The organism is Hydrogenoanaerobacterium sp., assembly GCF_032017025.1.
Lineage (GTDB): Bacteria > Bacillota > Clostridia > Oscillospirales > Ruminococcaceae > Hydrogenoanaerobacterium.
The window spans coordinates 48,379-100,649 of record NZ_DALZQO010000005.1; the positions used below are offsets into that span (position 1 = coordinate 48,379).

Sequence of the window (52,271 nt, forward strand, 5' to 3'; positions counted from 1 at the left end):
CGTATGGACTGCAAACTTTACCGAGGTAGATGTAAACGGCATCACCAAAAAGCTGCTGCCTTACCTGTGGGCCATCGCTATATTTGGCGTGGTGCTTGCCGGTGTGCTGTATTTCTAAAAAAGTACAAACAAGCTCATCCCATACCATGGAAAGGGGCGCTATGCCATGGCGTCCCTTTCCACTTGCGATTCGGAATAATCGTTTTTAAAGGGTTGTTCGGAATCAGAAGTGGAAGCCGGAAAACGGCATATTAAGGAGGAAAACCATGAAAGTTCGTATTGGCATTGACGTTGGCGGAACTTTTACCGACGCCGTCGCCATCAACAGTGATACCTATGAGCTGATCGGCACTGTAAAAACACCCACCACACATACCGCGCCTGAGGGCGTAGCCGCAGGCATTGTGCGGGTTTTGCATGAGGTTATGGAACAGTGCGGTATAAAACCCGCAGAGGTAATGTTTATCGCCCACGGAACGACTCAGGCAACCAATGCGCTGTTGGAGGGAGACGTAGCCAAGGTGGGCATTGTCACCCTGGGGCGTGGGCTGGAGGGCGCCAAAAGCAGGAGCGATACCAACATGGGCAGCATCGAGCTTGCAGCAGGTAAGTTTTTGTCCACCCAAAATGAATATGCAGACACCGGCTCGGACGACTTGCTTGCTACGGTGAAGGGTGCTGTAGAGCAGCTGCTGGCTAAGGACTGTACCAGCATTGTAGCGGCAGAGGCTTTCAGCGTGGACGACCCCGCCAACGAAAATATGACGGTGCAAATCTGCACGGAAGACGGTATTCCCGGTACCGCCACCAATGATATTTCAAAGCTTTACGGGCTTAAAATACGTACCCGTACCGCTGTGGTAAACGCAAGCATCATGCCAAAAATGCTGGAGGCCGCCAACATGACCGAAAAAAGCATTCGGGATGCGGGCATCACCAGCCCACTGATGGTGATGCGCTGTGACGGCGGTGTTATGACGGTGGACGAGGTACGAGGACGCCCTATCCTCACCATTCTTTCCGGGCCGGCTGCCGGTGTGGCGGGTGCCTTGATGTATGAAAAGCTTACCGACGGCATCTTTTTTGAGGTGGGGGGAACCTCCACCGATATTTCCTGCGTTAAAGACGGCAAGGTGATGATTCAGTACGCCGAGGTGGGCGGGCACAAAACCTATCTCAACAGTTTGGATGTACGCACCGTGGGAATTGGCGGCGGCAGCATGGTGCAGATAAAGAACGGCAGTGCTGTAGATACCGGCCCGCGTTCGGCTCACATCGCCGGGCTTGAGTACGAGGTGTATTCCGACCCCGATGCAATTCAAAACCCAAGACTTACCGCCATTCGCCCCACCCCTACCGACCCGGACTATGCATGCATTGAGTGCGACGGAGGGGTTAGGGTATCTCTTACTATGGCGGGTGCCGCAAATCTTGCAGGCTATGTAAAACCGGGGGATTACGCCTTTGGTAACATTGAGGCTGCGCGCAGGGCGTGGCGTCCCCTTGCCGAAAGCATGGGCTGCACCGTGGAGGAGGCAGCGAAAAAGGTGCTGGGCTTTGCTGCTGAAAAGAACGGAAAAATTGCCGTCCAACTGATGAAGGATTATCAGATGGATCACCGTACCACGGTGTTTGTGGGCGGGGGAGGCGGTGCCGCCGCAGTGGTGCCTCACTTGGCAGAGACCACAGGGCATAAGCACCGTATTGCGCAAAATGCGCCGGTCATCTCCACAATTGGTGTCGCCCTTGCTATGGTACGTGACATGGTCGAGCGCACCGTAACCAACCCCACCGAGCAAGACATCATCAGCGTACGGCGCGAAGCAGAACTTAAGGCCATTCAAAGCGGAGCTGCGCCCGGAACGGTGGAGGTGAGTGTGGAGGTAGATACCCAGCGCAATTTGGTGCGGGCTGTCGCCGTGGGTGCTACGGAACTGCGCAGCAAAAACCTCATGGCCAAAAAGTTGGAGAAGGACGCGCTGCTTAAAATAGCAGCGGAAAATATGGAGACCGGCACTAAGAGTTTGGAAATTGTGGCGGAAAACGGAAGTATGCACGCCATTCAATACGACAAGGTAGTAAAAAAACTGTTTGGGTTGAGCAAAAAAATCACCCGTCCACTGCGCCTCATTGACGAGGAGGGGGTGATCCGCCTGCAGAAGAACAATGCGTGGGTGCTCGGTGCAACGGTAGAGAATTGGGAAAAGCAGGTGGCACACCTGCTTGAGGAGCTTACCGAATACAACGACGGAGGCGCCAACATGCCAAACCTCTATGTGGTGCTGGGTAAGCGGATCATTGACCTTTCGGGCTTGCAAAGTGATACCCAGATTTATAGTTTGGGTAACGTAGAGCTGTCGGGCTGCGGCAAAAAGGAAAAACTGATTGTGGCAGCCACCAAACGGATAGACGCATAAACCGCGTAAGGAGGAAGCCGTTATGCCGAAGTACACATTGCCTTTTCCCGGACGTGAGTTGGCGGAGCAAGAGCTCAGCTATGACCCCTGTTATGCGAAAATACCGCCGGAGCACCGCACACACATCGTGGAGCAAGCCTGGAATAAAGGTGCGGCAGCGGCAGAGGACGTATTTGCACGCTATGGCGGTGAGGAAGATTTTTTTGCCATTGCAGAACAAAGCGGGCTTACCTGTACCAAGCTGGAAAAAGATTATGTGGTGGGTGATCGAAGATATTTCAGCGATTACCTTTCGGGGCAGAACAAAATAAACCTTTACTTAGGGTCTATCGCATTGTGGGCCGATCAAAACGAGCTGACTTTGCAAGCGGCGGAAAATATAATTTTAAGTCATGAGTACTTTCATTTTCTCGAATGGAACACTCTGGGGCTGACCAGCAGAGACTATAAGGTGCCCATGTTAGTGCTGGGGCCACTGAAAATTGGCAGAACCGGTGTGCGTGCCCTTTCAGAAATTGGGGCCCACGCTTTTGCGCGTACTTATTATGAACTAAAAAATAAGCGGGAGGAAAAGCAATGAAACAAATGCTTTCATACGACGTAGCAATCATGGGGGGCGGGCCAGCCGGTGCTGTCGCCGCTATCGCCGCTGCCCGCGGAGGTGCTAAAACCCTACTGGTGGAACAAGGCGGCTATTTGGGTGGGGCGCTCACAGCCTGTGGCACCGGTCCGCAAATGACCTTTCATGCGGGTAAAACCCAAGTGGTGAGGGGCATTGCGGATGAGATTGTGGAGCGCTTGAAGGCGCTGGATTTTTCCCTCGGGCATATGGACGATTTTGTAGGCTACGCCAGCAGTGTAACCCCTTTTGATGCCGAGGGCATGAAGCTGGTGCTGGAAACAATGGCCCTTGAGGCAGGGGTTACATTGCTGTACCATACCACCTATACCGGTTGCACCGTAAAAAACGGGCGCATTCAGTCGGTACAGCTTTATGCCAAAAACGGTTTTTTTGATGTGGAGGCGCAGGTGTTTCTCGATTGTACCGCTGATGCAGATTTAGCTGCCCATGCAGGGGTACCCACCGTTTACGGGCGGGAGACCGATCACCTTGCCCAGCCCATGACGATGAACATCAAGGTGGCAGGAGTAGACCGAGAAAAAATGATGGATTATGTGGTACAGCACCAGCAGGATATGCTGCCTACGATACCCTTTGATTGCCTGCAAAGCATTCCCCGTACCGGAATGCAGGGCGCGTATTCTCAGATAAGGCTGGCTAAAGGCCGGGGGGAATTTGATATTGACCGTGACATGGTGCTCTGCTTCGAAACCAATAACAAGGGCGAATTCATCCTGAACATGTCGCGCATCACCAAAAAGTCTGCAATAGACGCTTTCGATTTGACCGACGCTACGGTGGAGGGGCGCCGGCAGGCGCATCAAATCGTAGCATTTATGAAAAAGTATATTCCGGGCTTTGAAAACTGCCATATCCTATCCACTGGCCCGCACATCGGCATTCGCGAGAGCCGCAAGATTGATGGCATTTACAAGCTCACCGCGGAAGACCTGCTGGGCAACCGCATGTTTTCTGATGCCATCGCAATGGGAGGTTACCCCATCGATATTCACTCGCCGGACGGCGAAAGTATGTGCCACCGTTATCTCCGCCCTGGCAGTTGGTATTCGGTACCTTACCGCTGCCTTGTAACAAGTGAGGTTGAGAACCTGATTGTGGCGGGGCGCTGCATTAGTGCCACCCATGAGGCCTGTGCGGCGGTGCGAGTTACCCCCATTGTAATGGCTGTTGCCGAGGCAGCTGGCACGGCCGCTGCCCAAAGCGCGCTCGGCGGAACTCCTGCCAATCGGCTGGAAACAGAGCCGCTGCGGGCGGCGCTGCGCTCAAACGGAGTCTTCTTGGAAGAATATAACGAATAATTGTATTGGATAGAAAGACCCGCCCTGTCAAGAAGTTCTTAGCAGGGCGGATTTATCTGTGTTTATTTAAGCAGCATTACATCGGCGGTAAAACCCTATATTTCATCCGTCTCATCTTCAACATCAATCGCTGCAGTTTCAAGATGAAACCAAAATTCTACACCGTCCGGTGTGTTGCGCACACCGAATTCCTGCCCGTGCAGCTCTATAATACTGCGCATAATGGCGAGCCCGTAGCTTTGAGCCTCCAGCCCACGCGCCTCGTCGGTGCGGTAAAAACTGATAAAGAGTTTCTCTAAATCAGCAGGCGGAATCCACTTGTCTGCAGTGAGTATGCGTACAAGGCAGCGTCCGTTGCACCGCTCGGTCGAAACCCGGATGCTTACGCCGTCATCGGCGTACTTCACCGCATTTTTAAACAGGTTGGTAAACACCTGTTCAATGCGCTGATAGTCCGCATTGACAATAATTTCGTCCGGCAGCTTGCGCGTTATGGCAAGCTGCTTTTTTGTACACCACAAGTAAGGCTTTTTAATCGCAATTTTTTGTGTTACAATGTATTGTATATTTTACCTGCTGAAAGGGGATTTCGCATGAACTCTGCTACCGCGTTACGAACCAAACGTCTAACCTACAGCGGGCTGCTTGTTGCAGCCGGTATACTTCTGCCGCAGGTGTTTCATCTTATTGGGGGTGGGCCTGTGGGCAGCATCTTTCTGCCTATGCACATTCCCGTGCTTATTGCGGGCTTGTTGTGTGGACCTGCGTCGGGCGCGCTGGTGGGGGCGCTGTCGCCGGTGCTCAGTTCATTGCTTACCGGCATGCCGCCTATGGCAAAGCTGCCGTTTATGTTCTGCGAGCTGATTGCCTACGGCTTTTTTGCCGGCCTGTTTACCCGCAGAAAGTGGAATGTTTATTTCGCCATGATTAGCTCACAGGTTGCGGGCAGGGTGGTATATGCACTGGCACTGCTGGCAGCGGCGTACCTGTTTCGGCTGGATGTTCCCGCGGTAAGCAGCGTGGCTGCCGCTGTGGTAACGGGGTTGCCGGGCATTGCGATTCAACTTGTTTTAGTGCCGCCCGTAGTGTTGGCACTGAGAAAGGCAGGTAAATTCTATGAGTAAGCTTGAAACTGCAAAAGCAACGCTGCAAGAACAAGATGCAAGCTGTGTTGCAGTAAAAAATGATGTTGTGTCTTTATCGCACGAGCGCGGCATTAAGCCCATTGTACAGTGGCTTGCACAGGATGAGACCTTTTTTAAAGGTGCATATGTCGCGGATAAGGTCATTGGCAGAGCTGCTGCGCTGCTGCTCGTGTACGGTGGGGTGAAGGAGCTTTTTGCGGGCGTGCTCAGCGAGCCTGCCGCTGCGGTTCTTGCCGAGCACGGTGTGGCATATGAATATGGGAAGCTGGTGCCTCACATCATCAACCGTACGGGTGACGATATGTGCCCCATGGAACGGCGTGCTTTGAGCATTACCTTGCCCGAACAGGCTTATGAGACATTTAAAGCATTGATTCTAAAATAAAAATGAGGTGACAACATGCAGTACAGAAAATGTGGCAATACAGGGGTAGAGGTTTCTGCGCTCGGGTTTGGTTGTATGCGCCTGCCTACTGCCGATGGCGTTGCACTCAGCGCGAATATCGACCAGGCCGAGGCCACTCGTATCATTCGCCATGCCATTGACAGCGGGGTAAACTATATCGATACCGCTTATTTTTACCACGATGGAAACAGTGAAGCAGCAGTAGGCGAAGCACTGTTGGGCGGCTACCGCGAGCGTGTACAGCTTGCAACGAAGTCGCCGGTTTACAGCTTTGAGAGTGAGGAAGATTTTGACCGTGTGCTCGACGAGCAGCTTGCACGCCTGCAAACCGACCACATCGATTTTTACCTGCTGCACGCGCTCAGCCTGCGAACCTGGAAGGAAAAGGTGCTGAAATTTCATCTGCTTGAGAAGATGGAAAAAGCAAAACGAGATGGAAAGATTCGCTTCATTGGGTTCTCGTTTCATGACAATTACGACGCATTTGTTACGATGGTAGATGGCTTTGATCGGTGGGATTTCTGCCAAATTCAGCTCAACTATGTCGGTACCGATTATCAGGCGGGGCTTCGAGGGCTGGAGTATGCTGCAGCAAAGGGGCTGGGCGTTATTATCATGGAGCCGCTCTTGGGCGGCAGGCTGGCGGTTCCGCCCGAGCAGGTGGCAAAAGCGCTTTCTTGCGAAAAAACACCGGTGGAATGGGCGCTTGACTATTTATGGAACCGCCCCGAGGTTTCGCTTGTACTCAGTGGTATGGGTACCATGCAACAAACTGAGGATAACCTAACCTACGCGGGCCGTTCGTCAGTGGGCATGCTCAGCGAAGGTGAACTCGCTATGCTCGCACATGCAAAGACGGTATTTGACACTATGGCGCTGGTGCCCTGCACCAAGTGTGCTTACTGCATGCCTTGCCCATTCGGGCTGGACATCCCGAAAATCTATGAGGCATACAATCTTACGGTGTCTGCCGGTATACGAAAAGCGTTGGAGAGTTATAACGAAATTTCCGTAAAAGCAGACGCGTGCAAACGCTGCCAAAAGTGCGAAAAGCTCTGCCCGCAGGCAATTGCATCCAGCGAGCTGATGCCGCAGATCGCCGATTCATTTACAAACGCAAAAATTGAGGATGATGATTGACCGTGAATGAGAGGTTGCATTTCCAACTTCACCTAAAAAAGACAAACCTGATTTTACAGGTTTGTCTTTTTTAATGCCGCGTAGCACCAATTCTATTTATCGAGGTTACATTAGATGATCATCGTAAATGGCACGAACACCGCCAACAAATTTTGGTCTGGTGCGAGCGCATAGTATGTTTGCCTCGCCAATTTTGGTTATAGTTAGCCGAATGGGTACCGCTATCTTCTTCAAGTGCATTCCAATCAATGTGCCGCCAATATCAATGCCCGCATTTGCTTTTATTTCTTCTACCGCAATAGGTTCATCAAAATTGTTATATGCAGCAGTCGCAAAGCTTCCGCCTGCTTTTGGCTGTGGAATAACATTTACCCGCTCTAACCCATAAATGTGAGCCGCTTGTTTTTCAATAATAATGGAACGATTTAAATGCTCGCAGCATTGGGCAGCTAAAAACATTCCGCTTTCTTTTAAAATGGGGTAAATGCCATCAAAAATTGCATTTGCGATATCCATGCTGGAAGAGGAACCGATATCATGCCCTGCTACTTCACTTGTGGAACAGCCAATCACTAGAATATCATTTTTCGTCAATTTTGCTATATCAATCAGTTGTGTAACAGCCTCACAGGACTGCTGCTTAATGGTATCAAGCAATTTTTATTACTCCTTCTTGTTTCATGTTGATAAAACTTTGCTCAGTAGAAGCATTTTAAATATACATGTGGTTAACCGGAACATCTTAATTTTATTATACAACAGTTGTCAATAAATTAATCGGCTGAAATGTAGGAACCGATACAGCTTAGAAATTAGTTGATGATGGGATTGAAAACAAAACGATATGTTGAGGAGAACCACGAAAACTGCAATTCTAATTTTGGGGGTAGGCGGTTGTGCTTTTACGCACAATCAGTTCTGGTTCAAAAATAGTAGTATCTCCGCCGAGAGGCTCGTGCTCAATAATGGAAATTAGTTTTTTGGTTGCCGCACAGCCCATTAGCTCAATGGGCTGCTTGATGGTGGTGAGAGGTACCTCCAAAATCTCAGAGAGAAAGATGTCGTCGTAGCCAATGACTGAGATATCAGCAGGTACGCACAGCCCATGGGCTTTCAGTCCTTTATAAACACCGTATGCCATCATATCGTTAAAGGCAAAGATGGCGGAGAAATCTTTGCCTATCAAACTATGTACTGCGTTGATTCCGCTACCCATATCGTAACCGCCTTCAAAAATCAAGCTTTCATCAAAAACAATGCCCGCTTCCATCAGCGCTTTTTTATACCCATCCAGCCGATCACGGGAATCTTCAAGGTAGTTAGGGCCGGTAACACAGGCAATACGCTTGTGTCCTAGCTCCAGCAGGTGCTGGGTTGCCATATATCCACCTCTAATATGATCCAGCCGTACAATTGCACGGTTAGGCATGGGATAGGAGCGGTCAATCATAACAAAGGGAATGTTGAGTGCGCCGAGCAAATCGTAGCTTTTTTGAAAATTTTCACGGGTGCTGTCGACTGACATGCAATAGAGGATGCCGTCGACGCTTTTGCTGGCAAGCACATGGATATATTCGATGTCGCGCTGATGATTATCGCTTGTGTTGCAAAGAATCAGCGTCCAACCGTTTCTTCTGCATTCGTCCTCAATGCCTTTTGCCAGAGAGGAAAAAAAGTTATTGCGAATGTCTGAGACGATCAACCCGATGGTCTTTGTGCGCTTTTTAATAAGCCCAACCGCAAGCTGATTAGGGCGGTAATGCAGCTCTTTTGCTGTTTTTAAAACAAGCTCCTTGGTCTTTTGTGAAATTTTAGAGGGCTTATTGTTCAGCACCAAAGAAACTGTTGTTACCGACAAATTGGTTTTGGCGGCAATATCTTTAATTGTCGTACGCACATTACTCACCTGTATTTCTATCTATTTCGACTTACTGCACTTATTATACATGCAAAGTAGAGAATAGTAAACAGCAATAAAATCAAGAAAATGGGGCTCATACCAGAGCATGGAATAAAAATAAAAGACCTTCGTCAGTATTTCTATGAAACAACGCATGAATTTAGCTAAATAAACAAAAATAATAGTTTTTTGAAAAATATTAGATGCATGATTGACAAAGTCAAAAAAATAGAATAATATGTAGATACATTAAGTAAAACGTTTTATCTTTTAAAAAAGCTAAAATATGAATTAAACCTAAACCTGGGAAAATTTAATTACTTTTCCAATAAAACGTTTTATTTTTGGGTAAAAAAGAATGCAATTTGCCGCTTTGGCAATGCAGATAAAGACACATATTATTAGGGAGGAACGAAAATGAAAAAAGTATTAGCAGTTTTACTGGCATTAACTTTGGTAATGGCGATGTTTGCCGGTTGTGGCAGCAAGCCAGCAGAGAGCGCAGCTCCCGCAGAATCCGGTTCGACAGCTCCAGCAGATTCCAGTTCCGCAGCCCCGGCTGAAAAACCCTTAAAGGTTGCCCTGATCTATTCCGGATTCCTCGGTGATAAGTCGTTTAACGATTCTGCACATGAGGGCGCGCTGAAAGCGGTAGAAGATTTTGGAATTGAACTCAAAGAGATGGAATCCAAAGAGCCGACCGAGTGGGAGTCCAACTTTGTTGCAATGGCTGCCGACGGTTATGACCTTGTCATTGGCGTTTCCACACAGTTCCAAGAGATTATGGCAAAGCATTGCCCCGAATTCCCCAACACCAAATTCGCCTTGATCGACGGCGTGGTTGATGGTAACAACATTGTTTCTTCTACCTTTGCGCAAAACGAGGGTTCTTTCCTCGCTGGCGCTGCTGCTGCAATGTTTACTACAAAAACCGACATCTCCGGTGTCAATGCAGATAAAACCATCGGCTGGGTCGGCGGCATGGATATCCCCGTTTTGCATGACTTCTTTGTAGGCTACGAGCAGGGTGCAAAATACATAGACCCCGACATTAAAATTCTGCAAGCCTTTGCAGGCACCTTTAACGACCCACTAAAGGGAAAAGAGCTCACCATTGCACAGTACAGCCAGGGTGCAGATGTTGTTATGAACGTTGCTTCCGGCACAGGTACCGGTATTTTGGAAGCTGCAAAGGAGCAGGGCAAATTTGCAATCGGTGTTGACTTAAACCAAGACGGCGTATACCCCGGTTCTATCCTGACATCTATGCTCAAACGTGTTGACCAGGGTACATACCTTGCAATCGAATCGGTTATAAAAGGCACCTTTGAGGGCGGAAAAACCACCTATCTGGATATCAGCAACGGCGGCGTAGGCCTTACTGATATGTCCACCATGAAAACCGCACTCGGCGACAAATTCCCGCAGGATATTCTGGATAAAATCGTTGAGCTAGAGGCAAAAGTAAAATCCGGCGAAATTAAAGTAAATGCGTATGAGGGCTTTGGCAGAAATTAGCCCTTCAAGAACGAACAATAAATGACATTGAAGTGGCCTGTTGCTCGAACAGGCCACTTCAAAAAAATAACCACAGCAATACGATAACCCAGAAGCAGGTGGAAGGGGTGGAGTCGGTGAACGAATATATTGTAGAAATGACCGATATTGAAAAAAGCTTTGCACTGGTAAAAGCAGTCAGCAACGGACAGTTCAATTTAAAAAAAGGCGAGATACACTCACTGATTGGTGAAAACGGTGCCGGAAAATCGACCATGATGAAAATGCTGTACGGCATTTACGGTCACGACAGCGGTATCATCAAAATAAAGGGTACCGAGATGACTGGGCTTACACCGAAAATTGCAATTGAACACGGAATCGGCATGGTCCACCAGGAATTCATGCTGGTCAACGAGTTAACGGTGCTCGAAAACATTATTTTGGGCTTTGAGCCAAAAAAGAATATCACCATTGACTTTGATAAAGCAAGAAAAGAGATACAAAAGTACATAGATACGTACAAAATGGATATCCAGCCTAACAAACGAATTAACCAAATCTCCGTGGGTGAAGCCCAGAGAGTTGAGATTATAAAAACCCTGTACCGCGGTGCAGAAATTGTCATTCTTGATGAACCCACAGCGGTGCTCACCCCACAGGAATGCAAAAAGTTTTTTGAAATTCTGAACAGCCTTAAAGAGGACGGCAAATCCGTTGTTTTTATTTCACACAAGCTGGGCGAGGTTATGGAGATTTCCGATCGCATCACGGTAATGCGGCAGGGCAAGTATGTGGATACCGTAAACAAGGAGAATACCGGCACCGCCGAGCTTGCAAAAATGATGGTGGGCCGTGAGGTATTCCTGAACGTAGCCAAGAAAAAAACCGAGGTAGGCAAAACCGTTTTGCAGGTGGATAATCTGTGGACATCGGGAGAAAAGGAGCTTTCTAAAATCAGAGGTGTTTCTCTGGACGTAAAAGCAGGCGAGATCGTCGGCATTGCGGGTATTGACGGTAACGGTCAAAGCGAGCTGATCGAAGCGATTGCGGGGCTGCGCAAGGTGGAGAAAGGCTCGGTAACACTTGATGGCGGCGACATTACCAACAAATCTCCTGGAAAAATTCGCGAAGCCGGGCTTACCCATATCCCCGAGGATAGAAACCTACGCGGGCTCAACCGCGGAATGTCGATTATGGACAATATGGTTGCGGTCAAGGTTGACCGGAAGCCCTTTGCAAAGGGGATTGTGCAGAGCCGCAAGGAGATTCTCAACTTTTCTGAGAAGCTGATTGAAAAGTTCGATGTCCGCCCGCGCAACCCCTTGGCACTAACACAGGCGCTATCCGGCGGAAACGCACAAAAAATAGTGGTTGCACGTGAGGTTGATGCAGACGGAAAGCTGCTGATTGCATCGCAGCCGTCCCGCGGTGTAGACATCGGCGCAATCGAGTCGATACGTAAAATCTTAAATGAAGTAAAAGCAAACGGAAAAGGAATTCTACTGGTATCAGCGGATCTTGAGGAGATATTGTCGCTTTCCGACCGCATTATCGTGATGTATGAAGGAAAGGTAACCGGTATGATGAGTGCTGAGGAAGCGAACGAAGATAATATTGGCATGCTGATGATGGGCGGCTACCCCGAGAGCACAGATAATACAGCAGTGGTGGGAGGCGAGGTTTTATCATGAAGACAAACAACAAATATATTAACCTTCTGCTTACCATCGTTGTTTCCATGCTGATTGGCGCTGTAATTATGCTGATTCTGGGCTTTAACCCGCTGGAGGCATATTTTCAGCTCTTTAAAGGTGCTTTTGTCGGTAAACTGAACCTCGGCACAACCCTGCAAAAGTTTGTTCCGCTGCTGCTCACCGCAATGGCATTTGTCATATCCTCCCGCGTAGGCGTATTCAACGTGGGTGTTGAGGGCGAGCTGTATCTCGGCGCAATGGCGGCTGCTTGGGTGGGGTTCACCTTTAAGGGGCTTCCGGCTCCCATCCATCTCATTCTGTGCTTTGCGGCAGCTATGCTGGTGGGTGCGGCATGGGCATACATTCCCGGCTCTCTCAAGGCAAGGCTTGGTGTCAACGAGGTATGCGTCACCATTTTAATGAACTATGTGGCGAAATACATCACTTCCTACCTGGTAAATGGGCCATTTAGTGCAAAAACAGGCGTTCCCCAAACCCCCGCTGTGGCGGACGGCGTAAAGCTTACCCAGTTTATGAAACCCAGCCAGGCGCACACAGGTTTGTTTATAGCCATTGCGGTGGTGGTTGTGATTTTCTGGCTGATGTCCCGTTCCACAATGGGTTACAAATTTACAAGTGCGGGGCTTAACCCACTGCATGCGCAGTATGTCGGCATCGACCCTAAGAAAACCATGATCCGCGCAATGCTCCTTTCGGGCGCGGTGGGCGGTATCGCGGGCGCAATCGAAATCCTCGGCGTGTATGGTTACTTCCTAGATAACTTCTCCTCCGGTATTGCCATGGACGGCATGCTTGCAGCACTAATCGTTAAAAATGATATTAAAATGGTTCCGCTGATGGCATTCTTCCTCGCCGTGCTCAAATCCGGTGCACTGGGCATGGAGCGTTATACCGGCGTGCCGAAGTCGATCGTAGATACCATTATCGCAATCTTTATCATCTTTGCTACCATGGAGGCACTGTTTGCTTTTCATAAGCGACACAAGGCAAAAAAAGAAGAAAAATCGGCACAGCCCAGTAAACAAAATTAAAGAGGAGGGCTATGAAATGGAATTAAGTTCAATTTTTGATTTTACATTAATCTACGCAACCATTCGAGCCGCTACTCCCATTTTGTTTGCAGCGCTCGCAGCGGTTATTACACAGCAGGCAGATATTATCAACATCGGTACCGAGGGCATTATGCTTACAGGTGCATTTGCAGCGGTCTGTATCAGCTTCTTTACGGGCAGCTGGTTGCTGGCACTGCTGGTTTCTATGGCGGCAGGTGCGGTTATGGCAATGATTATGGCAGTGGCGCACATCAAATACAAAGCGGATATCTGTGCAATCGGTACAGCAATTAACATGCTTGCGCTGGCGATTACAAAATTTGGTATCAAGCAGTTTCTGGGTACCACCGGCAGCTTTACCGACCCCAAAATCATTGCAATCCCCAAGTTGCACATCGCTCTGTTTGACAACAACAAATATCTCAACGGCCTATTTAATAATTGGTCAATGATGGAGATTTTTGGCATTGTTATGGTGTTTGTAATGAGCTTTCTGCTTTACCGCACAGTTTGGGGCCTGCGCTTGCGCTCGGTAGGCCGTTTCCCCATGGCGGCAGAGACAGCGGGTATTCATGTAAACAAGATGAAATATCAGGTAATGCTGATTTCAGGCTTGCTCGGCGGTATGGCGGGCGCACACCTTTCTATTGGCTATTCGCAGATGTTTACCGAGAACATGACCAACGGAAGAGGCTTTATGGGTGTTGCAGCTATGTTCTTTGGCGGCGCAAATCCGATCATGGCATGGATCGGCTGCCTGCTGTTCGGCTTTACCGATTCGCTTGGCGGAAGGCTGCAGGCGTATGGATGGCCATCTCAGTTTGTGCTGATGATGCCTTACATCATTACCATTGCGGTACTGGCGGTATCGTTGTGGCGTAAATATGTAAAAGAAGCCAAGGCTAAGAGCTCTTTAATCACAAAATAATAATTAAGATAAAAGGAGTAGAAAAATGGATAGAAGAAAAATTATTTTGGACTGTGACCCCGGGCATGATGATGCGGTTGCCATTTTAATGGCGGCAAAGCACCCAAAACTTGAGCTGCTGGGTATTACCGTTGTTGCAGGCAACCAGACCTTGGAGAAAACCTCGCGCAATGCGCTGAATGTCTGCCAGCACCTCGGCATCGATGTGCCGGTGTGTGCGGGCTGCGGGTTCCCCATGGTGCGCCAGAAACAGGTGATTGCAGATGATATTCACGGTGAAACCGGCCTTGATGGCCCCGTGTTTGAGCCGCTTACCAAGCAGCTTGACCCGAGACATGGCGTCGATTTCATGATTGAAACCCTGCTCGCGTCTGATGGAGATATCACACTTGTTCCCACCGGCCCCCTCACCAACATTGCAATGGCAATGCGCCGCGAGCCCAGAATTGTAGAGAAAATTCAGGAGATTGTACTGATGGGCGGTGCGTACCAGCTCGGCAACATGACCCCCGCGGCGGAGTTTAATATCTTGGCGGATGCGGAGGCTGCGTATGTGGTGTTCACATCAGGCAGGCCGATTGTGATGATGGGGCTTGACCTCACCAGACAAGCTCTTTGTTATCCCGAAATCGTTGACCGTATGGAGAAGATTGGTACCAAGGCGGCACACTTGTTTGCCGACCTGATGCGTTTCTTTGGTGCAACACAAAAAAAGGTGTTCGGCTGGGCGGGCGGGCCTTTGCATGACCCTACCTGCATTGCTTATCTCATCGACCCTACCTGTATTGAAACCAAGGATATGTACACAGAGATAGAAATCAGAAGTGAAAAATGCTACGGGCGCACTTTGTGTGACTACTTTAATACTCAACACCGTGAACCCAACTCCAAGGTTTGCATCAAGCTGGATCAGGAGAAGTTCTGGAACATCGTCGAAGAGTGTATTCGGCTTTACAACTAGGGTTTGCGAAAAGCCCCAAACCAAGCTCATAAGGGGGATGCAGAATGATAGAAAAGCTAAGACAGACACTGGAGAAGAACAAGGATAAATACATAACGCGCCTTTCCGAGCTGGTAGCCATCGATACCCATGATCTAGGGCATGGCATTGACGGCGGGCTGGAAAAAGAGGGGCAGGACTATATGGTCGAGTTGTTCCGGCAGATGGGCGCATCCTCTGTGGTAAAAGACCAAATGACCGAGGCTGTGATTGAGCAAAGCATTGCACAGCACCAAGAGGGTAACCCCGGGCACAACTACGATGGGCGCTACAATGTCTACGCCACCTTTGAAGGCGAGGGCAGCAAGTCCATACTTTTTAACGGGCATATCGATACTATGCCTGCAGGCGATGAGAAGCTTTGGAGTACCCCGCGCCATACTCCCACGGTAAAGGACGACAAAATGTACGGGTTGGGTGTATGCGATATGAAGGGCGGGCTGATGGCCTCCGCTATGGCGGTGGAGCTGCTCAAGGACGCGGGCATTCCTCTGCCCGGCAAAGTTGTCATCACGTCGGTGGTGGATGAAGAGGGCGGCGGTAACGGTTCCATTGCCGCCGCCATGAATGGGCAGAGCGCCGATGCCGTGGTGGTGTGCGAGCCTACCGATCAAGAACTCATCGCCGCGCATATGGGATTTATCTTCTTTAAGATAGAGATAGGTGGCAAGGCGGTGCATTCCGGCTCCAAGTGGCTGGGCGTGAGTGCAATTGAAAAAGCGGTAAAGCTGATGGCGGCGATTGACGAGTTGGAGCATAAGTGGCTGATGACCTATAAGCATGCACTGCTGCCAGCGCCTACCTCCAATGTTGGTGTAATTGAGGGAGGAACAGCGGGCTCTACTGTGGCCGATTACTGCTGCTTTAAAACCTGCGTGCACTACCTTCCGGGGCAGATGAGCCACGAGCAGGTGGTGGAGGAGTACACGGGTGCTATCTACCGCTGTTGCGAGGGCGACGAGTGGCTCAAAGACCACAAGCCAAACATCTCAATTTATCAGGCAGGCGGTTCATTTGAAATGGAGCTGGAGCACAGCTTCATTGAATCGTTCCGCCGCGCTTATCAAATAGCTATGGGTGCTCAGGTTAAAGTTGTGGGCTCCCCTGCGGGGTGCGATTCACGCGTGTGGAAGAACATTGCGCAGTGCCCCACCCTGCAATACGGCCCCGGCAGACAGGCGCAATGCCATGCCGTAAACGAATACATTGAGCTGCAGCAATACCTCGATGCAATTTTAGTTTATGCACAACTGATTTTAGATTGGTGCCAAGAATAACAAGGAGGAAACAGTCATGAAAAAAGTTTTGATTGCCGGTGAAAGCTGGATGAGCTATACCACCCATGTAAAGGGCTTTGACAGCTTCTATACATCGGTGTATGAGGAGGGTGTGGAGTATATCCGCACTGCTATTGAAAAAGCAGGCTATCAGGTGGATTATATTCCAAACCATCTGGCGCCCGAAAAATTTCCGTTTACAATGGAGGGATTAAAAGAATACTCCTGTGTCATCCTGTCCGATATCGGCTCCAACACGCTGCTGCTTTCGCCCCAAACCTTTGCAAAAAGCATAAGAACGCCTAACCGCTGCCAACTGATTAAAGATTATGTAGAGCAGGGCGGCGCGTTTATGATGGTAGGCGGCTACATGTCGTTTACCGGTGTGGATGCGAAAACCAGATACGGTCAGACTCCGGTGCAGGATGTTCTACCGGTGCAGTGCCTTGATACCGATGACAGAGCCGAACACCCCGAAGGGGTGGTGCCTATTGCGGTAAAAGAACACGAGGCAATCAACGGCCTTCCCAAAGAATGGCCCCATTTTCTCGGCTACAACAAAACCAAGGCGATCCCACAGGGAGAGGTTCTGGTAACCATAGATGGCGACCCGCTTATTGCGGTGGGCGAATTCGGCAAAGGTAAATCTGCCGTGTTCACCTCCGACTGTGCGCCCCACTGGGGCCCACCGGAATTTGTAAACTGGCAGTATTACAACGAGCTTTGGAAAGGGCTTCTCGATTACCTCACAAAATAAATACAAATGCAGGGGCGATAAATAATGTTACAACCTATAACACAGGCTCAAAAGGATGAAGCAGTAAAGCTGCTGAGCGATACCATCGGTATCGTGACGGTTAATCCAGAAGGAGAGGAGAGGTTGCTGGCAGAGTTTATCGCCTCTTATTTAAAAGCGACAGGGTGCGCTGTGGAGCTGCAAAACTTTGCACCGCGCAGAGCAAATATAATTGCAACACTAAAAGGGCGCAGCAACGGAAAAGCGCTGCTGCTGAACGGACATTTGGATACCGTCCCCTTTGGAAATACAGATGTATGGGATACCCCGCCGCACCTTGCAACAATTCGGGGAGACACCTTGTACGGACGGGGTGCAAGTGATATGAAGAGCGGGCTGTGTGCGGCGTTGTGTGCGTTTCGCAGGCTTGCTCTTGAGGGCTTTGTACCGGAAAATGACATCATTTTTGCTGGGACCGGCGATGAAGAAACGCTGGGGCTCGGCGCGCAGGCGGCAGTGGAGAGCGGCTTGCTAAATCATGTGGGACGTATTATAATAGGAGAGCCCACAGGCAATCAGATTTCGGTGGCGTCCAAGGGCACTCTGTGGCTGGAGTTTTCCATCCATGGAAAAACCTCGCATGGTGCATACCCGTGGGAGGGCATCAACGCTGTGGAGCTGGCCTATAAGCTCTTCGAAGAGCTGAAGAACTGCATCGGCACGGCAAAACACCCGTATCTTTCGGCGCCCACCTGTACACTCACCAAAATACAAGGCGGGGTTAAGGTGAATATGGTACCAGACCGGTGTGATATGGCATTGGATATTCGTACGGTACCCGCCATTTTACATAGCGAGCTGCTGTTACGGCTCGATGCGCTCATCGCTCAGTTTGAGCAGCAGTATTCAGGTGCAAAGATAGAATACCGCGTTCTTACCAACCGCATGGCGGCGGAAATTTCGCCAAACGACGCACTGGTGCGGGAGCTTTCTCAAACAGTGCAGGCGGTGTGCGGTGCAAAGCCGCAGCTTACGGGAACCGGGTTTTTCAGCGATGCATCCATCTTTTTGCGGGAATATGCCCTGCCGGTTGTACTGTTTGGTCCGGGGGAAAGCAGCGAGGCGCACAAGCCAAACGAAAGCGTTTCGTTAAAGAGCTATCTTACTGCGGCTCAGTGCTATTATCATTTTTTACAGAGGCAATAAACCCTTTACAGGGGTAAACAGATAAAACTTTTAAGCATAAAAGCGGATAGGAGATTAGAATGAAACTATTGAATTTTGGGTCGCTCAACATAGACTATGTTTACAAGGTCGACCATTTTGTCCGTCCAGGTGAAACGATGTCATCAGAATCTCGGCAGACCTTTTGCGGCGGCAAGGGGCTTAACCAGTCCATTGCGCTTGCAAGGGCGGGGGTACAAGTGTACCATGCCGGTGCTGTAGGCAAAGCGGACGGTGATATGCTGCGCGAGGTTTTGCAAAAAAACCATGTAAACATCGACTTTATAAGGCAGTGTGAAGATGTTGCCACAGGGCATGCCATCATTCAGGTGAACCATTCGGGGCAAAACTGCATCCTGCTTTATGGCGGTGCAAACCAAACCATGACCGAGCAGCACATCGATGAGACACTTGCCGGCTTTTCGTCGGGCGATTTTCTCATCCTGCAAAATGAAATTAACAATATGCGCTATATTATGGAGCAGGCACACAAAAAGGGGCTTGTAATTGTGCTTAACCCGTCACCCATGAATGAGAAAATACTCGAGCTTCCTCTCGAGTATGTCGATTATTTCATGCTGAACGAGGTGGAAGCGGCGGATATCTGCGGCACTGAGGATAAGGATGGCCTGCTGGAACAATTGGCACAGAAATACCCGGGTGCGAAAATTGTGCTGACACTTGGCAAGCATGGGGTACAGTACAAAGACGGCGATCAGGTACTGTCGCACGGTATCTATAAGGTGCCGGTGGTGGATACCACTGCGGCGGGAGATACCTTTACGGGCTTTTTCATCGGCAGTTTGGCACAGGGCTACGCCGCCGATGAGGCACTGCGTTTGGCATCGGTTGCATCGTCCATCGCTGTGTCGCGACAGGGCGCCGAAACCTCCATCCCCTACATGGATGAGGTGAAAAGCAGCAAGCTGGAAGCGGAATCATAAAACCTACATAAAAACAACCGGAGAGCCACAGTGTATCGCTGTGATTCTCCGGTTGTTTTTGGTTACAGTCAAACAAGCAAACAGGTGCGTGCCGCACTTTTGACCGACTGTACAAACATTTTCTCCCAGGCATTCAGCTCATAATCCTTAGGGTATACGACAAGATCCTTGCTGCCAAGCGAAGAAATGGAACAATGACGCAGTACGAGCTCGTTTTTCTCTAAGAATGGCTTTGTCACAGGGGGCGACCACAGGTAAGCACCTGCTACCTCCCGCAGCAGCTGGTATTGTGTGCCTTGCTCATACAAGTAGATGCACTTAGCGGACGGCTGCATCGGTGTTTCGGCAATGGTCTGCGCGCAGGAAGACGCAGGGGCTTCAAAATCACCGTAAGCGACTTCGGTATAATTCACCAGCGCACCGTAGGGAATTTCACTCAAAGGTGCGAGGGGATGATGCTTTGACATCAAAATACCCATCGAATATTCCCACAGCACCTCGCGCCTTAGCTGCTGTTCTTCCAGAAAAGAGAGATAATCACCCTCAAACAGGTTGGGGCAGCGAATGATGGCGAGGTTGGACTTGCCCGCCGTAACATCGCGGATAGCGGTCATCGAGTTTGCTTCCTTAAAGCTGACAGATAGGGGCGCACCGCGCTTCATCCTGCTTAAAAAATCGGTAAACGCACACGAGATATAATCTGCGCGGGGAACCGACACGCTAAACCGAATGCTCTTCTCCTCGGGTACCTTGTACATCGATTCCAGCTCATCTACCTGCGAGAGGATAGTGCTGGCATGCGAGAGAAACTCTGCCCCCTCGCGGGTGGGCGCTACGCCCTTAGCCGTGCGCCTGAAAATAGTAATGCCGAGCTCCCGTTCCAGCTCTTTGATTGCCTTGCTCAGGTTGGGCTGCCCCATAAACAGGTTCTGGGCCGCTTTGCTGATGGATTTTGCCTTGTCAACCTCGATTACATATTTTAAAGAAAGCAGATTCACTTAATCACCCCTTTCGTATAGGATAGCTTAGAGGTATCGGCTTGAGTTTTATGCGAGCAGGTCGGCGTGTTCAGGGTGTTTCTGAAACCAGCTCACCGCGTAAGGGCAGGTGGGATGTACCTTTTTGCCATCGGAGCGTAGCTTTTGCACAGCAGCTTCCATCAGCTTGCTAGCAATGCCCTGTCCACGCAGGCTGTCATCCACAAAGGTATGATTTATGTTTGCAACATGAACTGATTCTGCCGGAAAAGTGACTTCTGCCACAAGCTTACCGGACTCATCGTTGTAATAGATACGGCTGTTTTCTATAATAAAATGCATTGATTGGCACCCCCTGCCAACATTATAACACAAAAGCAGTAAAAAAATGCGCTCCAATCAGGTGTTTTTCTTTATCATATCGGGGAATATAGTTGCGTGCAGACTACAAAAATGCTATTATTAAAAGGTTAGATTGCAATATGTGGAGGAATCAAGTTTGGCTGATATAAAAACTGAAATAGAGCGCAGAAGAACGTTTGCGATTATTTCTCACCCCGATGCGGGTAAGACAACGCTGACCGAGAAATTTCTGCTGTACGGCGGCGCAATTGCGCTGGCAGGCTCGGTAAAGGGCAAGAAAACGGCAAAGCATGCGGTCTCTGACTGGATGGAGATTGAAAAGCAGAGAGGTATCTCGGTGACGTCATCGGTTATGCAGTTCAATTACGAGGGCTACTGCATCAATATTCTGGATACCCCGGGGCATCAGGACTTTTCAGAGGATACCTACCGCACACTTATGGCGGCGGACAGCGCAGTTATGGTTATCGATGCTTCAAAGGGCGTTGAGAACCAAACCAGAAAGCTGTTTAAGGTATGCCTGCTGCGCGACATCCCCATCTTTACCTTTATCAATAAGATGGACAGAGAAGCGCGTGATCCGTTTGATTTGATGGAGGAGATTGAGAACGAGCTGGGCATCAAAACCTACCCCATCAACTGGCCGATTGGCTGCGGCAAGGAATTTAAGGGCGTGTATGACCGTCATAAAAAAGAAATCATCTCGTTTACCGCAAACAACGGGCAGCATGAGGTGGAAAAAATAGAGGTCGATATCAACGACCCCCGTTTGGAAGAGCTCATCGGCGAGCAGCACCACAAAACGCTTGTAGATGACATCGAACTGCTCGACGGCGCCAGCTACGAGTTTGATATGGAGGCAGTTCGCCACGGCAAGCTTTCCCCCGTGTTCTTTGGCTCGGCGCTCACCAACTTTGGTGTAGAGCCGTTTCTTGAGGACTTTTTAAAGATGACCACACCGCCGCTTCCACGTGAATCGAGCATTGGTGAGGTTGACCCGTTCAGCAAGGAATTTTCTGCGTTTGTATTTAAAATTCAGGCAAACATGAACAAAGCGCACCGCGACAGAATTGCATTTATGCGTATCTGCTCGGGCCGCTTTGATAAAAACATGGAGGTTACGCATATTCAGGGCGGCAAAAACCTCAAGCTTTCGCAGCCGCAGCAGATCATGGCGCAAGACCGTGAAATCATTGATGAAGCATATGCGGGCGATATCATCGGTGTGTTCGACCCCGGCATCTTTTCCATCGGCGATACCATAAGCGTGCCGAGCAAAAAGTTCGAGTTCGCAGGGATCCCAACGTTTGCGCCCGAGCATTTTGCACGCATCCGCCAAAAGGATACCCTGAAACGTAAGCAGTTTGTGAAGGGCACCACCCAGATAGCACAGGAGGGTGCGATTCAGATTTTCCAGGAGCCGCTCAAGGGCATGGAAGAGGTAATTGTGGGCGTTGTAGGTACACTTCAGTTTGACGTGCTGGAATACCGCCTAAAAAACGAGTACAATGTAGATATTATCATGGACCGTCTGGCTTACCAGTACATCCGCTGGATTGAAAACGAGGATATCGACATTAAATCGCTGAGTCTCAGCTCGGACACCAAGGTCGTGCAGGATTTCAAAGGCCGCTACCTGCTTTTGTTTACCGACAGCTGGAACATCAACTGGGCACTGGATAAAAACAAAGGGCTTGAACTCTCTGAATTTGGACGCTAATATAAGTTGATACAATAAAAACCGGAATGCAGCTTTTGCATTCCGGTTTTGTTCTGTTCAATGGACATTATATTACCGGTTGGCCTTGTGCTTCAATGCGCTCGGCAAGGTCGTTTAGATATACCCAGCGCTCCATCTGTGCGGCAAGCTCTGCCTCCAAAGCAGATTTTTGCTCCATCAGCTCCTGCAAGCGCTCAAAGTTGCTTGCCTCTTTTACAAGCTCCTGTTCGGTGTCCGAAATACGCTGTTCCAGGCCAGAGATCACACTGTCAATGTTCTCAAACTCGCGCTGCTCTTTAAAGGTGAATTTCAGCTTATCCGATTTCGTCTTCCAGCTGTCCTTCGATTTTGACTGTGCACCGCGTTCCGCTTCGGGTTGAGCCTGCTCTTTGCGCTGTTCGATATAATCGGAATATCCACCCATTGTGCCAACAATGCTGCCGTCGGGCTCGAATGCGAAGATGCGCGACACCACTTTATCGAGAAAATAGCGGTCGTGCGACACCACAATAACAGCCCCCGCAAAGCCCTCAAGGTAATCCTCGAGAATGGTGAGCGTCTGAATATCGAGATCGTTGGTGGGCTCGTCAAACAGCAGCACATTGGGCGCCTGCATTAAAATGCCCAGCAAGTACAGCCTGCGGCGCTCGCCGCCCGAAAGCCTGCCAATGGTGGTGTACTGCAGGTCGGAGGTGAATAGAAAATTTTCCATCATCTGCGATGCGGTGAGGGTGCCCTCGGGGGTTTGTACCTCGGCGGAAATATCCTTGATGTAATCGATGGCACGCAGTGACATGTCCATCTCGTCGCATTCCTGCGAGAAATAGCCGATGCGTACCGTGTCGCCGATTACCACGCTGCCGCTGTCGGGTGCAAGCACGCCGCCAATCATTTTCAGCAGCGTCGATTTGCCGCACCCGTTTTCACCGATGATGCCGATGCGGTCGTCACGCAGCAGATGATAGGAGAAGCCGCTGATCAGGGTGCGTTCACCGTAGGCTTTGGAAACATCCTCAATCTCGATGATTTTTTTGCCAAGGCGCGAGCTCATCGATGCCATTTCGAGTTTATCCTCGGTGAGGTCCACCTTTTGGGACGAAAGCTCGGCAAAGCGGTTCACACGAAACTGTTGCTTGGTGCTGCGCGCGCGCGCACCGCGCTGAATCCACTCCAGCTCTTTGCGCAGCAGTGCCTGCCGCTTGCGCTCGCTGGAAACCAGCATGTCTTCGCGCTGCGCCTTAAGCTCTAAGTACTTGGCGTAGTTTGCCTGATAACCAAACAGGCTGCCACCTTGCAGCTCTACAATTCGGTTGGTGATACGGTCGAGGAAGTAGCGGTCATGCGTCACCATCAGCAGTGCGCCGCCGTAGCGGGCAAGGTAACCCTCCAGCCAGTCCACCATATCGTTGTCAATGTGGTTGGTGGGCTCATCAAGCACCAGTACCTCTACAGGGGTAACCAGTGCGCTTGCCAGTGCGACGCGGCGCTTCTGTCCGCCCGAAAGCTGCTCTATGGGCTTGTTAAAATCGGTGATGCCAAGCTTGTTTAAAATCGCTTTGCACTCATACTCCTTCCCCTCGCGCTGCTGCTGTGCAATGCCGTGCATTGCCTGCTCAAGCACCGTAGCCCCCGTGATAAACTCGGGGTTTTGCGGCAGATAGCCGACACGCACACCACCTGCCTTGGTGATAATGCCGCTGTCGGGGTTTTCCGCACCGGCGATAATTTTGAGCAGCGTAGATTTCCCCGTGCCGTTTATGCCGATTAACCCCAGCTTGTCGCCCTCGCTGATGCTGAAAGAAACATCCTTCAGCAGTATTTTTTCACTGTAGCTTTTGCTGATTTTCTCAGCATTCAATAACAGCATATCAAAATCCTCCGGATAGGCTTACAATTATTTCTGTTTGAACCGCCCTTTTCATGCACATGGCGCTTTGCCACGATGCGCTAGCCTTTGCGAAAATAAGCGTTTTTGGTGACCGGTGCATTCGCCGAGCCGGATTTTGCAGGTGCCGGACGTCTGCCCGAGGGCTTATGGCTGCGCGGCTTGGGTGCACGCGGCTCAGTTGGTGCCCCGGCTTTGCCCTGTTTGCTGCCTTTCCCTGTACCTTGTCCGTTCTGCTTATGAGGGCTGCTTGCTGTTTGGTTCTTTGCACCCTGATTACGCGGTGCACTTTGTGCGCAGTCTCTGCGAGCAGGGCGAGGCGGCTTTGGCTCTTTGGGCGGCACCTCAAATACCATCATAGGGTAGGGGTGGTCGGTAACCGCGGGAATATCGCGCTTGATCACCTTTAAAATATCCATCAGATAGGGCTTTTCTTCAATATCACAGAATGAAATTGCTATGCCCGAAAGCCCCGCCCTGCCCGTGCGCCCAATGCGGTGCACGTAGGTTTCGGGAATGTTGGGCAGGTCGAAGTTGATGACATGCGAGAGCTCGTCAATGTCAATGCCGCGCGCGGCAATATCGGTTGCAACCAGCACGCGGATGGTGCCGTTTTTAAAGTTGGAGAGTGCGGTTTGGCGCGCCCCCTGCGATTTATCGCCATGAATAGCCGCCGCCTTAAAATTTGCTCTGGTCAGCTCGCGCACCACGCGGTCTGCACCGTGCTTGGTACGGGTAAACACCAAAGCCGAGGTAATGACTGGGTCTTTTAAAAGGTATTTTAATAGCTCGCGTTTGTTGGCCTTGTCCACAAAGTAAACACTCTGCTCAATTTTATCCACGGTGGAAGAAACCGGTGTTACCGCTACCTTGATGGGGTCAACCAGAACGTTCTCTGCAATTGCGGTAATTTCGGGCGGCATGGTTGCCGAGAAGAGCAAGGTTTGCTTTTTGGGCGGGGTTTGCGCAATTACGCGCTTGACGTCGTGGATAAAGCCCATGTCCAGCATGCGGTCTGCTTCGTCCAGTACAAAAATCTCAATGTCCTTCAGGCTGATAATGCCCTGGCTGATGAGGTCGTTGAGTCTGCCGGGGGTCGCGACAAGAATATCTACACCGCGTCTCAGCTGTTCTTCCTGCGGTTTTTGCGAAACACCGCCAAATATTACGCAGCAGCGCAACTTAAGGTGTGCGCCGTATGCCTCAAAGCTCTCATAAATTTGAAGCGCGAGCTCACGTGTGGGGGTTAAAATCAGTGCACGGATGCGGCGCATGCCCTTTGGCGCGGAGGTTTCGCTTAGTTTTTGCAAAATTGGGATGGCAAATGCCGCGGTCTTTCCGGTTCCGGTTTGAGCGCAGCCGAGTACATCTCTGCCTGCCAGCACCGGCGGAATGGCCTGTGCCTGAATGGGGGTGGGTTCGCTGTAATTCTGGGTTTGCAATGCCCGTAAAATCGGGGGAATCAATTGTAAATCTTGAAAGTTCATGGATCTCCTTTATCTGATCAGCTAGACTCGCTGTCTGAGTAGAATCGTATTTACATACTTTAATATCATACCACATTTTTATAAAATAAAAAAGTGTACGCAATATGGGGCAATATAAACGTTAAACGGGGAGATTATTTACAAAAATTGAAAATTATTGTATACTTATTATAAGTTTATAAGACTGGGCGTGTGCAGGCGAAAAAACGCGGTTATTTTAAAATAGCCGCCGCTTATAGAGACAGCTTCGCGGGCGCGGGTTACCGTACAACTAAAGAGGGAAGCAGTTGGTAATAATAAAACTGTTTCTCTCTTTTTTATGCTTTTAGAGGAAATACAGGAGGAATTGGATATGAGCCATATAATTAAAAAAATAAACCCCAAAGAGCTTGCGGGCGACCTGATTTGTGATGCCGCTTGCGGAATCCTCAACGGTATTTCGGTTGCTATGTTTACTGCGCCCAACCACATTGCGCCCGGCGGTGTAACCGGAATCGCAACCATCATCAACTATCTTTCGGGCCTGCCCATCGGTACAGTTGCTATGCTCATTAATATTCCGCTGCTGCTGGTGGCTTACAAAATATTGGGCAAGCGATTTACGCTGCTCACACTCAAATCTACCTTTATTATGTCCTTTTTTATTGATTTGTGCGCCGTAGTTTTGCCGCCCTACCGCGGCAATTTACTGTTGGCGGCAATGTTTGGCGGCGCAGCAGGCGGAATTGGCTTGGGGCTTGTGTTTATGCGCGGCAGCACCACCGGCGGTACGGATATTATGTGCAGGCTAGCAAAGCTCAAATATCCACACTTACCTTTTGGCAAGGTGCTGCTGATTCTAGACGGTGTTGTTATTTTGGCGGCAGCTTTGGTTTACCGCAATATGGAGAGTGCACTCTATGCGCTCATCACGATTTTGGCGTCGTCTAAAATGATTGATATGATTTTGTACGGCATGGATAAGGGCAAGGTAGTATATGTCGTGTCGACAAGTACGCGCGAAATTGCAAAGGCAATTATTGAGGAGATGGATCGCAGTGCAACACTTTTAAAGTCGGTGGGTGCATATTCGCAGAAAGACCAAGAGATGCTGATGTGTGCGGTGCGCGATGAACAGTACCCTACCTTAAAAAAGATAGTGCTGCGGGTAGACAAAAATGCTTTTATGATAGTAGCCGATGCCGGAGAGATTCTCGGCGAGGGTTGGCGCGGAATTGATACCGAAAAGATATAGCCAGCGCGCGCTGCGTCTTGCCCCGGTAACAGCTAGGCAGTAGGTTTCAAAAAAACGGCTCTAACGTTCTAAAAAGAGCAAATTCAGCCCTTTTTTATCTTTGTGAAAACGGTATAATGATGATATAATCTTAACAAGCAAACAACTTACAATCTATACGAAAATATAAGTTGTCAATGCTTGCGGATTTTGATGTACATCGAATCTATATTCTAAAAGAGGGAGGCTAGGGGAAATGCGAACGATTCTATCACAGGAGCTGTACCCGGTGTTTTGGCTGATATTGGGGATTGCTTTGGCTATTGCAGAAGCGGCAACGGTGCAGCTGGTTGCAATTTGGTTTTCGCTGGGTGCGGTTGCAGCAATCATTCCCGCACTGATGGGCGCACCGGTGTGGGCGCAGTTTCTGGTGTTTGTAGCGGTATCTGCGCTTGCAATGGTAGGTACCCGTCCGTTTGTAAAACGTTTTTTAAATGTAAAGCAGGAGCGCACAAACGCAGACAGGGTCATCGGGCAGACCGGTGTTGTGCTGCAGGAGATTGACAACGACAGGGCGCAGGGCAGAGTGCTCGTGATGGGGCTAGACTGGTCGGCGCGGTCGGTGGATGGCACCGATATACCTGTGGACGCAAAGGTAACGATACTCGCCATTGAGGGCGTGAAGCTGATTGTTGAAGCAAAAGAGATTTTGGATAAAGAGGAATTAAAGGAGGAGCAACCATGTTATTAGTTGAATTTTTCGGCGGCTTTTTAGTACTTGCGGCAATACTACTTGTTTTAATCGCGTTGGTGTCCTGCATCAAAATTGTTCCACAGGCGATGGTGTATGTTGTGGAAAGATTGGGTGCCTACAATACAACGTGGGAAACAGGCCTTCATTTTAAATTGCCGTTTTTTGACCGCATTGCCAAAAAGGTGTCGCTCAAAGAGCAGGTAGTGGATTTTGCACCGCAGCCTGTCATCACCAAGGATAACGTTACCATGCAGATTGATACGGTAGTGTTCTTCCAGATTACCGATGCAAAGCTGTATACATATGGCGTAGAGCGCCCTCTCTCCGCCATAGAAAATCTTTCAGCAACCACCCTGCGTAATATCATTGGTGAGATGGAGCTGGACAGCACCCTCACTTCCCGTGATATCATCAATACCAAAATTACCGCAACGCTTGACACCGCAACCGATAAATGGGGCATCAAGGTGAACCGCGTAGAGCTCAAAAACATCCTGCCCCCGCGTGAAATTCAGGATGCGATGGAAAAACAGATGAAGGCCGAGCGTGAAAGGCGTGAGTCCATCCTGCGTGCAGAGGGTGAAAAGCACAGCCAGATTCTGGTTGCACAGGGTGAAAAAGAATCTGCGATTCTGCGTGCTGAGGCAGAGAAGGAATCGGCAATCCTGCGTGCAGAGGGTGTAAAAGAGCAGAAGATTCGCGAGGCACAAGGTGAGGCGGAGGCGATTCTGATGGTTCAAAAATCCTTTGCAGATTCGCTGAAAATGCTAAACGAAGCAAACCCCACCCAGCAGGTGCTTGCAATCAAGAGCCTTGAGGCGTTTGCGAAGGTGGCAGACGGCAAAGCCACGAAGATTATCATCCCCAGCGAGATTCAGTCGCTGGCAGGGCTTGTTACCTCTCTGAAAGAAGTAACAAGTGAGCCGGAAAAAATGCAGTAAGAACCAGTTCTGTCCACCGTTACAAAACGGTACACAGACGCGGCAAAAGGCGGCAAGCAGAAAATCTGCTTGCCGCCTTTTTGATTGGTAATTTCACAATATTATCTTGTGTAAAAATAGCATTCATGTTAAGCTTTATTTATTATTTGCAATGTACGTTATGAAGGCTGTTGTTCAAGCTTTACCAAATGATTCTGCTGTGCAAATACATCCACGCTGTAAACAAACAGCACATCGTCATAATCGGCTGGATCTGTAATATCAGTAAGGCTACCGCTGATGTACCGCATATCGACCAGCGCGATTTCACTATAATCGTTTACAAAAAACGGGGCGAGGCTGTGCGCGTACGAATCTTTAAAAATAAGCAGCCGCTTTCCGCTTTTGCTTGCAGTGTGAATGGTAACAAGCGGCTGGTTTGAGCCGAGAAAATACGAGTATTTGTCTTTTTGCGAGAGGTATTCGTCAAAGTACATGGAAGCATAGTCGGTGGTTTTCTTGCCGTCATACACCGAAAATCCCGTGACTTTTCCGCTGTGATAGGCCTGAATGGTGTCGGGTGTGATGTTTCTTACGCCCGACTTGGAATAGAGTGTACCGTAAAAGCTGTCGCTGACGGTATCGATTTGAAAATCCTCTGCGGCTTTCGGGACAAGCCCCATCACCTTGCATGCCTGCTGATACGCCAAAAATGTGCCAGCAGATGTCCAGTGATGATCAGTGCGGTAATAGATATCGTTGTCTTTGTGCTCCGTAAGGGTACCGAAAAGCTCTACCGGCTTTACTGCATTACCCAGTTCGGAGGCCACGCGGCTTACAAAGCCTGCTTGATCCCAGGTTTGAGCAAAGAGGGGGAGCTTGTCGGTTTGTATCGCGGCGGCGCTGGGTACCAGCATGAGGTAGCTGGGTTTTTGGTAGCGCTGTACAAATGCTTTAATACCGCGGATATTTGCCTGTACCGCATCGTCCTTCGGTGCGTCGATATCCGCCATCAGCGCATTTTTACATACAAATACGCCGTTGTTTTCGCGTTTGCCCAGCGAGTATTCGAGGCTGCTTTGCATTGCAATCCAGCTGTCGCGCGCCACAAAATGGTCGTTGAAAAACTCATCCATGCCTTGCATATACTTGCCATTCAGCAGTGCCTTTGTCGAGAAGCTGGGGAAGCTGGCAAGGTAACGGTTCTCCGATTCGGAAAAGTTCTTGTTTGGCAATATAAGATTAATGAGCACCACCGCCCCCCACAGGGGTGCGAGGATGCGGAAAAATATTTTATCCATAGCAGGCTCCCAAATATGATATTACATTTCGATATAGAGTAAGTGCCCAGGCACAGCGTTGCTGTTTAAAACCGGAAATACAAAAATGGATTATAGGTGCTGTTCACAAGGTAGGCGACGCATGCCGCAAAGAGGAACACATACCCCAGTGATACACCAACCAGCACGGGTTTTCGTGCACTGCACTCCAGCCGGATGAGCAATTTTTGAAACACAGGGGTAGCAAAGAACGCCGCCAGTACAAAAATCAGCCCGTAGCCAAGCAGGTAATACAATGCCTGCTTGTTCCAAAGGGGGACATGCTGCCAACCGAACATTCCCCTAAAATAAGCACCCATAGCGCTTAAATCCTCAAAGTAGAAGATGACCCAGCTGATGATAATCAGTACAAGCGCATAAATATGCTGCAGAATTCGCGGAACCTTGTCCCAAAAGCGAAGTAAAACAAACTTCTCAATAATCAGAATGATTGCAAAGTACAGCCCCCAAAACACAAAGTTCCACGATGCGCCATGCCAAAAGCCGGTAAGTGCCCACACCACCAGCAGGTTGCGCAGCTGCTTCAGCTTGCCGCAGCGGTTGCCGCCCATGGGGATATACACATAATCGCGAAACCATGCGCCCAAAGTGATGTGCCACCGCCGCCAAAACTCGGTAATACTGCGGGAGATATAGGGGTAGTTGAAGTTTTCGTCAAAGGTGAGCCCAAAAATACGTGCCAAACCGATCGCCATATCGGAATATCCGCTGAAATCAAAGTAGATTTGAAAGGTGTAAGCGATAATGCCGATCCAGTACAGCAGTACCGATGGTTCCCCTGCCGCACCGGTTGAAATCTGGCTCCATAAAAACCCTACGTTATTTGCAATGAGCACCTTTTTGCCCAGACCAATCAAGAAGCGTCTGGTACCGCGCGAAAAACTGTCGGCGGTGAGCAGGTGATCATCGAGATCATGCTCGACGGTGACATAGCGCACAATCGGGCCTGCAATAATCTGTGGAAAAAGGGTGGTGTAGGTGAGATAGTTGTAATAGCTTTTCTCGGAATTGGTAGTGCCGCGGTAGACGTCAATCGCATAGGATATGGATTGAAATGAGTTGAACGAAACACCAATGGGTAAAATGATGTTCGGCTGGGGAATACCACCGCCCACCAGTGCGTTGAGGTTACCCACAAAAAAGTTGGTGTATTTAAAAAACAGCAGTACACCAAGGTTGCTGCCCACCGAAATGAGCATAAACAGGCGCCTCAGCCGTTTGTGATCGGCATACTTGTCCATTAACCGTGCGCAAACATAGTCTTCCACCGAAAGCGCAAGCATAACGGGAATAAACCGGATTTCACCCCATGCGTAAAACACCATGCTTGCCAAGAACATCACAAGGTTTTTCAGCTTTTGTGGTGCAACGTAATAAAGGATGATAAGCGCCGGCAAATAGTAAAATAAAAAGGTAACACTGCTGAAAACCATTGGTACAGACCTCCGACGGATATTTTACAGCGATTCCACTTCAAAATGGAATTGCCTGCCTACCCAAAGGGTACGCTGTTACGGCATTTGCCAATGCCTATTTTCCCAGTCTGTTGCTGGAAAAATTATTATAAAAAAAGCCTCCTCTGCCCTCAGCGGATGAGGATAATCGCAACACAATGCCTTAGTACAGAACTTTAAGTCTGGCTTGTTATTCGGCGTCACTCATGCGGTAGCCCACGCCCACCTCGGTAAGAATATAACGCGGCTCAGCAGGGTTTTTTTCAATTTTACGGCGGATATTCGCCATGTTTACACGCAGAATCTGGTTGTCACCCGCAGCAAAAGGGCCCCAAATCTGTTCGATAATGCTGTCGTAGGTGAGTACACGCCCCGCGCAGCGGCAGAGCAAGGCCACAATTTTATATTCAATCTGTGTCAGGTGTATGTCAGTGCCATCTACCCATACCATGCGTTTATCAAAATCGATAGCGAAGCCACCTGTTGTAAATTTGGTACTGGGTACGCTGTCACCCGTTTCGGGCTTGCTGTTATGGCGCAAAGCGGTACGAATACGCGCCAGCAGTTCTGAAGTACCAAACGGCTTCGTGATGTAATCATCCGCACCCAGGTCGAGTGCTTCAACCTTTTCGCGCTCGTAACCGCGCGCCGAAACTATGATGATGGGAATATTCGACCATTCACGCACCGATTTGAGTACCTCCAGCCCATCCATGTCGGGCAGTCCCAGGTCAAGCAGCACCACATCGGGGCAGTGTGAGGTGATTAAAGACAGCGTCTCGCGCCCTGTCTCAGTTTTAATAGTTCGATATCCGTTTGCGGTCAATACGGTAGAGATAAAATTGCTGATAGCACGTTCGTCCTCAACAATTAAAATAGTTACTTTATTGGCCATATGGTTTCACCCCTTCATTTATCAATCGGCAGCGTAAAGGTAAAGGCTGCTCCGCCGCCCTGTTTATTTGTCACAGTTATTTCACCGCCATGTGCTTTCACAATAGAATTACAGATGGAAAGCCCGATGCCCATTCCTCTGGAAGAATCGCTGCTGCGCTTGCCGCGCGCCTCGTAGCCCTCAAAAAGATACGGGATATCCACCTGCTTAATGCCTTTTCCATGGTCTCGCACCTCAAACATTGCAAGGTTCCCCTCGCGTGTGACGGTAAGCTCAATGGGAGCATCTTCACCGGAATGCCGAATCGCGTTTTCCACCAAGTTGATGATGACCTGTTCAATCAGCGTTGCATCCATGGGGACAAGTAAGAATTCATCGGGAACCCGAACCTGCAGCTGTTGCGTGGGGAAACGCGATTTTGCGCGCCCAATCGCCTCGGCAACAATTTCCTCCACTGCCTCGGGCGATTTATGCACAGTTGCGCCGCCTTCGCTGATGCGGGTGACCGACAGCAGATTTTCTACCATCCGAATCAGCCATTGTGAATCCTCACGGATATCATCCACCAGTTTATCGTGCGTTTGTTCATCCAATTGCCCTTTGCTCTCCAGTATTGCCGAGCTTGCTCCCAAAATACTGGTGAGCGGGGTACGCAAGTCATGTGAAATGGCACGCAGCAGGTTGCTGCGCATCTTCTCCTTTTCCGATTCCACCAATATACGGCTTTGCTCGTCCGAAAGCTTCTGTCGCTCCAGCGCCATGGCAATCTGCGAGGTCATCATATCCAAAAAGGTCATCTGCTCGGGCTCCGGCGCAGCGCCGTCGTCATACAGCAGCCCAATTACGCCCAGTGCCTGCCGCTGTGACGCTACAGGCAGGTACAAACCATATGCCTTGGTGCAGGTATCGGTACCGGTGCCGGCACACTCGTTGTTCACAAACACCCAGTGCACTGCGAACTGCTCGTTGGAAGAACGTAAAATCAGCTCTTGACTCAGGCTGGCAGCGGCAATTTTTCCTGTACAGCCGCACTGCGGGTCATCGGTGTAAAAAATTACCGGACGGTGAAAAAAGTCGCTCAGGTAATCCAACGTAAGGTTCACAATATTATCCAGCCCCCGGGTAATTAAAAGCTGGCGGGTAATTTCATAAAGCTTTTCGGTACGCAGCTCACGCAGGGCGGACTGACGTGCCTGTTCGGTAATTTGTGCGGTCATGGCGCTGGTGATGAGTGAAACCAAAAGCATGCTTAAAAAAGTGATGGGGTAGCCAGCAAGGGTAAAATCCAGCGCAGAATAAGGGAAGGTGAAAAAAAAGTTTACCCCGATTACACCTGCGACCGATGCACATATGCCCCAGAGATATCCGGTGGTTACGCGTGAAACAAATACCACTGCCAAAATGTAAATAACAATCATGCTTACGTTGTCAAAACTGGCGAACGCCTGTTGCAGCAAAAGGCAGATTGTTGTTGCGGCAAGCAATATCAGCAAGGTTTTAACCGCATCGTACCGCAGCCATTTAGGTGCTTTATCCGAGGCGAACATGTTCTTGTTCTCCTTAATCTTCACTTAAAATCACCCACCTCTCAGGCTTTATACGGATCAAATCAGCTTTATACAGTGCTGCCGAGCAGCGGCACATTACCTTGATTATACCGTAAACAAGGCGTAAAGCAAGGAAAACAAGCATTAAGAAATTGTTAAGAATGGATGCGGGATGTTGTCGAGTTTGGGCAATCGTGCTACGATGACTTTGCGCAAAATTTACACACGGCTTACAACAAGACAGGAAACAAAACAGGGAGGAGATCTTTCTTGACCATCACGCTTTCTGAATTTTTCAGTCAGGCGATAACCAACCCAGCGCTGCTGATTACCGCACTGCTGACCATGGGGGTCATTTTGGTAAACGGTTGGACAGACGCGCCGAACGCAATTGCAACCTGCGTTTCAACACGGGCAATGAGCCCCCGCAGTGCCATTTTAATGGCAGCGGTATTTAATTTTTTAGGTGTACTATTTATGACACTTGTCAACGCGACCGTTGCACAAACCATCTACAATATGGTGGATTTTGGCGGAGATCCCCACGAAGCACTCACTGCACTGTGCGCTGCGCTGTTTGCCATTGTGGTGTGGGCGACAGCGGCTTGGGCCTTTGGTATTCCCACCAGTGAAAGCCACGCGCTGATTGCAGGTGTTTCGGGTGCGGCAATTGCAATGCACAACGGTTTATCTGGCATTAACGGGGGAGAATGGGTGAAGGTACTGTACGGCTTGGGTCTCTCCACACTGCTCGGTTTTGTTATGGGCTGGGTCACAGTGAAGCTGATTGAAGTAATCTGCCGCAGACTGGACCGCCGGAAAACAAGCAGTTTTTTTCAGGGCGCACAGGTGTGCGGCGGTGCGGCAATGGCGTTTATGCACGGTGCTCAAGATGGGCAAAAGTTTATGGGAATCTTTATGCTGGGCATTTTTCTTGCCAGGGGGCAGGGGGATGTTTCAAGTTTTGTTATTCCGATGTGGATGATGATTCTATGCTCAGCAGTGATGGGGCTTGGCACTTCAATCGGCGGCTATCGCATTATTAAGGCGGTGGGCATGGATATGGTAAAACTCGAGCAATATCAAGGCTTTTCGGCAGATCTTGCAGCAGCGGGCTGCCTGCTGATTTCGTCACTTACCGGTATTCCGGTGAGCACCACACACACCAAAACCACTGCGATTATGGGTGTAGGTGCTGCAAAGCGAGTATCCTCAGTTAATTGGAGTGTGGTAAAAGAAATGGTGCTCACTTGGGTGCTCACTTTTCCCGGCTGCGGATTAATTGGTTTTTTAATGGCAAAGCTGTTTATGTGGATTTTTTAGTTTGAAAGGATAGAGTAAAACATGGGGAACAAGAAAGATTACAACTACTATGATATGTTTGTAAAGATGGTGGATTACTCCTGCCAGGCGGCAGAAATGCTGCACGATGTACTTACAAATTTTGATGCAGATAAGCTGCATGATAAAATTACAGAAATGCATAATTTAGAGCATGGCGCCGATATGTGCAAGCACGATATGATGAATAAGCTGGTACGTGAATTCATCACCCCAATTGAGCGAGAAGACATTATGGAGCTTGCACAGGAATTGGATGAGGTCACCGATAATATTGAGGATGTTTTGCTGCGTGTGTACATGTATAATATCACTGCGATTCGCCCCGAAGCACTGGAATTTTCAAACGTTATTGTCAGCTGCTGCAAGGCACTGAAAAAAGCAATGGAAGATTTCCACAATTTCCGTAAATCTACAACGGTGCAGACCAGTATCATCGAAATCAACCGCCTCGAAGAGGTTGGCGACAAGCTATACACCGAATCGGTGCGCAGGCTGTATGTGAACTGCAAAGACCCCATTGAAATTATTGCTTGGACCGAAACACTCGACCGCCTTGAAAAATGCTGCGATGCCTGTGAGCATGCAGCCAATGTGGTTGAAAGTGTTATTATGAAGAACTCGTAGATTACAAGGAGGCATTTTTGTGTCCCATCAAGGCAGAATGAGCCCCGGGAGGGTTCTTGTTCTGGGTTTTGCAATTGTTATCTTTACCGGTATGTTTTTACTGCTGCTTCCAATTTCGGCAAACCCGGGTATGCATGTGCGCCCCGTGGACGCACTGTTTACGTCAACCAGTGCGGTTTGTGTTACAGGCTTGGTCGCAATTGACACAGCGGGCACCTTTTCTGTGTTTGGCAGGGCGGTTGTCGCCGCGCTGATACAGGTGGGGGGCCTCGGTTTTACTTCGTTCGGCGTGTTGTTTATCCTGCTTGCGCGAAAAAATGTTGGTCTGCGCGAGCGTGTACTGATCAAAGAAGCGATGAATCTCAATTCGCTAAACGGCATAGTCAAGCTGGTGAAATCGGTACTAAAGATGACCCTGCTGTTTGAAGGTGTGGGCATGGTACTCAGCTTTATTGTATTCGTGCAGGATTTCCCACCGCTGGATGCCCTGGGGGTCAGCATATTCCATGCTATTTCAGCGTTCAACAATGCGGGCTTTGATATTCTGGGTGGGTTCGCAAACCTAATCCCTTATCAAAGCAATGTGCTGCTCAACCTCACCACCTGTGCACTGATTGTTTTTGGCGGATTGGGTTTCACTGTGATCAAAGAGGTGTGGGAAAAGCGTTCGTGGCGCGCACTGTGCATGAACAGCAAAATTGTTTTGCTGATGACAACCTCGCTGCTTCTCATCGGTACCGTACTGCTCAAGTGCACCGAGGATGTCACCTGGCTGGGAGCGTTTTTCCAGAGCACAGCGGCGAGAACCGCAGGTTTTTCCACCTACAATCTCGGTAAATTCACGAACGCAGGTCTGTTTATTCTCATCATTCTTATGTTTATCGGCGCATCGCCCGGTTCTACGGGCGGCGGTATCAAAACCACCACCACCTTTACGATGCTCAAAAGCATTTTCAGCATTGCCACCAACCGCGAATGCACCGCGTTTAAGCGTAAGATACCCCAAGAAAGTGTAATACGTGCCTTTACGCTCACAATTCTTGCGCTTGGTGTGGTTTGCATAAATACCCTGCTGGTAAGCCTTGCTGAACCGCAGTACAGCTTTGTGCAAGTGCTGTTTGAAGTGGTTTCTGCGTTTGGTACGGTTGGTCTTTCCACCGGCATTACCCCGGAGCTTACCGATATCAGTAAAATTATTTTGTCACTCACCATGTTTTTTGGCAGGCTGGGTCCACTCACCATCGCATGCGTGTGGTCGTATCACCCGGCATCCAACCTGCTTTATGCGGAAGAGCGAATTACAATAGGATAGGAGCATTTCTATGTTCAATTATCATAAACCGAGTATTCCATTTGGGGTAATTGGGTTAGGGCGCTTTGGCTATGCCCTTGCTGAAACTCTTGCCGCCTCAGGCAAAGAGGTTCTGGTTCTCGACAACAATGAAAATAAAATTCGTCAAATTCAAGAACATGTAGGGCAGGCATTCGTCACCCCTATACTAGATAAACCTACCTTGGAGGAAGCAGGCATTCAAAACTGCGAGACGGTTGTGGTTTGCATTGGTGAGCAGATTGAAGCAAGCATTCTCACCGCTCTTAACGTAATTGAGCTGGGTGTGCCGCGTGTTATTGCAAAAGCAATCAGTGCCGAGCATGGCAAGGTGCTGCGCAAAATAGGTGCAGAAGTTGTTTACCCCGAAAAGGATATGGCAGTGCGGCTCGCGGGTAAGCTTAGCACCACACGCGCTCTCGACTATATTGAGCTCAACGGTGACTTTTCCATCTCAGAAATCAAGCTTACCGATAAGTTTGACGGTATTACGGTGATGCAAGCAAATCTCCGTAAAAATTTTGGAATTAATATCATTGCCATCATCAAAGGCAGCAAAACTACGGTTGATATTACTCCCGATATTGTACTCAATGAAAACGACGTGGTCGTGGTTGTAGGTAGAAATGAGAGCATTGCCGGCTTTGAAGATGCCCTTTCTAATTAATTTTCCACATACAAACAAAAACCCCCGACAGCCAATTGGGCAGCCGGGGGTTTTTGTTACTTATAGCACCGAGACAGTATATCCAATTGAAAAGCTTTCGCCCGCAGACAGGGTGACAACGTATGGTTTGTGGGCAAAGTCGTTACTTTCAGCGGCAGTTGCGGCATGCCCCACCCAGGGTTCAAAGCATAGGTATGGTGCATCAGAGTGCGGTTTGCTCCAAAGTGCAAGCAGCGGGAAATCTGAAAAATTCATCTTTACGCCTTTGCCTGTGGTATTGTGGCGCAGCGATACACTGCGTGAACGCAGCCCCTTAAAGATCAGTGCATCGTTGTCAAACAGCGTATGATCCAATGCCAGTCTATCGGTGTGATTAAGTCTGATGGCTGTGTTTTCAACCGGACCGTCTGGGGTAAGCGCCATGCAGGGCAGGTTCTCAACCTGCTCAAACACTACGCTGTAATCTTCAAAACGCTCGTTCCGGTGCAACGGACACATAAAGCCTGTATGTGCACCAATGCAAAACTGAATTGTGCTGTCAATTGCACGTACAGTAAAGCTTGTGGCAAAACCGTCGTCGGTTAGCTCGTGGCGTACCAGCAATTCAAAGTGATAGGGGTATTGTGCAAGCGTTTCAGCATTGTCGCAAAGGCGAAGCACCGCAAAATGCTCGCCGCTTTGCAACACTTCAAACTCCGAATGGCGCGCAAAGCCATGGCGCCCCATTTCGTAGGTTTTTCCGTCAATTTGCACCTGCCCGTTTTTTAGGCCGCCCACTATGGGGAACAGAATCGGGTTGCGCCCTGCCCAATAGGCGGGGTCACCGTTCCAAATATATTCGGTATTCGCAATATCGCGGTAAGAAATCAGCTCTGCTCCGTAGGTATCCACCACGGCAGTGCAGCCATTCAGGTTTAAACTCAGCTTCATAAAAAACACTTCCTTCCGGTAATCACATTAGCACAGTGCAGAAGAAAAAACAATAAAAATATACCCTCATTATTGGTTTTATAAAAATTACAAAAAAACAGAGAGCCACCCGCTTTTGCGGATGGCTCGTTTGCATGTTTATAAAAGATAATGCTCGAATGGGGAAGGTACAGCTGCTTAGTTGAAGATAACCTGCTCGGTTTCTTTGTCGAACATATGCAGTTTGTTGTTGTCAAACGCAACCTTCAGCACATCGTCCGATTTCGCGGTAGAGCGAGAGGGAACTTTAGCCGTAAGCTTTTTGCCTGCACAATCAAGGTACAGGAAGATCTCAGAGCCCATCATCTCGGCAATATCAACCTTCGCCTCTACAACGCTGTGCTCAGCGCTCTCTAGGAATACAGGCTCATCATGGATGTTTTCGGGACGAATACCAATGACAACTTCTTTGCCAACGTATTTGTCAAGCTCTTTTGAATCTGCTTTGCCCTTGGGGATACCGATGGAATAGCCATCAAACTCTGCAAAGTAGCCGTTTTCTTTTTTTGTCAAAATAACGTCGATAAAGTTCATTTGCGGTGAGCCGATAAAGCCTGCGACAAAGATGTTACAGGGGCTGTCGTAAAGTTTCTGCGGGGTATCCACCTGTTGAATAAAGCCGTCCTTCATAACAACAATGCGGTCACCCATTGTCATAGCCTCGGTCTGGTCATGGGTTACATAAACAAAGGTTGTGCCCAGTCTCTTATGCAGCTTAGTAATCTCGGTTCTCATTGCGGTACGCAGTTTTGCGTCGAGGTTGGACAGAGGCTCGTCAAGCAGGAACACCGCCGGGTCACGAACCATAGCGCGGCCAAGGGCAACACGCTGGCGCTGACCACCCGAAAGGGCCTTGGGTTTACGGTTGAGCAGATGTTCAATGTCAAGAATTTTTGCAGCCTCTTCTACCTTCTGTTTAATCTCGTCTTTGGGAACTTTACGGAGCTCAAGGCCGAAGGCCATATTCTTGAATACGGTCATATGCGGGTAAAGCGCATAGTTCTGGAATACCATTGCAATGTCTCTATCCTTCGGGGCAACATCGTTTACCAAATTGTCGCCAATGTACAGCTCGCCTTTGGTAATTTCTTCAAGCCCTGCAATCATACGCAGTGTAGTGGATTTACCGCAGCCGGAGGGGCCGACAAGAATGATAAACTCTTTGTCCTCAATTTCAAGGTTAAAATCGTTTACAGCGGTTACATCGCCGGGGTAAATTTTAAAGATGTTTTTTAAGCTGATACTTGCCATAATCGCACCTACTTTTCTTTCATTGTAATTTATTGACCTGTTGCGTTCTTAAAAAAGAGCCTGTATAATGGTAATAATTCTTATAAATTCATTGTATCCCGTTAAACAGTGCATTACAATGGTAATATGTTGATATGAGGTGTAAAAAAATGACCTCTTTTTTTAGGTTGCCGCAGCCACCCGCCGAAGTGGCGCAGGATATTGTTTTATCTATGGCCGGTGTTATGGACAGCAGTGCAAAAGGCAGCGCTTTTGAAAGAAAAGAACAATCCTGTGTTTTTCCGTTTCAGGGCTGGCTGGTGCTTGCGGTGCTTGCGGGCGAGGGTATGGTAACCGCCGGAAAGCAAACTTTTGCCGTGAAGCAGGGCGAACTGCTCATCACCCCCTGTGGCGGTGGTATGAGCATTGCAAGCGGGCTTGAGTGTAGTTTTGCGCTGCTGGGCGGCGAGCTCGCGCAGCACCACCTCACCGGCGTGACCGACCGTTTGGGGGTACAATCCGCGGTAAGCTTGTACAACCCCGTGGTGGGCACTCTTAGGCGTATTTGCAATAGTATCGAGCTGGGTGCGGCGGTGGATGGCTATTGGGGGTGTACCAAAGCATTCGCCCTTTTAATAGAGCTTTGCGCCCTAGCGGAAGAACGGAAAACCACCCAAATCCCTCCGCTCGTAGAGCAGGCTGCAGAGCTGATTCGTACACAATATGCCTATCTCTCGGGTATTGAGGAGCTAGCCGACCGGCTGGGTGTGACCAAGCACCACCTAATTCGAGAGTTTTCACAGCATATGAGAGTCCCCCCCGGTAAATATCTTTCAGAGGTGCGGCTTGAAAACGCCAAGCTGCTGCTGCAAAGCGGGAAATATACGCTTGAAATAGTGGCGGACATGGTGGGTTTTGCGGGAGCAAACTACTTTTGCAAGGTATTTAAAAAATCAAATGGTATGACCCCCACCGAGTATGCGCAAAGTACGGTGCATCGCCGCCCCGCCGGCGATTTGGAAAAACTGGAGCAGATGTTTTATCTGTAAGGAAAGCAACACAAAGGAGCATAAAATATGAGTCAATACCGCATTCGTTTCGCAAGCCTTGAAGATGCCCCCGCACTGCTTGGCATCTATACCCCTTATGTTACAGGCACGACCATTACCTTTGAGTACGAAGTGCCGTCTGTAACCGAGTTTGAAGGGCGCATCGCAAGTATTTCAAAAAGCTATCCCTACCTTGTTTGTGAAAGCAGCGGGATACCGGTGGGCTACGCCTACGCCTCGCTTTACCGCACACGCGCGGCTTATCAGTGGGATGTGGAGACTTCCATTTATCTGCACCCCGATGCACAGGGAAAAGGGGTTGCGTCAGCGCTGTACGATGCACTGATGGCCCTGCTTGTATTGCAGGGGGTATACAATGTTTACGCCTGTATTACGCACCCAAATGAGCGCAGTGAGCGTTTTCATAAAAGCTATGGCTTTCAAAAGGTTGGGGTATTCCAAAAGGCGGGCTATAAGTTTGGCCGCTGGTGTGATGTGATTTGGCTGGAAAAACCATTGCATGACCGCTTTGGCGCGCCAGAACCTATAAAACCGGTTGCCATGCTCTGCCGGCAAGAGGTACAGCAGATTTTGCTGCAGGCAGAACAAAGACTTTTAAAAAGTAGCATCAGATAGAGGTTATGACCATTGTTTATCAAAATTTTTCTGTAAAAAAAGCGGCAGAGAAGCAGAGTCGGCACTGGTTTTTCCTTCAGCTGACGATGTTGGAATTTGCCAAGTGTTTTTACCTTGATCAGCAACGGACAGATTGCTGTTTTTCGCTGAAGTTTGCTCATTGCTGCTGCTTTGATCAGTGTCAGACTTGTTAGTATTTTTTGTTGTCGCTTGACTGGCATTGCTGCTTTGAGCAGTGGCGGGCTGATTGTTGGTGTTATTATCTTGAGTAGTGTCAGGTTGATTGCTGTTTTTCTGTGCGTTTTCAATGCAATCTTGTATATTGTTTTTTTGAACAGCGATGGTGGCGATAACTGCACCGACCTGTGTAAAAACGGCAGCTAAAACATTTAACTCCTCAACCGTTCTGCCCTTAGATACCGCAATGGATATCGCACTCACGGCAGCCGCGAGATCCTCTGGACAAAACACAAGCTCACCTCCGGTTACAACATAAGAGCCAAGGTTACCTTATGCGCCCCTGGCTCTTAGCTTTAGATACGAAATTGTGCGAGAATACCGCTTGCCATAAAATCAGCCATTTGCAATGCATTATGTTCAATCGTATCGTATCGTTTAACATCTTCTTCATATTGCTTGTTTAGCCGTTCGGTTGCTTCCTTTGCGGTCATATCAAGGTGATCGTACAAAAGGTTTCTCCATTGGCGGTCATCCCAATACGGGTTAATGCTCGACAAAAAGGCTGCGATTTCATCTGCATTTGCATACCACTTTTTATTGCTTTCGGCGGCCTTAGCCGTGTCGCCCACTTTTAAAGCGGTAACGAGGTCCGCTGCAATCAGCAGATGTTCGCGAAATAGTTTTTCAAGCTGCTCGGCAATTTCGGGGCCATAAAATTGTTTAAATACTTTTGCAAAATCAGACGGATTGCGCAGCAAGCGCTCGGTTACCATTGGCAGATCCCCCAAGCCTTCCGCAGTGCTGATGATAAACGACCTGGTCCACATAATATGCTGCTCCCACAATTTGCGCAGCAGATCAATTAACTGCCTTTGACTGCAATTAAAATACAAAAGATCTCCTCCTAAAAAAGTTTATCAAAATATAGTATGCGATAGAAGCACACATGGAGACAATTGTGTAAAAAGGTTACTACCTCATTTATTCTTTCGGATATTTATGCTATAATATGCCTGTATATAGTGAAAGCCCATTGTATGCTTATGAAAAGCAGATGCCATTTGACTTGAGATGCAAACTGTTTCTATTGACAAGGAGAAGATAAAACATGTACTACGAAAACGAAGATGTACAGACAGAGCAAACCGAATATCCATGGTTGATTTTTAAGCTGTGCGGCGAGTATTTTACTTTTACCAGCGAGCTGGTGTCAAGTATTATGATGTTACCGCAAAACATAGTACCTATGCCGAATTCCCCCCAATACGTCAGGGGTATTTTCGATTTGCGCGGTAAAATTATTCCGCTCATTGAGCTGCGCCGTCTGTTTGGCATGAAGTCGCTCACGGAAGAATACCAGGAGTTTGCGGATATGCTGGAGGCTCGCAAACAGGATCATCTGCACTGGGTCAAAGAATTAGAGCGTTCGGTAAAGCAGAACGAGCCATTTACACTTGCCACCGATCCACATCAGTGTGCGTTTGGAAAGTGGTATGATAATTTTGAATCGGATCTACATACGATAAACCACCATATGAGAAAGATAGATGAGCCCCACACCAAGCTGCATCAAACAGCGTTGGAGGTGGAAGAATGCAAGCAGAATTGCGATGATTGTGAGCGTGACGAATGCTTAAAAAAAGTTTTTGGAAAGCTCTCGGACGAGTATGTTCCGCAAATCGTTTCGCTGCTGGACGAAGCAAAAGAACTTTTTAAAATTGATTTTCACGAGATGGTAATTGTACTTGAAAAAGATGACCAGTATTTTGGCATTATGGCGGATGAGATTGTATCGGTAGAGGATTTGGAAGAGATAGGATCTGTAGACAATATGGGCGGTTCCAGCGAATCGGATTTCATCTCAGGAGTAAGAAAGAGTAAATCGGTTGATAAGAGCATTTTAGTTATAGATGAATCTGCGCTCATCAGCACCATAACAGGGAAAAAGAAAGTTTTATAAAAAAACCAAAAGTGGGGCAGTCTACCACTGTACCGTCTATTTTGCAGATACTGAAAGCACCAGCCCTGAAAAACTGAAGTGATGGTATTGGAAGGATAAAAAATGATTGTTTCAGTAGTAAAGATTAGGCTGTATGCGCCGTGGGTGCACTCGCTCAAAGAAAAGCGCATGATCGTCAAAAGCATTTGTGCCAAGGTGCACAATCAGTTTCACGTCGCCATTGCCGAGGTGGAAGAACAGGATATGCACCAAACGATTGTGCTGGGTATTGCCTGTGTTGCAGATTCTGCCGCGTTTGCAGGTAGCGTGGTGGATAAGGTGCTAAATTTTATCGAAAGCAATACGGAAGCTGAAATCATTGATATTCAAAGAGAAAACAGATAGTACGTAAACTGCTAAAAAGGAGCCTCTGATTGTTCAGAAGCTCTTTTTTTATGACATACACCTGTCAGCTATTTGTGGTACAATAGCAGTGGTGATGATATGCAGATTCATAGATTATTTGAAATGACCTACCTGTTGCTGAATAAACGTAAAATGACCGCGAAGGAGCTGGCGGAGCGGTTCGAGGTGTCGCAGCGCACCATCTACCGCGATGTAGACACTTTGTCTGCCGCAGGAATCCCCATCTACGCAAGCAAGGGCAAAGGCGGAGGAATCAGCCTGCTTGAGGATTTTGTACTCAACAAATCGGTACTGTCCGAGGACGAGCAGAACGAGATTTTGTTCGGCTTGCAGAGCCTGTCCGCGGTAAAGTACCCTGAGGTGGATACAGCCCTCTCCAAACTGGGCAGTCTGTTCCGCAAAGAGAACATCAGGTGGATTGATGTCGATTTTACCGATTGGGGCGCAGGCGTGCAGGAGCGGGCAAAATTTATGACGCTCAAAGACGGAATTTTAAACAAAAGTATCATTCTGTTTGATTATTACAGCGCGGCGGGTGAAAAAACCACACGCAAGGCAGAGCCCCTGCGCCTAATGTTTCGTGGACAGGGCTGGTACCTCTTAGCCTTTTGCACTGCAAAACAGGACTACCGCTTTTTTAAGCTGTCACGCATCAAAAACCTAAAGCGGATTGAGGAAACCTTTGAGCGCGAAATTCCCTGCGATGTCTTCCAATCGAGCCCAAATTCATACCGGAACAAAATGGTACCCCTAAGGCTCTGGGTGGATGCCACAATGGCGTACCGCGTCTATGATGAGTTTGAGGAGGAAAACATTGTAAAGCATGAGGACGGCAGCTTTACGGTGACCACCGAATTTCCACTCGGTGAATGGGTATATGGGTATTTGCTCTCGTTTGGTGGTTCGGTGCGGGTGTTGCAGCCGACTACCATTCGAGACGAAATTATTCGGCGCCTTCAAACCGCGTTAAAACAGTATTTATAAATATGACATGCTGTTGTCAATATATCCCCTGTACAATAAGGTTATTAAAACACAGGAGGAATTGCAATGAATGGCAAATTGGATTTTAAAAAGCAGGAAAAAGCACTCTACCTTCCGAGAGGAACCCCCGAGCTGGTGGAAGTTCCCCCCATGCAGTACCTGATGCTGGACGGGTGCGGCGACCCAAACGGCGAGCAATATAAAAATGCTGTTGAAGTGCTGTATGCAATTGCTTATACCATTAAAATGAGCAAAGAGCATCCACAGGGCTGGCTGGATTACACAGTTCCACCCTTGGAGGGCTTGTGGGATTGCGGCTGTGACGGCTTCGAGCTCGAAAAACGGCAGCAATGGGCTTGGACTTCGATGATCCGCCAGCCCGACTTTGTAACACAGAATGTTTTGAGAAAAGCGAAGGAGACCTTAGCAGTGAAAAAACCTCAGCTGGATACATCAGGAGTGCGCCTTTCCGCTTATGAGGAGGGTTTGTGTGTACAGCTGATGCACATCGGCCCGTACAGCACCGAGCAGGAATCGATTGATAAAATAGCGCAGTTTGTAGCGCAAAACAACTTGACAGATGAGTGCGGAAACGACCGTCGGCATCACGAAATTTATCTGAGCGACCCGCGAAAGGCCGCGCCAGAAAACCTGAAGACAATCCTCCGTCACCCTGTTGCCCACAAATAAAGGAGTATGCTATGGATATTATTGAGGTAAACCGTGATAATATTGGGCGGGAGCACATCTGCTGCGCCCTTGCCGATAAAAAAAGTGACGTGGGTGCCGCAAGCAAAAAAGCATGGATGCAAAGCTGCTTTGCAGATGGCTACGTATTTAAAAAGCTGAATGCCCGCGGCAAGGTGCTGATTGAATATGTCCCTGCCGAAAATGCATGGAGTCCCATCGAGGCAGACGGCTATCTGTTCATCGATTGCTTCTGGGTATCGGGGCAGTTTAAAGGGCAGGGTTATGCAAACGCGCTGTTAAACGAGGCAATTGCAGCGGCAAAGCAGCAGGGTAAGCTTGGTTTGGCGGCGCTTTGTACGCAAAAAAAGATGCCGTTCCTTTCCGACCCGAAGTATTACAAATATAAGGGCTTTACCGTGGCAGATACCGCCCAGCCGTACTATGAACTGCTGTACCTACCGTTTGCAGAGCACGCGCCCGTACCGAAATTTAAGGCTTGTGCCAAAACAGGGGTTATTACGGAGCCAGGGCTGGTGTTTTACTATACCGACCACTGCCCACACAATGCCAAATACATTCCGCAGATTGTTGCGGCAATCAAGGCACGCGGTATACCGGTTACCGTGCATAAAATCGAAACCAAAGTGCAGGCGCAAAATGCACCCAACCCATTTACCACCTATGCTTTTTATGATCAGGGCAAGTTTGTTACCAACGAGATATTTGGCGATAAAAAACTTGAGAAGTTCTTAGAATCAATATTATAAAAAAGGAACAGGCTTTCGAAAGCCTGTTCCTTCTTTATAATATTCATTAACACAATTCACGGCAAAAGAATAGGATACTAACGAATAAATACGTGTTTTTTACTGTTTTTTAACATTAAGCAGCAGGGTGGAGGTGTCTTGATGTTTGCTTATAAAAGGATTTCGCAAACTTTTCGGTCGTCACATCAAATCCCCTTTGATGACTCATCCAAAATTATTATTATGAGCGACTGCCACCGTGGCGACGGAAGTTGGGCAGATAATTTTGCGAAAAACCAAAACCTATTTTTCGCCGCATTGGATTACTACAATCAGCAAAAATATACCTATATTGAGCTTGGTGATGGAGACGAGCTTTGGGAAAACAAAAAACTCTCGGATATTATTGAGATACACGGCAACGCATTTTGGATTATGTCTCGTTTTTATAGAGACAATCGGCTGCATCTGCTCTTTGGCAACCACGATATGGTAAAGAAAAACTTCCGCCTTGTAGAAAACGATTACAATAATTATTACGACGCCCGGCAAAAAAAATATACCCCTTTGTTCCCGGGTATTAAAATTCATGAAGGTATTATTTTGCGCCACACATCCACAGGCAAAAAGATATTTCTATTACATGGTCATCAGGCAGATTTTTTAAACGATACCTTATGGAGGTTAAGCCGATTTTTGGTACGTTATTTTTGGAAACCACTGGAATCGGTTGGCGTAAAAGACCCCACCAGTGCTGCGAAAAACTATAAACGAAAAAAGCAGGTGGAAAAAAAGCTGACAAAATGGTCGGTAAAAGAGGAGCAAATGCTGATTGCCGGGCATACCCACAGGCCGGTGTTGCCCGACCTTGGCGAACCGCTTTACTTTAACGACGGCAGCTGTGTTCATCCGCGCTGCATTACAGGAATTGAAATTGTACGGGGGGAGATTCTGCTCGTAAAATGGAGCTATAAAACCAAAAGCGATGGTACGGTGTATGTGGGCAGGCAGGTGCTTGCAGGGCCCAACAGGCTGGAGGATTATTTTAGACCGGCGGAGGATGGAGAATTGTATCGATATCTTGGATCAGCCAATACAGCAATGCCAACTGAATCAAAACATATTTTTTGTAAAAGATAATCTACAGGCAATAAAACAGGACGAAAACCGCACTTTTCGAATAGAGGCATATAAAAATACTTATTTATGGGCACTATGAATTTTCCGGGAGGATGAAAAAATGAAAAGAACCATTGCAGCGCTGGCGGCAGTGTGTATTTTGCTGTTTACGGGATGCACCAAAAAGCCGGAGAATATCACCTTTACCGCGACGATTGAGAGTATATCGGAACAAAGCATCATGGTCACCACTGCGGATGATGTCGGCTTTGACAAAGCGAGCGTAGGAATTGCGGATGTTGAGGTGAATTTTAACCTGTTTGAGGGGCAGACCGTGGAGCTGACGATTCGCCCCGAAATCAGAGAGAGTTACCCCGTGCAGGTTACCGCGGTTGCAATTAAGCCGGTAGAGTAATCGGAGCAGCCATTAGGTGCAAATCAAACATAAAAAAGAAGGTTCAGAGTGGAAGAGATCATCTCCATTCTGAACCTTTTTGCGGTTATAAACTTTTGGGTTTGCGGGTTTTTTGGTAACCGGGTTTACAGCGCCCCAGGTAATACGGTTTGCAAGATTGAGTTCACGCTTCGCTTTTTTGCTGAGCTTTTCTTTCGGTACAAATTTTTTCATATCTATCATCCTTTCATTGCTATTATACCATAATAAAGCTTAAAACAAACAGAAAATTATGTGCAGCAAAAAATTACAGTTTTAGGATAACTACCGAGTGATGGACAAAATCGCATAAGGCAGAGAAAGCATGAGATACTATGCTTGAGGTGATTTTATGTCTGAGAACAAGAAAGAAAAAAATCAAAAACAAGAAAAAGAAAACTGCAGCCAGCCGGTGAATGCAATGATGAACCGCAGCGCAAACCATGTGGAAAACCAAAACCAGAACCACAACACAAAAAAAGAAGCGCTCGGCCCCAACACCAAGCGCTAGAGTGCCTATATGGCAAGTTCACCGCTGAACAGCTTGCTAATAACAGCGGCGGCACTGCCCACAAGCGGTGCGGAGCCACGGAAGAAAGAGCGCGTTACGCGAATTTCTCTACGCCCTGCCGCAGCTGAGCGGCGGTTTAGGTTTTGGTCGAGCAGCCGTTCCAGTGTACCGCCCTCTGTGGCGGATTCGTACCCGACAATGATATTGTGGATATCCATCAGGCTTACCGCATTGATGACCGCACGTGCGAGGTATTCGCAAAACTCATCCAAAGCCGCGATTGCACCGCTGTCGCCACTGTCTGCCATAGTAACAATCTCAGCCCACGAATAGTCACGATGCGGTTTGTTCTCTGCCGAGAGCAACCGCATTTTTTGGTTTATCGTATCTAAACTGCTGTAAAGCTCAAGGCAGCCGACGTTGCCGCATGCACATACATCGCCCGAAAAATCAATGGTGGTGTGCCCAAGCTCACCGCTTTGCCCCATATCACCGTGGTACACCTGATGGTGCAGTACATACCCTGCACCGATACCGCTCTCGATGTGCAAGTAAAGAAAATTCTCCTCCTCTTTGCCGTTACCGTAAAGCTTTTCGGCAAGCGCGCCCGCCTTGGCGTCGTTCATCAAATAAGCGGGCAGCCCTGTTTGCTTGTGGATTAGCTCGGGCAGGGGGAGGTTTCGTATTCCGTAAAAGTTGGGCGGATTTGCAATGGTCTGCGCGATAATATCGACGGGGCCGAGTGCGGCAATGCCCACCGCCAGCATTCTGCTTTGGGAGGCAGCTTGCAGCCTGTTAAAATGGCTTACCAAATTGTCTACCAAATCTTCAGCTGTGGTAGAATGGTAACTGAACCTTGTCTGTGCAAGGATGTTGCCCTTTAAATCGCTTTGAATCACGGTGCAAAAGCCGCGCTTTACCAGCATGCCGCATACGCTTGGCGCGTTATCCGCAATATCCAGCACAATTGGTTTTCTGCCCGCGCCCGAAAACTCGGGCATGGGCGCTTCACGCTCACAAATAAACCCTTCATCCATTAAATCTGCCACAATTTTGCTGGAGGTGGTTTTGGTCAGCCCCGTTTTGCGTGCAAGCTCCACCCTTGAAACGGGGAATTCTGTGGCGACCAGCCGCAAAATCAGGGCGCGGTTTTTTGTTTTTACGTCACTCAGGTTAAAACCGGCGTTCATTGGCTTACCCACCTCCTATGCATTTTATTTGTTGCATTTATTATAGAGTAAAAAAAGAGAAAAATCAATTAGTAACTAAAGTTGACCAATTAAAATTTGCATGCTATACTGTGAGCAAAGAGAGATACAGGAAAGGATGTGCCCCATTGAAAGTCAGTATTGGAATTGACATTGGCGGAACAAAATGTGCCACGGTGCTTGGCAATATGGATGCCTGCGACAGCATTGACAGCCTGATATTGGATAAAATTTCGTTTGCAACCGAGGGGAGCCCCAAGGCTGTGATTGCAAAGCTGATAGAGTCGACCGATGATTTGCTGCAAAAACACCGCATCAGCCGCGAAATGCTGCACAGCATCGGTATCAGCTGCGGTGGGCCGCTCGACAGCAAAAAAGGCGTAATTCTAGGGCCACCCAACCTGCCGGGGTGGGACGAGGTCGCTATCTGTGCGGAGTTTGAGGCACATTATCATATCCCTGTGCGTTTAGAGAATGATGCCAACGCCTGTGCGGTGGCAGAGTGGAAGTTCGGCGCAGCGCGTGGTTACCGCAATGTGGTGTTCCTCACCTGCGGCACAGGGCTTGGCGCAGGGCTGATTTTAGACGGCAGACTGTACAGCGGCACCAACGATATGGCGGGCGAGGTAGGGCATGTACGCCTTACCCAAGCAGGGCCTGTGGGCTACGGCAAGGCAGGCTCGTTTGAGGGCTTGTGCAGCGGCGGCGGAATTGCCCAGCTTGCCAAAATGCGCATTCTTGAAAAGCTGCAGGCAGGCGAGAAGCCCGAGTTGTGCCCCAGCATGGCAGCACTTGATGACATCACCACAAAAGATGTGGCAATTGCGGCGAATGCAGGGGATGAGTTTGCAAAAAGTATACTCGCCGAAAGTGCGCGCTACCTCGGCATGGGGCTTTCCATTTTAATTGACATCCTCAACCCTGAGGTAATTGTGCTGGGCAGTGTTTACCAGCGCAACGCCGCTATGATGTACCCCTATGTACAGGAGGTAGTAGAGCGCGAGGCTCTGCCGCTGTCACATCAAGTGTGCCGTATTTTGCCTGCCGAGCTGGGCGACCGCGTTGGCGACTGCGCCGCATTGGCACTTACACTTTTGGAAGAATGAAACGGTTTGAAAGGATGAGTTTACATGAAAGATCATGTTAAAAAAATATTGGATGAACTTTTAGCGCGCTTTGACTGTTTGCGCGGTTGTGAGAAAGAAATTGTTACAGCTTACCAGCTGATGGAGGAGTGCTACACCCACGGCGGTAAAGTACTGATTTGCGGCAACGGCGGCAGCCAGGCCGATGCAGACCACATTGTGGGAGAGCTAATGAAGGGCTTTCTTTTGAAGAGACCCGTTTCACGGGAATATGCCACGCAGCTCGGCAGAGATTTTGAAGACGGCGCATACCTTGCCGCAAACCTGCAGGGTGCACTGCCTGCCATCTCACTGGGAAACCACAATGCGCTGCTCACCGCTTTTTCCAACGATGTGGCACCCGATATGGGCTTTGCACAGCAGGTGTTTGGCTACGGCAAAAAAGGCGATGTTCTCATTGGGCTGACCACCTCAGGCAACTCGGGCAATGTTGTTAATGCTGCCAAAATTGCAAAATCGCTCGGAGTTTCGGTTGTTTCCATTACCGGCGCTGGTGGCGGAAAAATTGCCGCACTTAGCGACAGCGCCATTCAGCTGCCCGCAACCGAAACCTACTTGGTGCAGGAGCTCACCCTGCCGGTTTACCATGCGCTGTGCGCTATGATAGAAACGCATTTCTTTGCCTGTTCCTAAACCCAACCATAAAAAACAAAAAGGGCTTCCGTTTTTTACGGAAGTCCCTTTTGTTTTTATAGCTGCTGATTAAAATAACGGCTGAGCACTGCCGAGGTGCTGGATATTGCCGCAGCATCTGTACCGAGCTGGGAGGGCAGCACCGCTACCGGGTGAGCCTTTCGGATGATCGACTGGCGGTCAATCATCACATTCAGCTTTGAAATGAGCAGTTCGGGGCGGTAGTTAAACTCACCGTAAAGCACAACCGAATCTAGGTCGAACAGGTTGATGGAACCGATAAACGCGCAGGCAAGGCGGCTTGCCTGATAATCAATCACCGCAAGGGCATGGCTGTCGCCATCGTAGGCGGCGTCCACCAGCTTGTGGTAATCATCAAACTCAAAGCGATTCTTGAGCGCCGCCATCGTCGCATAAAGCTCCAAACAGCCGCGGTTGCCACACGAGCAAAGCTCGCCGCCGCAGTCGATGCTGGTGTGCCCGAGCTCCCCTGCGTAGCCTGCAAAGCCACGGTAAATGCGCCCGTCC

53 protein-coding genes are annotated in these 52,271 nt (G+C 48.9%); 35 read left to right on the forward strand and 18 right to left on the reverse strand.

What is annotated here, in order from left to right; translation table 11 throughout:
- The first annotated feature begins 266 nt into the window (after positions 1 to 266).
- The 3 genes from RTV33_RS04710 to RTV33_RS04720 are packed head-to-tail and all read left to right on the forward strand — an operon-like array spanning position 267 to position 4,358.
- Positions 267 to 2,417, forward strand: a complete 2,151-nt coding sequence (locus tag RTV33_RS04710) for a hydantoinase/oxoprolinase family protein (protein ID WP_312642078.1) — start codon at positions 267 to 269, stop codon at positions 2,415 to 2,417.
- A gap of 22 nt (positions 2,418 to 2,439) precedes the next feature.
- Entirely contained in the window at positions 2,440 to 2,997 is a 558-nt protein-coding gene (locus tag RTV33_RS04715; RefSeq protein ID WP_312642080.1) for a hypothetical protein, read from the forward strand.
- On the forward strand, positions 2,994 to 4,358 hold the full coding sequence (locus RTV33_RS04720) for an FAD-dependent oxidoreductase (protein ID WP_312642082.1): 1,365 nt from the start codon (positions 2,994 to 2,996) through the stop codon (positions 4,356 to 4,358). Before RTV33_RS04715 ends, RTV33_RS04720 begins: the two co-directional genes overlap by 4 nt.
- Positions 4,359 to 4,453: 95 nt before the next feature.
- Here the strand turns inward: RTV33_RS04720 and RTV33_RS04725 are convergent, their stop codons facing one another.
- On the reverse strand, positions 4,454 to 4,879 hold the full coding sequence (locus tag RTV33_RS04725) for an ATP-binding protein (protein WP_312642084.1): 426 nt from the start codon (positions 4,877 to 4,879) through the stop codon (positions 4,454 to 4,456).
- Positions 4,880 to 4,951: 72 nt separating this feature from the next.
- Between RTV33_RS04725 and RTV33_RS04730 the strand changes: the two genes are divergently transcribed.
- From RTV33_RS04730 to RTV33_RS04740, 3 genes are read left to right on the forward strand one after another with little or no spacing between them, the layout of a single operon-like run.
- Complete coding sequence (locus RTV33_RS04730) at positions 4,952 to 5,482, forward strand: ECF transporter S component (RefSeq protein WP_312642086.1); 531 nt, start codon at positions 4,952 to 4,954, stop codon at positions 5,480 to 5,482.
- Complete coding sequence (locus RTV33_RS04735) at positions 5,475 to 5,888, forward strand: DUF1893 domain-containing protein (protein ID WP_312642088.1); 414 nt, start codon at positions 5,475 to 5,477, stop codon at positions 5,886 to 5,888. Before RTV33_RS04730 ends, RTV33_RS04735 begins: the two co-directional genes overlap by 8 nt.
- A gap of 15 nt (positions 5,889 to 5,903) precedes the next feature.
- Complete coding sequence (locus tag RTV33_RS04740; protein ID WP_312642090.1) at positions 5,904 to 7,049, forward strand: aldo/keto reductase; 1,146 nt, start codon at positions 5,904 to 5,906, stop codon at positions 7,047 to 7,049.
- A gap of 105 nt (positions 7,050 to 7,154) precedes the next feature.
- On the opposite strand, the gene RTV33_RS04745 is transcribed toward RTV33_RS04740, so the two are convergent.
- Entirely contained in the window at positions 7,155 to 7,706 is a 552-nt protein-coding gene (locus RTV33_RS04745; protein ID WP_312642092.1) for a TIGR01440 family protein, read from the reverse strand.
- A 217-nt stretch (positions 7,707 to 7,923) separates the two neighbouring features.
- On the reverse strand, positions 7,924 to 8,946 hold the full coding sequence (locus RTV33_RS04750; RefSeq protein WP_312642094.1) for a LacI family DNA-binding transcriptional regulator: 1,023 nt from the start codon (positions 8,944 to 8,946) through the stop codon (positions 7,924 to 7,926).
- Positions 8,947 to 9,366: 420 nt separating this feature from the next.
- Here RTV33_RS04750 and RTV33_RS04755 point away from each other — a divergent pair, with 420 nt between their 5' ends.
- From RTV33_RS04755 to RTV33_RS04795, 9 genes are all read left to right on the forward strand, one after another.
- The gene (locus RTV33_RS04755; protein WP_312642096.1) at positions 9,367 to 10,467 is read left to right on the forward strand and encodes a BMP family ABC transporter substrate-binding protein; all 1,101 of its coding nucleotides are present in this window, start codon (positions 9,367 to 9,369) and stop codon (positions 10,465 to 10,467) included.
- 137 nt (positions 10,468 to 10,604) lie between these two features.
- Positions 10,605 to 12,140 carry an ABC transporter ATP-binding protein gene (locus RTV33_RS04760; protein ID WP_312642216.1) on the forward strand — a complete coding sequence of 512 codons (1,536 nt, stop codon included), beginning with the start codon at positions 10,605 to 10,607 and terminating at the stop codon, positions 12,138 to 12,140.
- Positions 12,137 to 13,195 carry an ABC transporter permease gene (locus tag RTV33_RS04765; protein WP_312642098.1) on the forward strand — a complete coding sequence of 353 codons (1,059 nt, stop codon included), beginning with the start codon at positions 12,137 to 12,139 and terminating at the stop codon, positions 13,193 to 13,195. Before RTV33_RS04760 ends, RTV33_RS04765 begins: the two co-directional genes overlap by 4 nt.
- Positions 13,196 to 13,211: 16 nt before the next feature.
- Positions 13,212 to 14,144 carry an ABC transporter permease gene (locus RTV33_RS04770; RefSeq protein ID WP_312642101.1) on the forward strand — a complete coding sequence of 311 codons (933 nt, stop codon included), beginning with the start codon at positions 13,212 to 13,214 and terminating at the stop codon, positions 14,142 to 14,144.
- A gap of 25 nt (positions 14,145 to 14,169) precedes the next feature.
- Positions 14,170 to 15,105 carry a ribosylpyrimidine nucleosidase gene (gene rihB, locus RTV33_RS04775; protein WP_312642103.1) on the forward strand — a complete coding sequence of 312 codons (936 nt, stop codon included), beginning with the start codon at positions 14,170 to 14,172 and terminating at the stop codon, positions 15,103 to 15,105.
- A gap of 44 nt (positions 15,106 to 15,149) precedes the next feature.
- Positions 15,150 to 16,421 carry an ArgE/DapE family deacylase gene (locus RTV33_RS04780; RefSeq protein ID WP_312642105.1) on the forward strand — a complete coding sequence of 424 codons (1,272 nt, stop codon included), beginning with the start codon at positions 15,150 to 15,152 and terminating at the stop codon, positions 16,419 to 16,421.
- Between the two features lie 16 nt (positions 16,422 to 16,437).
- Positions 16,438 to 17,178: a glutamine amidotransferase gene (locus RTV33_RS04785; RefSeq protein ID WP_312642107.1), complete on the forward strand. Its 741-nt coding sequence runs from the start codon at positions 16,438 to 16,440 to the stop codon at positions 17,176 to 17,178.
- A gap of 24 nt (positions 17,179 to 17,202) precedes the next feature.
- On the forward strand, positions 17,203 to 18,363 hold the full coding sequence (locus RTV33_RS04790) for a M20 family metallopeptidase (protein ID WP_312642109.1): 1,161 nt from the start codon (positions 17,203 to 17,205) through the stop codon (positions 18,361 to 18,363).
- A gap of 59 nt (positions 18,364 to 18,422) precedes the next feature.
- On the forward strand, positions 18,423 to 19,325 hold the full coding sequence (locus RTV33_RS04795; protein ID WP_312642111.1) for a ribokinase: 903 nt from the start codon (positions 18,423 to 18,425) through the stop codon (positions 19,323 to 19,325).
- 68 nt (positions 19,326 to 19,393) lie between these two features.
- Here RTV33_RS04795 and RTV33_RS04800 read toward each other — a convergent pair whose 3' ends face one another.
- Together RTV33_RS04800 and RTV33_RS04805 are read right to left on the reverse strand one after the other, a co-directional pair.
- Complete coding sequence (locus tag RTV33_RS04800; RefSeq protein ID WP_312642113.1) at positions 19,394 to 20,323, reverse strand: LysR family transcriptional regulator; 930 nt, start codon at positions 20,321 to 20,323, stop codon at positions 19,394 to 19,396.
- Between the two features lie 48 nt (positions 20,324 to 20,371).
- On the reverse strand, positions 20,372 to 20,644 hold the full coding sequence (locus RTV33_RS04805; RefSeq protein WP_312642115.1) for a GNAT family N-acetyltransferase: 273 nt from the start codon (positions 20,642 to 20,644) through the stop codon (positions 20,372 to 20,374).
- A 157-nt stretch (positions 20,645 to 20,801) separates the two neighbouring features.
- On the opposite strand from RTV33_RS04805, the gene RTV33_RS04810 reads away from it, so the two are divergent.
- Positions 20,802 to 22,385, forward strand: coding sequence for a peptide chain release factor 3 (locus tag RTV33_RS04810; protein ID WP_312642117.1), 1,584 nt, complete (start codon positions 20,802 to 20,804; stop codon positions 22,383 to 22,385).
- 67 nt (positions 22,386 to 22,452) lie between these two features.
- Here RTV33_RS04810 and RTV33_RS04815 read toward each other — a convergent pair whose 3' ends face one another.
- Both RTV33_RS04815 and RTV33_RS04820 read right to left on the reverse strand, forming a co-directional pair.
- Entirely contained in the window at positions 22,453 to 24,252 is a 1,800-nt protein-coding gene (locus tag RTV33_RS04815) for an ABC-F family ATP-binding cassette domain-containing protein (RefSeq protein WP_312642119.1), read from the reverse strand.
- 80 nt (positions 24,253 to 24,332) lie between these two features.
- Complete coding sequence (locus RTV33_RS04820; protein WP_312642121.1) at positions 24,333 to 25,757, reverse strand: DEAD/DEAH box helicase; 1,425 nt, start codon at positions 25,755 to 25,757, stop codon at positions 24,333 to 24,335.
- Positions 25,758 to 26,109: 352 nt separating this feature from the next.
- On the opposite strand from RTV33_RS04820, the gene RTV33_RS04825 reads away from it, so the two are divergent.
- The 3 genes from RTV33_RS04825 (at position 26,110) to RTV33_RS04835 (ending at position 28,665) form a co-directional block, all read left to right on the forward strand.
- On the forward strand, positions 26,110 to 26,991 hold the full coding sequence (locus tag RTV33_RS04825; protein WP_312642123.1) for a YitT family protein: 882 nt from the start codon (positions 26,110 to 26,112) through the stop codon (positions 26,989 to 26,991).
- Between the two features lie 235 nt (positions 26,992 to 27,226).
- Positions 27,227 to 27,721: an NfeD family protein gene (locus RTV33_RS04830; protein ID WP_312642125.1), complete on the forward strand. Its 495-nt coding sequence runs from the start codon at positions 27,227 to 27,229 to the stop codon at positions 27,719 to 27,721.
- Positions 27,712 to 28,665 carry an SPFH domain-containing protein gene (locus RTV33_RS04835; RefSeq protein ID WP_312642127.1) on the forward strand — a complete coding sequence of 318 codons (954 nt, stop codon included), beginning with the start codon at positions 27,712 to 27,714 and terminating at the stop codon, positions 28,663 to 28,665. Before RTV33_RS04830 ends, RTV33_RS04835 begins: the two co-directional genes overlap by 10 nt.
- Before the next feature lie 158 nt (positions 28,666 to 28,823).
- Here RTV33_RS04835 and RTV33_RS04840 read toward each other — a convergent pair whose 3' ends face one another.
- The 4 genes from RTV33_RS04840 to RTV33_RS04855 all read right to left on the reverse strand — a co-directional run bounded on the left by RTV33_RS04840 (position 28,824) and on the right by RTV33_RS04855 (position 33,904).
- Positions 28,824 to 29,945, reverse strand: coding sequence for a DHHW family protein (locus RTV33_RS04840; protein WP_312642129.1), 1,122 nt, complete (start codon positions 29,943 to 29,945; stop codon positions 28,824 to 28,826).
- Between the two features lie 65 nt (positions 29,946 to 30,010).
- On the reverse strand, positions 30,011 to 31,417 hold the full coding sequence (locus RTV33_RS04845; RefSeq protein WP_312642132.1) for an MBOAT family O-acyltransferase: 1,407 nt from the start codon (positions 31,415 to 31,417) through the stop codon (positions 30,011 to 30,013).
- A gap of 211 nt (positions 31,418 to 31,628) precedes the next feature.
- Positions 31,629 to 32,333, reverse strand: a complete 705-nt coding sequence (locus RTV33_RS04850) for a response regulator transcription factor (RefSeq protein WP_312642134.1) — start codon at positions 32,331 to 32,333, stop codon at positions 31,629 to 31,631.
- Positions 32,334 to 32,347: 14 nt separating this feature from the next.
- A complete protein-coding gene (locus RTV33_RS04855; RefSeq protein WP_312642136.1) occupies positions 32,348 to 33,904 on the reverse strand; it encodes an ATP-binding protein in 1,557 nt (518 codons plus the stop codon).
- Between the two features lie 246 nt (positions 33,905 to 34,150).
- Here RTV33_RS04855 and RTV33_RS04860 point away from each other — a divergent pair, with 246 nt between their 5' ends.
- From RTV33_RS04860 to RTV33_RS04875, 4 genes are read left to right on the forward strand one after another with little or no spacing between them, the layout of a single operon-like run.
- A complete protein-coding gene (locus RTV33_RS04860; RefSeq protein WP_312642138.1) occupies positions 34,151 to 35,203 on the forward strand; it encodes an inorganic phosphate transporter in 1,053 nt (350 codons plus the stop codon).
- A 21-nt stretch (positions 35,204 to 35,224) separates the two neighbouring features.
- Entirely contained in the window at positions 35,225 to 35,848 is a 624-nt protein-coding gene (locus RTV33_RS04865; RefSeq protein WP_312642140.1) for a DUF47 family protein, read from the forward strand.
- Positions 35,849 to 35,867: 19 nt separating this feature from the next.
- Positions 35,868 to 37,160: a TrkH family potassium uptake protein gene (locus RTV33_RS04870; RefSeq protein ID WP_396327220.1), complete on the forward strand. Its 1,293-nt coding sequence runs from the start codon at positions 35,868 to 35,870 to the stop codon at positions 37,158 to 37,160.
- A gap of 10 nt (positions 37,161 to 37,170) precedes the next feature.
- Positions 37,171 to 37,845, forward strand: coding sequence for a TrkA family potassium uptake protein (locus RTV33_RS04875; RefSeq protein WP_312642142.1), 675 nt, complete (start codon positions 37,171 to 37,173; stop codon positions 37,843 to 37,845).
- Between the two features lie 60 nt (positions 37,846 to 37,905).
- Here RTV33_RS04875 and RTV33_RS04880 read toward each other — a convergent pair whose 3' ends face one another.
- Together RTV33_RS04880 and RTV33_RS04885 are read right to left on the reverse strand one after the other, a co-directional pair.
- Positions 37,906 to 38,775, reverse strand: coding sequence for an aldose 1-epimerase family protein (locus RTV33_RS04880; RefSeq protein ID WP_312642144.1), 870 nt, complete (start codon positions 38,773 to 38,775; stop codon positions 37,906 to 37,908).
- A gap of 177 nt (positions 38,776 to 38,952) precedes the next feature.
- Positions 38,953 to 40,065 (reverse strand): sn-glycerol-3-phosphate ABC transporter ATP-binding protein UgpC, encoded by a 1,113-nt coding sequence (locus tag RTV33_RS04885; RefSeq protein WP_312642146.1) that lies wholly within the window; start codon positions 40,063 to 40,065, stop codon positions 38,953 to 38,955.
- A gap of 149 nt (positions 40,066 to 40,214) precedes the next feature.
- On the opposite strand from RTV33_RS04885, the gene RTV33_RS04890 reads away from it, so the two are divergent.
- Together RTV33_RS04890 and RTV33_RS04895 are read left to right on the forward strand one after the other, a co-directional pair.
- Positions 40,215 to 41,093, forward strand: coding sequence for an AraC family transcriptional regulator (locus RTV33_RS04890; protein WP_312642148.1), 879 nt, complete (start codon positions 40,215 to 40,217; stop codon positions 41,091 to 41,093).
- 27 nt (positions 41,094 to 41,120) lie between these two features.
- A complete protein-coding gene (locus RTV33_RS04895) occupies positions 41,121 to 41,729 on the forward strand; it encodes an N-acetyltransferase family protein (RefSeq protein WP_312642151.1) in 609 nt (202 codons plus the stop codon).
- Positions 41,730 to 41,732: 3 nt separating this feature from the next.
- Here the strand turns inward: RTV33_RS04895 and RTV33_RS04900 are convergent, their stop codons facing one another.
- Both RTV33_RS04900 and RTV33_RS04905 read right to left on the reverse strand, forming a co-directional pair.
- Positions 41,733 to 42,200, reverse strand: coding sequence for a DUF6774 domain-containing protein (locus RTV33_RS04900; protein ID WP_312642153.1), 468 nt, complete (start codon positions 42,198 to 42,200; stop codon positions 41,733 to 41,735).
- A gap of 62 nt (positions 42,201 to 42,262) precedes the next feature.
- On the reverse strand, positions 42,263 to 42,802 hold the full coding sequence (locus tag RTV33_RS04905) for an acetylglutamate kinase (RefSeq protein WP_312642155.1): 540 nt from the start codon (positions 42,800 to 42,802) through the stop codon (positions 42,263 to 42,265).
- Between the two features lie 215 nt (positions 42,803 to 43,017).
- Here RTV33_RS04905 and RTV33_RS04910 point away from each other — a divergent pair, with 215 nt between their 5' ends.
- The 7 genes from RTV33_RS04910 to RTV33_RS04940 all read left to right on the forward strand — a co-directional run bounded on the left by RTV33_RS04910 (position 43,018) and on the right by RTV33_RS04940 (position 48,228).
- Positions 43,018 to 43,869 carry a chemotaxis protein CheW gene (locus RTV33_RS04910; RefSeq protein WP_312642157.1) on the forward strand — a complete coding sequence of 284 codons (852 nt, stop codon included), beginning with the start codon at positions 43,018 to 43,020 and terminating at the stop codon, positions 43,867 to 43,869.
- Between the two features lie 102 nt (positions 43,870 to 43,971).
- On the forward strand, positions 43,972 to 44,253 hold the full coding sequence (locus RTV33_RS04915; protein WP_312642159.1) for a DUF503 domain-containing protein: 282 nt from the start codon (positions 43,972 to 43,974) through the stop codon (positions 44,251 to 44,253).
- Positions 44,254 to 44,352: 99 nt separating this feature from the next.
- Positions 44,353 to 45,258, forward strand: a complete 906-nt coding sequence (locus tag RTV33_RS04920) for a YafY family protein (protein WP_312642161.1) — start codon at positions 44,353 to 44,355, stop codon at positions 45,256 to 45,258.
- Between the two features lie 66 nt (positions 45,259 to 45,324).
- Complete coding sequence (locus RTV33_RS04925) at positions 45,325 to 45,948, forward strand: GyrI-like domain-containing protein (protein WP_312642163.1); 624 nt, start codon at positions 45,325 to 45,327, stop codon at positions 45,946 to 45,948.
- An 11-nt stretch (positions 45,949 to 45,959) separates the two neighbouring features.
- Positions 45,960 to 46,715: a GNAT family N-acetyltransferase gene (locus tag RTV33_RS04930; protein ID WP_312642165.1), complete on the forward strand. Its 756-nt coding sequence runs from the start codon at positions 45,960 to 45,962 to the stop codon at positions 46,713 to 46,715.
- A gap of 141 nt (positions 46,716 to 46,856) precedes the next feature.
- Positions 46,857 to 47,834 (forward strand): metallophosphoesterase, encoded by a 978-nt coding sequence (locus RTV33_RS04935; RefSeq protein WP_312642167.1) that lies wholly within the window; start codon positions 46,857 to 46,859, stop codon positions 47,832 to 47,834.
- 100 nt (positions 47,835 to 47,934) lie between these two features.
- Complete coding sequence (locus RTV33_RS04940) at positions 47,935 to 48,228, forward strand: hypothetical protein (RefSeq protein WP_312642169.1); 294 nt, start codon at positions 47,935 to 47,937, stop codon at positions 48,226 to 48,228.
- A gap of 12 nt (positions 48,229 to 48,240) precedes the next feature.
- Here the strand turns inward: RTV33_RS04940 and RTV33_RS04945 are convergent, their stop codons facing one another.
- Positions 48,241 to 48,441 carry a hypothetical protein gene (locus RTV33_RS04945; RefSeq protein WP_312642171.1) on the reverse strand — a complete coding sequence of 67 codons (201 nt, stop codon included), beginning with the start codon at positions 48,439 to 48,441 and terminating at the stop codon, positions 48,241 to 48,243.
- A 157-nt stretch (positions 48,442 to 48,598) separates the two neighbouring features.
- Between RTV33_RS04945 and RTV33_RS04950 the strand changes: the two genes are divergently transcribed.
- Positions 48,599 to 48,757, forward strand: a complete 159-nt coding sequence (locus tag RTV33_RS04950) for a hypothetical protein (RefSeq protein ID WP_312642173.1) — start codon at positions 48,599 to 48,601, stop codon at positions 48,755 to 48,757.
- A 5-nt stretch (positions 48,758 to 48,762) separates the two neighbouring features.
- On the opposite strand, the gene RTV33_RS04955 is transcribed toward RTV33_RS04950, so the two are convergent.
- On the reverse strand, positions 48,763 to 49,947 hold the full coding sequence (locus tag RTV33_RS04955) for an ROK family transcriptional regulator (protein ID WP_312642174.1): 1,185 nt from the start codon (positions 49,945 to 49,947) through the stop codon (positions 48,763 to 48,765).
- Positions 49,948 to 50,093: 146 nt separating this feature from the next.
- Between RTV33_RS04955 and RTV33_RS04960 the strand changes: the two genes are divergently transcribed.
- Together RTV33_RS04960 and RTV33_RS04965 are read left to right on the forward strand one after the other, a co-directional pair.
- On the forward strand, positions 50,094 to 51,071 hold the full coding sequence (locus RTV33_RS04960; protein ID WP_312642175.1) for an ROK family protein: 978 nt from the start codon (positions 50,094 to 50,096) through the stop codon (positions 51,069 to 51,071).
- Between the two features lie 24 nt (positions 51,072 to 51,095).
- Entirely contained in the window at positions 51,096 to 51,743 is a 648-nt protein-coding gene (locus RTV33_RS04965) for an SIS domain-containing protein (protein ID WP_312642176.1), read from the forward strand.
- Between the two features lie 56 nt (positions 51,744 to 51,799).
- On the opposite strand, the gene RTV33_RS04970 is transcribed toward RTV33_RS04965, so the two are convergent.
- Positions 51,800 to 52,271, reverse strand: a 472-nt coding sequence (locus tag RTV33_RS04970) for an ROK family protein (protein ID WP_312642178.1), incomplete at its 5' end; no start/stop codon positions are given.

Excerpts from the sequence above, each read along its gene's own strand:
- RTV33_RS04950 (WP_312642173.1), top strand. The coding sequence starts at position 48,599 with ATGTCTGAGAACAAGAAAGAAAAAAATCAAAAACAAGAAAAAGAAAAC.
- RTV33_RS04830 (WP_312642125.1), top strand. The coding sequence starts at position 27,227 with ATGCGAACGATTCTATCACAGGAGCTGTACCCGGTGTTTTGGCTGATA.
- RTV33_RS04895 (WP_312642151.1), top strand. The coding sequence starts at position 41,121 with ATGAGTCAATACCGCATTCGTTTCGCAAGCCTTGAAGATGCCCCCGCA.
- RTV33_RS04910 (WP_312642157.1), top strand. The coding sequence starts at position 43,018 with ATGTACTACGAAAACGAAGATGTACAGACAGAGCAAACCGAATATCCA.
- RTV33_RS04760 (WP_312642216.1), top strand. The coding sequence starts at position 10,605 with ATGACCGATATTGAAAAAAGCTTTGCACTGGTAAAAGCAGTCAGCAAC.
- RTV33_RS04935 (WP_312642167.1), top strand. The coding sequence starts at position 46,857 with ATGTTTGCTTATAAAAGGATTTCGCAAACTTTTCGGTCGTCACATCAA.
- RTV33_RS04785 (WP_312642107.1), top strand. The coding sequence starts at position 16,438 with ATGAAAAAAGTTTTGATTGCCGGTGAAAGCTGGATGAGCTATACCACC.
- RTV33_RS04730 (WP_312642086.1), top strand. The coding sequence starts at position 4,952 with ATGAACTCTGCTACCGCGTTACGAACCAAACGTCTAACCTACAGCGGG.
- RTV33_RS04715 (WP_312642080.1), top strand. The coding sequence starts at position 2,440 with ATGCCGAAGTACACATTGCCTTTTCCCGGACGTGAGTTGGCGGAGCAA.
- RTV33_RS04965 (WP_312642176.1), top strand. The coding sequence starts at position 51,096 with ATGAAAGATCATGTTAAAAAAATATTGGATGAACTTTTAGCGCGCTTT.
- RTV33_RS04920 (WP_312642161.1), top strand. The coding sequence starts at position 44,353 with ATGCAGATTCATAGATTATTTGAAATGACCTACCTGTTGCTGAATAAA.
- RTV33_RS04880 (WP_312642144.1), bottom strand. The coding sequence starts at position 38,775 with ATGAAGCTGAGTTTAAACCTGAATGGCTGCACTGCCGTGGTGGATACC.
- RTV33_RS04795 (WP_312642111.1), top strand. The coding sequence starts at position 18,423 with ATGAAACTATTGAATTTTGGGTCGCTCAACATAGACTATGTTTACAAG.
- RTV33_RS04865 (WP_312642140.1), top strand. The coding sequence starts at position 35,225 with ATGGGGAACAAGAAAGATTACAACTACTATGATATGTTTGTAAAGATG.
- RTV33_RS04710 (WP_312642078.1), top strand. The coding sequence starts at position 267 with ATGAAAGTTCGTATTGGCATTGACGTTGGCGGAACTTTTACCGACGCC.
- RTV33_RS04940 (WP_312642169.1), top strand. The coding sequence starts at position 47,935 with ATGAAAAGAACCATTGCAGCGCTGGCGGCAGTGTGTATTTTGCTGTTT.
- RTV33_RS04820 (WP_312642121.1), bottom strand. The coding sequence starts at position 25,757 with ATGAACTTTCAAGATTTACAATTGATTCCCCCGATTTTACGGGCATTG.
- RTV33_RS04755 (WP_312642096.1), top strand. The coding sequence starts at position 9,367 with ATGAAAAAAGTATTAGCAGTTTTACTGGCATTAACTTTGGTAATGGCG.
- RTV33_RS04835 (WP_312642127.1), top strand. The coding sequence starts at position 27,712 with ATGTTATTAGTTGAATTTTTCGGCGGCTTTTTAGTACTTGCGGCAATA.
- RTV33_RS04790 (WP_312642109.1), top strand. The coding sequence starts at position 17,203 with ATGTTACAACCTATAACACAGGCTCAAAAGGATGAAGCAGTAAAGCTG.
- RTV33_RS04720 (WP_312642082.1), top strand. The coding sequence starts at position 2,994 with ATGAAACAAATGCTTTCATACGACGTAGCAATCATGGGGGGCGGGCCA.
- RTV33_RS04770 (WP_312642101.1), top strand. The coding sequence starts at position 13,212 with ATGGAATTAAGTTCAATTTTTGATTTTACATTAATCTACGCAACCATT.
- RTV33_RS04740 (WP_312642090.1), top strand. The coding sequence starts at position 5,904 with ATGCAGTACAGAAAATGTGGCAATACAGGGGTAGAGGTTTCTGCGCTC.
- RTV33_RS04840 (WP_312642129.1), bottom strand. The coding sequence starts at position 29,945 with ATGGATAAAATATTTTTCCGCATCCTCGCACCCCTGTGGGGGGCGGTG.
- RTV33_RS04825 (WP_312642123.1), top strand. The coding sequence starts at position 26,110 with ATGAGCCATATAATTAAAAAAATAAACCCCAAAGAGCTTGCGGGCGAC.
- RTV33_RS04845 (WP_312642132.1), bottom strand. The coding sequence starts at position 31,417 with ATGGTTTTCAGCAGTGTTACCTTTTTATTTTACTATTTGCCGGCGCTT.
- RTV33_RS04915 (WP_312642159.1), top strand. The coding sequence starts at position 43,972 with ATGATTGTTTCAGTAGTAAAGATTAGGCTGTATGCGCCGTGGGTGCAC.
- RTV33_RS04875 (WP_312642142.1), top strand. The coding sequence starts at position 37,171 with ATGTTCAATTATCATAAACCGAGTATTCCATTTGGGGTAATTGGGTTA.
- RTV33_RS04955 (WP_312642174.1), bottom strand. The coding sequence starts at position 49,947 with ATGAACGCCGGTTTTAACCTGAGTGACGTAAAAACAAAAAACCGCGCC.
- RTV33_RS04925 (WP_312642163.1), top strand. The coding sequence starts at position 45,325 with ATGAATGGCAAATTGGATTTTAAAAAGCAGGAAAAAGCACTCTACCTT.
- RTV33_RS04780 (WP_312642105.1), top strand. The coding sequence starts at position 15,150 with ATGATAGAAAAGCTAAGACAGACACTGGAGAAGAACAAGGATAAATAC.
- RTV33_RS04945 (WP_312642171.1), bottom strand. The coding sequence starts at position 48,441 with ATGAAAAAATTTGTACCGAAAGAAAAGCTCAGCAAAAAAGCGAAGCGT.
- RTV33_RS04930 (WP_312642165.1), top strand. The coding sequence starts at position 45,960 with ATGGATATTATTGAGGTAAACCGTGATAATATTGGGCGGGAGCACATC.
- RTV33_RS04885 (WP_312642146.1), bottom strand. The coding sequence starts at position 40,065 with ATGGCAAGTATCAGCTTAAAAAACATCTTTAAAATTTACCCCGGCGAT.
- RTV33_RS04805 (WP_312642115.1), bottom strand. The coding sequence starts at position 20,644 with ATGCATTTTATTATAGAAAACAGCCGTATCTATTACAACGATGAGTCC.
- RTV33_RS04850 (WP_312642134.1), bottom strand. The coding sequence starts at position 32,333 with ATGGCCAATAAAGTAACTATTTTAATTGTTGAGGACGAACGTGCTATC.
- RTV33_RS04735 (WP_312642088.1), top strand. The coding sequence starts at position 5,475 with ATGAGTAAGCTTGAAACTGCAAAAGCAACGCTGCAAGAACAAGATGCA.
- RTV33_RS04765 (WP_312642098.1), top strand. The coding sequence starts at position 12,137 with ATGAAGACAAACAACAAATATATTAACCTTCTGCTTACCATCGTTGTT.
- RTV33_RS04890 (WP_312642148.1), top strand. The coding sequence starts at position 40,215 with ATGACCTCTTTTTTTAGGTTGCCGCAGCCACCCGCCGAAGTGGCGCAG.
- rihB (WP_312642103.1), top strand. The coding sequence starts at position 14,170 with ATGGATAGAAGAAAAATTATTTTGGACTGTGACCCCGGGCATGATGAT.
- RTV33_RS04815 (WP_312642119.1), bottom strand. The coding sequence starts at position 24,252 with ATGCTGTTATTGAATGCTGAGAAAATCAGCAAAAGCTACAGTGAAAAA.